The organism is Microbacterium sp. GbtcB4 (assembly GCF_019091465.1).
Classification (GTDB): domain Bacteria; phylum Actinomycetota; class Actinomycetes; order Actinomycetales; family Microbacteriaceae; genus Microbacterium; species Microbacterium paraoxydans.
In genome coordinates, this window is record NZ_JAGXJJ010000001.1 from 281,054 (window position 1) to 338,247 (window position 57,194).

The following is a 57,194-nucleotide window of genomic DNA, read 5'->3' on the forward strand; positions in this document are numbered from 1 at the left end:
CATCCTGTCCCTCGTGATCGCGATGGTGCTCTACGTCGCCGCGACGCTCGTGCTCACGGGCATGCAGAACTACCAGGACATCGATCCGAAGGCGGGCTTCGCCTCGGCGTTCACGGGTGCGGGGCTCCCGGTCGTCGCCACCGTCATCTCGGTGTTCGCCGTCGTGTCGATCCTCACCGTCATGCTCACGTTCCTGCTCGGCGCCACTCGCGTGTGGTTCAGCATGAGCCGCGACGGACTGCTCCCCGGCTGGTTCGCGCGGGTCGACCGCCGCGGCGTCCCGCAGCGGGTCACCTGGATCGCGGGGCTGGGCGCGGCGTTCTTCGCCGGCGTGTTCCCCATCCGCGCCGTCGCCGACCTCACGAACATCGGCATCCTCGCCGCCTTCGTCGTCGTCTGCATCGCCGTGATCGTGTTCCGCTACACGAAGCCGGATGCGCCGCGGACGTTCCGGCTGCCGTTCATGCCCGTGGTCCCGATCGTCGGCGTGGGCTTCTCGCTCTTCCTCATCTCGCAGCTCCACCCCGAGACGTGGCTCCGGTTCGGGGTCTGGCTCGTGATCGGACTCGTCGTGTACTTCGTCTACAGCCGTCGGCACTCGCTCCTGAACCCGGACAGCCCCCGGCACCGCCCGGGCACGACTTCGGAGACCCCCGGCGACACGCCGTAGGCGGGGCCGGGGAGGCGGCGGGTCGCGCCGCAGCTCCGAAGTCGTGCCCGGGAGGATCAGCCGACGACGAGGTTGGCGGTGTCGACGACGCGGTCGCCCTCGGCGGGGAACGCCGTACGGGTGACGCCGGCCTCCACGTTGCCGGTGTGCAGCAGCGTCGAGCCTGTGCCGAAGGCGTCGTCGCGGAGCTCCAGGGCGCCGCCCTCGAAGCGGTTGCCGACCGCGCGGTAGTGGGTCGCGCCGCTCGTCACGGCGACGTGCGTGGTCGCCCCCTCGGCCCGGAAGGTGCTGTCGCCGAGCGTCAGGTGCAGCTCGCCCGCGCCCGACCGCGACACCGTCGTCCCACCCTTCGCCGACACCTCGGAGCCCGCGATCTCGACGACCTGACGGTCCTTCGAGGCCGCCGCGATGCGGGCGTTGCGGAGCGTCGAGCCTTCGATGCGCAGCTTGCCCGTCGCGGAGGCGATGGGGGCGGCGTCGTCCGCCGCGGTGAGGGTCGAGCCACGGAAGGTGACCGCACCCGGCCCGTTGATCTTCATGCCGCCCACGCGGTCGAGCACCGTGTCGACGAAGGTCACCGGCGTCTTCACCGTCGCGTTGGTGAGCTCGCCCGGAGCGACGAACGTGAAGTGCGAGTCGGCGATCACGGTCGGGCGGGTGGAGTTGTCGGACGCCTGGGTGATGATGAGCGTGTCCGACGCGGTGCAGCCCCGCAGCTGCGCGCCGTCCGCGTTGATCCACAGCATTCCTGAACCGGACAGCGAGGGCTTGCCGATCACCTGCACGTCCTCCAGCGTCAGGTCGGTGATGCGCACCCGCGCGACGAACCATGAGCACACGTGCTTGCGGACGGTGATGCGCTTGGCGGCCGAGCCCCACGCGGCGCCCGAGTTGGCGAACGTCATGAGGCCGGAGTTGCCCGTGTAGGTGAGGTCGTGCTCGTACTGGCCGTGCGTGACGAAGGGACCCTGGTCGTCGCCGTCGCCGTGGCAGTTCTCCACGAGGCAGTAGGCGCTCGCGGTGAAGTCGTTGAGGTGCCGGGCGTTCGCGGTGTGGCAGTTGGCGACGTAGCCGTACAGGCAGTAGATCTGCTGCGTCAGGTAGCCGGCGCCGCCCCAGGTGACGGAGGTCGGGTTCTTCAGCGTGCAGCTCTCCGTGGTGAAGTACGTGTTCCACCGGCGCTGGATCAGCGGCCAGAAGGTCGCCGTGCCGTCGATGTGGTCGACGTCGCAGCGCACCGCGTACTCGAAGGCCAGCGGGTGCGACCCCGTGTACTCGTCCGTCCCCTTGCCGAGGAACTTCAGGTTCGACACCGTCACGTCCTGCACCGGCTTCACGTGCCGCCAGGTCATCGTGCGGTCCTTGCCGAGCGGCCAGCCGTTCTTGTAGTTCACGCGGATGTGCCGACCGTCGACGATCTGGGTCACCTGCACCAGCCGCTGCAGCTCGCGCTCCCAGCGGCCCGACAGCGCGTTGACCTCGGCGGCGTACCACTCTCCGACCGCGAAGAACGACGAGTCGGCGACGGGGAAGATGTCGGCGAGGTCGGGCACGTCCTCGCCGAGCTTCGCCTCCTGCACCGCGTCGGTCACCTCGCCGCGGAAGAACATGACGGCCGCGAAGGGGTCGTCCTTCCCGGCGTTCTCGATACCCTCGGTCGTCATCAGGTGGTTCCCGAAGTCGAAGGCGATGTTCGACCGGGAGAACTTGTGGCGGCGGACGAAGTTGAGGTCCGTGTGCGCCTCCACGCGTCGCACCCGGGCGTCGCCCACCATCGCATCGAGCGCGTCGTCCGCGGGCGCGGAGGCGTCCATGATGCCGAACTTCCGGAAGTCGACCGTGCCGTCGTGCACGAGCACCCAGGCTCCGCCCTTCGGCCCCGCGAGCACCGTGCCGCCGTTCGCCGTGGGGGCGTCCTTCTTCACGAAGCGGTAGAGCCCGTCGCCGCCGTCGCCGGGGGTCGCGTAGCCGCTCGTGCGCACGAGGTCGCCCTCCTTGCCTTTGCGCGTCGCGAGGGCGGTGGCGACGCCTCCGTGCGCGACGTTCTTCGAGCCCGACGACTCCTGCGGCACGGCGGGTCCCGCGGCCTGGGCCGCGGCGGGCGCGCCGATCGCGGCGACCCCGCCCAGGGCGGCGGCGCCGAAACCGGCGAGCAGCATCCGTCGACTGCGCATCGCCGCGGTCTCGGTGGTGGTGTCCAGCTGGGTCATGCTCATCCTCCTTGCGGCGTCCTCGCCGCGGTCAGGCGTCCGGCCCTCGGCCGGATCGCGGTCACCGATCAGTCCCCGATCCCCTGCGCTCTCCGAGCGGATGCTCAGAAGTAGTCGCCCGCCGTGAAGTGGCGGATGCCGTCCACCCGGGCCTCCCGGCGAAGCGGGCGGATCATCCCGGTGCGGTCGTCCTGCCGCACGGCCGCGGGAGCGATCGCCCGGACGGCGGCCTCCTCCGCGGCGAGCGCGGGGACGGCCAGCTCGCAGGTGCGGACGCCCGCCGCGGCCCAGTCCGCGGCCACGGCCTCCAGCAGGGTGTGTCGCACCGCGGCCGGATCGGCCACGGTGGGATCGGTCGCGCTCTCGTGCAGCAGCCCGATGCCATCGCGCACCTCCGCCACCGCGTAGCCGACCGTCGCCTCCGCCTCGGCGAGCCGATACAGCGTCGCGCCCCGCAGCCGCACCTCCGCCATCGTCCAGTCGCGGTCGCCGCGCACCGGAGCGAGCACGACCACACCGGTGCGGGAGCGCTCGTAGACCTCGCGCAGCGGGCCGAGGACACCGAGTCCCACGCACTCGCGCGCGATCGAGGCGGGCTCCGGGGCCGTCGCCGACGCCGCCCACGGCCCGGCGAAAGCACGAGGCATCGAGAAGGTCGTGAAGCCGCTCGACCGGTACACGTCGGGGGTTCCGGTGAACAGCAGGGCCCAGTCGGCGTCACCCGCCGCGTCCAGGGTGGCGGCCACGAGCCGGCGGGCCAGGCCCCGACCGCGAGCCCGCTCGGCGACCGCCACACTGCCGATCGCGTGCACCCGCGCCACACCGCCGTCCGATTCCCGCAGGCGCTTCGGCAGTCCGAAGATCGACCCGCACACGCCCTCGTCGTCTTCCGCGACGAGCGTGTGGCTCAGCCGCTCGTCGTCCACGAGCCACTGGTCCGGCGCGAGGGGCGGTGTGAAGGCGGCCGCCCACAGTGCCGCGAGGGCGGGCTGGTCCTCCGCCCGCGCCGACCGCACGACCACGGCGCTCATGCCATCGAGGAGAGCTGGGCGCGGTCGACGGCGTGTGCGAGCGGCCGCCCCGCAGCGAAGGCGTCGAGCTCGTCGGCGACGATCCGCCCCTGCCGCAGTCGGCCCTCCCTGGTCCCGGCCGCGCGGTGCGGAGTGAGCAGCACGCGCGGTGCCGAGCGGAAGGGGCTCTCCGCGGGGAGGGGCTCCTCGTCGAACACGTCGATCGCGGCGCTCAACCGGCCGCGCCGGAGCTCGGCGAGCAGGGCGGCCTCGTCGACGAGCCAGGAGCGCGCCGTGTTCACCAGGCCCGCGCCGTCCGGCATCAGGGCGAGTTCGCGCGCGCCGATCAGGTGATGCGTCTCGGGCAGGGTCGGGGCATGCACCGCGACGATCTGCGCGCGACGGAGCGCCTCGTCGAGCGTCACGAGCTCCGCCCCGAGGGACGCCGCCTCCGCGGCCTCCAGGGTCGGGTCGACGAGCAGCGGCTGTGCGCCGAGCGCCCGGAGGAGCTCGAGGTACGCCCGCCCGGTCCGGGAGGCGCCGATGACCGCGATGGGCGCGCCGAGGATCTCGTGCTGCAGCCCGACGGCCTCCGCGTCCCACCAGCCGCTCCCGGCGCGCAGCGCGTCGTGCATCTCGGGCACCCGGTGCAGCAGCGCGAGCGTGAAGGTCAGCGACACCTCCGCCACCGACCGGGCCATCCCCGCCCCGGCCTGCGTCACCCGCACGCCGCGGTCGAACAGCTCGTCGGTCGCGAAGGGCTTGATCGTGGCCCCGGTGTGCGCGACGAGCTCCAGCTTCGGAAGGGTGGCGAGCACCGCGTGGTCGAAAGGACCCACGCCCCAGCTCGTCACCACGACGCGCGCCTCGTCGAGCACCGCGTCCGCGAGCCGGTCCACCCGCACGAACGTCCCGCCGAGCCGCGCCGCGACGGCCTCCAAGCGCGCCGCGTCCTCGGGCGAGAAGAACTCCGCGAACAGCTCGGCGGAGACGACCGCGACCACGCTCGGAGCGCCCGTGCCGGCGGTCATCGCAGCCAGGCCTCGAGGTTCTCGGCGATGAACGCGTCGTCGTTGAGCTCCGGATACGCCTGCCGGACGCGGGCGATCTCCTCCGCCTGTCCCGGCGAGAGGCCCTCGGCCGGGTCGAGGCACCAGATGCCTTCGAGAAGCCCCTGCTGGCGGAGCATCTCGTGCACCCCGGCGATGACGCCGTGGAAGTCGTTGCCCGGGTCGAACACGGCCTGGTTCACGTCCACCATGTCCGAGGCACGGCGTCCCACCTCACGGTAGGCCTCCGCGTCTCCCGCCAGGGCGCGATGCACCCGCTCCAGCAGCGCGACCGCCGCGTGCGTGCCGACCGCCCACTGGCCGAGCAGCCCGCCGACGAACCGGAGGGTGCGCCGCCCGGACGGGGAGTCCACGTGGAACTCGGAGAGCAGGTCGGCGACGATCGCGTCGTCGTTGCCCGTGTACAGCGCGATCTCGTCGGCGCGGCCCGAGGCGGCCACGCCCCGTACGAGCTCCAGCGTGCGATAGCGGTCGAAGGGAGCGGCCTTCACCGCGACGACGGAGGGGATCGCGGCGAACTCCCGCCAGAACTCGCGGTCGAGCACGGGTCCGCCGATCGCGGTCTGCAGGTAGAAGCCGACCAGCGGCAGCACCTCGCCGACGGCGCGGGCGCGGTCGAGCAGGGCACGCTCGTCCGCACCCGCGACGCGGGGACTCACCAGCACGGCGTCGTAGCCGAGGGAGCGGGCGAGCTCCGCTTCGGCGACCGCCTGGGCCGTGTCGCCGGCCACGCCGGCGATGCGCACGAGGGTCGCGTCGCCGCGGGCGTCCATCTCCTCCGCGGCCAGCGCGAGCACCGGCTCGAAGAGCGCGTGCTCCGGGTCGCGGATCTCGAACTGCGTCGTGTGCACGCCGACGGCGAGGCCGCCGGCCCCGGCGTCGAGGTAGTAGCGGGAGAGCGCCCGCTGCCGCCGCTCGTCGAGCGTGCGCGCGGCGGTGAGGGCGAGCGGATGGGCCGGGATTACAGCCCCGCGGGCGAGGGTCGCGGCGGCCTCAGGGCGCAGCGATGGCACGGTCGCCGTCCGCGCAGCGGCGTCGGTCATCAGAACTTCCCGTCCCGTACGGCCCACTTGGTGGGCTTGGCGATCATCGGCAGCCCGTCGCGGATCCAGCCGGCCTGCATGCGGATGAGCTCCTCAGCGGAGACGGACGGGTAGCCGAACAGGGCCATGCAGCGGCGGGCGTCGCTGAGCAGCGCGGTCGGCTGCGGCTCGTCGACGATCTCGACCTCCCGCTCGAACAGCTCGCCGAAGCGGTGGGCGATCGAGGAGACGCTGAGCAGCTCCGGACCGGTGAGGTTGATCACGAAGGGGGCGGTCGAGGCATGCACGAGGCTGCGCAGCACGACCTCGTTCGCGTAGCCCTGCCAGATCACGTTGACGTTGGCGGTGGCGACCGAGACCGGCTCCCCCGCGTGCACGGCGCTGCCGATGTCGGCGAGCACCCCGTAGCGGAGGTCGACGGCGTAGTTCAGGCGGATGATCGCGACCTTGGTGCCGCGCTCCTGCGCCCCGAACTCGAACACGCGCTCCCGACCGAGGCAGGACTGCGCGTACTCGCCGATCGGCGCGGGCGTGGTCTCCTCGGCGGCACCGCCCGAGGTGGCAGGGACGAACGGGTACACGTTCCCGGTGGAGAGCACCGAGATCGCACTGTCGCGGTATCGGCGGGCGATGCGGTCGGGAAGAGCCGCGTTGACCTCCCACGCCCAGGAGGCGTTGGTCGCGGCACCGAACTTCGCGCCCACCATGAACACCACGTTCGGGGCGTCGGGGAGACCGGCGAGGTCGTCGTTCTCGATGAGGTCGAACGGCACGACGCGGACCCCCGCGGCCTCCAGGCGCTCGCGGATGGCGGCGTCGCCGAAGCGGGAGACCGCGTAGACGGCGTCGTCCGTGCGGCCGGCGGCGTCCAGGCCGCGCCGGGCGAGCATCGCCAGGGTCGGTCCCATCTTGCCGCCGGCGCCGAGGATCACGAGGTCTCCGGAACCCTGGGCGAGGTCGGCCACGAGCCCGTCGCTCGGGGTGGCCAGCGCCTCCTCGAGCTCGGCCTCGGAGGCGAATGCGTACTGCGTCATTGTCGTGCGGTTCCCTTCTTCTCAGCCCTTGATCCCGGTGCCGGTGACGCCCTCCTGCACGTACCGCTGAGCGATGAGGTACGCGAGGAAGATCGGCAGCAGCGCCACGACGGAGCCGGCGAGCATGGTGCTGAGCGGCACATCCTGCTGCTGCAGCGACGAGATGCCCACGGTGAGGGTGAACATCGAGTTGGACTTGGCGATGATGAGCGGCCAGAGGAAGTCGTTCCAGTGCCAGAGGAAGACGAAGATCCCGAGCGTCGCGAGGATCGGCTTGCACAGCGGCAGCACGATCCGCAGGAAAATGCGGAACTCGCCGGCCCCGTCGATGCGGGCGGCCTCGAAGAGCTCGTCGGGAAGGCCCTGGATGAACTGGCGCATGAGGAAGACGGCCTGCGCGTTCGCGAGCGTCGGCAGGATGAGACCCCAGTAGGTGTCGATGCCGCCGAGGTTCGCCATGAGGATGAACGTCGGGATCAGCGTCACGTGGAACGGCACCATGACCATCGCCAGGAACGACCAGAACATGACCTCCTTGCCGCGGAAGCGCTTCTTGGCAAAGGCGTACCCGGCGAGCGCGGAGAGGAACAGCACCGCCACGACCGACACGAGCGAGTAGACGAGCGTGTTGAACAGCCAGACGAGGATGTTCTGCCCGGCGAGCACCTGCTCGTACGCCTCGAACGAGATGTCGTTCCAGGGGAGCAGCGAGCCGGGGAGCTCGACGAGCATGCCCGGCTTCAGGCTCAGCACGACCATGGCGTAGAAGGGGAAGAAGCTGAGGATGCCGGCGAGGCTCAGCCAGATCCAGCGGACGGCGATGCCCCAGCCGGTCGGCTCGAGCGCGCGGAACGAACGGCGCTTCCGCGCGGCGGGACGCGTCGCGGGCGGCGTCGTCTGCGTCGGCGGCTGCAGGAGGGCGGTCATTTCTGCTTTCCGATCACGAGGCGCTGGATGAGGGCGACCACGAGGGTCATGACGAACAGGGCCACGCCCACCGCGGCCGCGTAGCCGTAGTCGAAGTAGCGGAAGCCCTGGTCGTAGAGCATGTAGACGAGCGAGTAGCTCGCGTTCGCCGGCCCGCCCTGGGTCATCACGTAGATGACGTCGAAGACCTGGAAGGCGGCCGTCGTCTCGATCACCGCGAGGAAGAAGAACGTCGGGCGCAGGTGCGGGAGGATGATCCAGCGGAAACGCTGCCAGGCGTTCGCGCCGTCGACCAGCGCCGCCTCCTCCAGCTCGCGCGGCACGTCCTGCAGGGCGGCGATGAGGATCATCATCCCGTAGCCGAACCGGGACCAGACGCCCACGACGACGATCGCGGGGATCACGAGCACGGTGCTGCCGAGCCAGGAGCCGCCGAGACCGAGCGGGGCCATCAGCGCGGACCACGGGCCGTTGGCGGAGAAGATCCAGACGAAGATCGAGCCGGCCAGCACGAGCGAGGTGATGACGGGGAGGAAGAAGATCGAGCGGAAGAACCGGGCGCCGCGGAAGGCGCGGCGCACGCCGAGGGCCATGATCGTCGACAGCACGAGCGCGATCGGCACCGCGAAGACCGTGTAGATGAGGGTGGTCCCCAGCGCCCGCCAGAACAGCGGGTCGGCGACGAGGCGCTGGAAGTGGTCGAGGCCGCGCCAGGCGATCTCGCCGGAGATGTCGTAGTCGAAGAAGCTCAGCGCCACACCCGCGATGCTCGGGCCGAAGCGGAAGGCGATGAACAGCAGGAAGGCGGGGAGCACGAACAGGAACGCGACGCGCGCTTCCCGTCGGGCGAGCACCCGGGCGACCCGTCCTGCGGGCTTCGGCGCCGTGGTGGCCGTCGTCATTGTCGATTCCTCACGTGGGGGGCGGGGGAGGGGGCGTGCGGCGGGTACCCGCACGCCCCCGGGTGTCACTTCTGCAGCAGCGGGGCTGCGGCGGCCGCGGCGTCCTTCAGGGCGTCGGCCGGGGACTTCTGGCCCAGCAGGGCGGCCTGAATCTCCGGCGAGAGCACGCCCATGAGCGCACGGGAGCTGGCGTCGAGCTCGCCCACCGTGGTGTCCGGGACGTACTTCTCGACCTCGCCGAGGAGCGGGTCGTCGGCGTACAGCGGCTCGGTGGTGCTGAGCGCGGAGAAGTAGCCGGCGGCCTTGAGATACGGCTCGACGACGTCGGCGCCGGTCGCGAACTCGGCGAACGCGGCTGCGGCCTCGGGGGCCTTCGAGCCCTTGAGCACGGACAGCGAGCCGACGGTGCCGTAGGCCACGGACTCCTTGTCGGTCAGCGGCGCGAGGACCTTGACGTTCTCCTCGCCCCAGAACGGCGCGACCTCGGTCACGGCGTTGTTCCAGGTGCAGGCGACCTTGCCCTGGGCGATGGCGGTCTGCTCCAGCGGGACGTTGGTGGTGAGAGCCTCCGGGTCGAGCGCGCCCTCCTCGGCCAGGTCGGTCAGGAAGGTGAGGGCCTCTTCACCGGCCTTGCTGTCGAAGCCGACCTCGCCGTCCTCGGTGTAGACCTCGCCGCCGGCCTGCCACAGCAGCGGGTAGTAGGTGAGGTTGAGGGTGTTCTCGGCCGACGCCGGGTAGTTGAGGGCGTACATGCCCTTGTCGACGAAGGCCGGGGCCATCTCGGCGATGTCGTCCCACGTCTCCGGGTACTCGGTCACCCCGGCGGCCTCGAACGCGGCCGCGTTGCAGATCAGCGGCTGCGCGCTGGTGAGGATCGGGGCACCGAGGATGTCGCCGCCGAGCGTGACCGACTCCTTGACGTTGGGGAGCAGGTCGCCCTGGCGCTCCTCGCTGAGCAGGTCGTTCAGCGGGGCGATCGACTTCTGGTACGCCGCGAGCTGGTCGGGGATGAGGTAGACGACGTCCGGTCCCTTGCCGGCGGCGATCGCCGTCTGCAGGGCCTCGTCACGGTTCGCCCACGGGAAGATCTCGTACTTCACGTTGACGTTCTCGTTCTCCTTCTCGAACGCCTCGATGGTCGAGTCCCAGAAGTCCTTGTGCACCGCCTCGTCGGCGATGACGGGGTAGAGCCAGACCGTGATGTCCTGCTCGCCCTCTGCGGTGTTGCCTCCGCCGGCCGAACATCCGGCCAACAGGGTGGCGGCCGCGACTCCCGCGACGACGCCGGTGATCTTGCTGACGCGCATGGTGCTCCTTTGCGTAAACCGTGCTGAGTACGGTTCATTATGACATTGGCTTTGGATAATTCGTCAAGCACAAGTTCTCAGAGCCTTGTTTCAGCCGTGTTTCTCGGCCGTGAACAACAATCCCCGATCTGAGAATCGGGTGTGCTAATTTGATCGCACCAATGGCGGAGACGAAGGAGGGACCCGATGGGCGCGACCAGTCCGCTCTCGATCGTGGCGCGGTCCGCACTCCGGCTGCGCGACGCCGGACCGGCGACGGTCAGCGACCTCTCGCGGTCGCTCGAGGTCTCCCGCACCTCCGTCGAGAACGCCGTGGCAGTGCTCTCCGACTCCGGCCTCCTCATCGACGCCCCGGCGCAGGTCGGCGGAGGCGCCGGTCGGCCCGCCCGCCGCTACTCCTTCCACGCCGCCGCCGGCGTGGTGGTGGGCGTGGACATCGGCGTCGCGAGCGTGCGCGTCGTCGTCGCGGACCTCGCGGGCGTGGTCATCGCCCAGCGGGCGTTCCCCGGCGTCGCGGAGCAACCAGACGGCCCGGCCAAGCTCGCCGCCGTGATCGACGACGTCCGGGACACGCTCGCCCCGCTCTCGCTGCCGCGGACCGGCTTGCGGGCGATCGGCGTCTCCCTGCCCGGCATCGTCGACGACGACGGACGGGTCACCACCTCGGTCGTCATCCCGGAGTGGTCCGGCATCGACATCGGGTCGCAGCTGCGCCAGGCGTTCGGCTGCCCCGTGGCGGTCGACAACGGTGTGCGGCTCGCGGCCGTTGCGGAACATCACCTCGGCGTCGCGCAGCTCGTCGACGATGTCATCTACCTGTCGGTCGGCAACCGCATCGCCATGGGCCTCATCCTCGGCGGCCGTCCGCGGCGCGGCATCCACAACGCGGCGGGAGACATCGGCCGCCTCGCGTTCCGGGGCCTGAACACCGAGACCGGGCAGATCTCGTGGCGCACCGCCCCGACCGCCGCCGAAGTGTTCGCCCTGGCGCGCAGCGGGGAGCAGGCCGCCCGGCAGGAGCTCGACGGGTTCATCGACGAACTCGCCCACGGGATCGCGACGCTGATCATGACGGTCGACCCCGCCATGGTGGTGATCGGCGGCGGACTCTCGGCCGCGCACGAGCAGCTGCTCGACCCCCTGCGCGCCGCCCTGCCCGGCCACCTCGGACTGCCGTTCCAGGTGCCCGTCGCGGAGGCACGGCTGGGTGCGGAAGCAGCCGCCCACGGCGCCGTCGTGCACGCGTTCCAGCGGCATCCGGGCGACATCTACGGCATCGACGACATGCCCGCCCCACCGATCACCCCCCTGCCGCACGACCCCGCGGCCGGCGACGACCCCGAGGAGAAGCAGTGAGCACGTTGAAGGTCGGACTCATCGGCGCGGGCGGGATCTCCCGCGTGCACGCCGACGCCTGGCGGGCGCTCGGCGTGCAGGGCTTCGTCACCTCGAAGGAGGGCGCGGAGGAGATCGCCGCCGAGTACGGCTTCGAGGTCGTGGCCGACGTCGACGCGCTCCTGGAGCAGGTCGACGTCGTCGACATCGTCACGCCGAGCAGCACCCACGCCGACTTCGCCCTTCGGGCCATCGCCCGGGGGATCGACGTGATCTGCGAGAAGCCGCTCGCCGCGACCGCGGAGGCCGCCGCCGAGGTGACCGCCGCCGCAGCCGCCGCGGGAGTACGGCTGTTCCCCGCCCACGTCGTGCGCTACATGGGGGAGTACGCCCGGATCAAGGCCGGCATCGACGCCGGGCAGATCGGCACCCCTGCCGTGCAGCGCTTCCGTCGCCTCGGCGCCGCACCCCAGGCCCCCTGGTTCTTCTCGGAGCGGGCGGGCGGCGGCGTCATCCGCGACCTCATGATCCACGACATCGATCAGGCGCTGTGGTTCGCCGGGCCGGTCGACAGCGTCTACGCGGTGCAGAACCCGCCGACGGTCGACGACCGCGTTCCGGCCCCGGTCACGGCGCATGTCGTGCTCACCCACCGCAACGGGGTCATCAGCCACGTGCACGCGAGCTGGGTGCAGCCCGGCATGCCGTTCCGCACCAGCGTCGAGGTCGCCGGATCCGAGGGGCGCCTGCGCTACGACAGCGCCGAGGACCACACGCTGCGCACCGACGCCGTGCTCGTCGAGGGCGCGACCGACTACCTCCCGCCGATGTCACCCGAGGAGAGTCCGTACTACGCGGAGATCGCCGACTTCGTGGCCGCCATCGCGGAGGGACGCGATGCCGCCGTCACCCCGGAGGACGGCATCCAGGCGGTCGCGGTCGCCGAGGCCGCCTACGCCTCGATCGCCTCCGGAGCCCCGGTCGCCCTCCCCGCTTCGTCCCCCGCCGTCGCCGTCGCCGAGGAGGCCACCCGATGACCGCTCCCCGCCCGCTGCGGATCGCCGTGCTGTCCTTCGCGCACACGCACGCCCTCAGCTACGTGCACGCGCTGCAGCAGATGCCCGGTGTCGAGCTGATCGCCGCCGACCCCGACGGCGCCTCCGCCCCGGACGACGCTCCGCGCGGTGCCGCCCTGGCCGCGGAGCTCGGGGTCGCGTACGTCGAGACCTACGACGAGGCCTTCGCGTGGGGCCCGGACGCGGTCGTGGTGGCCGCCGAGAACTCCCGTCACCGCGCCCTCGTCGAGCAGGCCGCCGCGGCCGGCGTGCACGTGCTGTGCGAGAAGCCGCTGGCGACGACCGTCGAGGACGCGATCGCGATGCGCGACGCCTGCGACCGGGCGGGCGTGCTACTCATGGTGGCGTACCCGGTGCGCTTCTCCCCCGCGGTGCGCGACGCCGTCGCCGAGCTGCGCAGCGGACGCCTCGGGAAGATCCTCGGCGTCACCGGCATCAACAACGGCAAGCTCCCGCAGGACCGGGCCTGGTTCACCGATCCCGCGCTCGCCGGCGGCGGTGCCCTGGTCGACCACGTCGTGCATTGCGCCGACCTCCTCGACGAGCTCCTGGGTGAGCGGGCGCAGACCGTCCGCGCGGTGTCGAACAGCATCCTGCACGGGGAGCGCGACCTCGCGGTCGAGACCGGGGGCCTCGTGACGATCCAGTACCCGAGCGGGGTGATCGCCACGATCGACTGCTCGTGGAGCTGGCCGCTGAGCTCGCCGACCTGGGGCGGCCTCACCCTCGAGGTCGTGGCCGAGCGCGGGACCGTGACCGTGAGCCCCTTCGCGAAGGGCGTGGCCGGACACGATGCCCACGGCGAGACCTGGACCCCGGTCGGGGCCGACCTCGACGCCCTGCTGCTCGAGGAGTTCGTGCGGGCCGTGCGCGCGGGCCGTCAGCCCCAGCCCGACGCCGGTGTCGGCATCCGCACCGTCGAGATCGTGAAGGCCGCGCAGGAGTCCGCGTCCCGCGCCGGCACCCCCATCCCCCTCTAGCCCCCGCACCTCGCCCACCTCGCGGGATCACATCTGCACCTCCCCGGCCCAACCCCGGCACGTTTCCCGTCCCGCATCCTCCTCCGCGCCGCGAGTTCCCACCTCGCGGGATCGAAAACGCTCCCGGGTCCGCCTCCTCGGGAACCTTTCCCGTCCCGCACGGGCGTCCCCGATCTGGGCTGCGCTCCGTCCGTTCCCTCCCCCGTCTCCGTCCGCCCCGCCCACCGCGCGGGATCACACCTGCACCTCCCCAGCCGTTACCCGGCACCTTTCCCGTCCCGCATCCTCCTCCGCGCCGCGAGTTCCCACCTCGCGGGATCGAAAACGCTCCCCGCTCCGGCTCCTCGGGAACCTTTCCCGTCCCGCACGGGCGTCCCCGGCGGGCGGGGAGCGGGCGGGCATGAATCCGGCGCGGCGGGCGTTGCACCGGAGGCCGCAGCGACACGGAGGAGACATCATGCGCATCGACCTCGCCGGGAAGACGGCCCTCGTCACGGGTTCGACCCAGGGCATCGGACTCGCCATCGCCACGACTCTGGCCGATGCGGGAGCGCGGGTCGCCGTCAACGGTCGGAACCCCGAGACCGTGTCGTCGGTCATCGCCGCGCTGCAGGAGGAGAACCCGGACCGGAACCTCCTCGCCGCGCCGGGCGACGTCACCACGGAAGACGGCGCCGCCCGCGTGCTCGCCGCCACCGGAGACGTCGACATCCTCGTCAACAACCTCGGCATCTTCGGGGCCACCCCCGCGCTCGACATCTCCGACGACAAGTGGCGCCGGTACTTCGACGTGAACGTGCTCGCCGCCGTCCGGCTCATCCGCGCGACCCTGCCCGGCATGAAGGAGCGCGGCTGGGGTCGGGTGCTCGACATCGCCAGCGACTCCGCGGTCGTGATCCCGGCGGAGATGATCCACTACGGGATGTCGAAGACCGCGCTGCTCGCCGTCTCCCGGGGGTTCGCGAAGGAGGCAGCCGGCACGGGTGTGACGGTGAACTCGGTGCTCGCGGGCCCGACCCACACCGGCGGCGTGGAGGACTTCGTGTACTCGCTCGTGGATCCGCAGCTGCCGTGGGAGGAGGCCCAGCGCGAGTTCATGCGCGTGCACCGCCCCCAGTCCCTGCTGCAGCGGCTCATCGAACCGGAGGAGATCGCGAACATGGTCGCGTACCTCGCGTCCCCGCTCGCCTCGGCGACGACGGGCGCCGCCGTCCGCGTCGATGGCGGCTACATCGACGCGATCGTCCCCTGACCCCTTCGAATCGCGCACTTGGCGGCATCTGCGGCCGGAATGGGGCCATTCGGGCGATTCGAAACGGAGGAGTAAGCTGGCCCCGGAGAAGCACGGAAAGGCGGTGATGGCGATGTCCGACGATAGTAACGACGCCGCCCTCGCTGCGTCGCGCTTCCCGGCACCCACGCGTTGAGCTCCTGCTCCGCGTCCGTGCCACTCGCCTCGCAGTCATCGGCGGCGTCTCCCGCCCCCTGACGAATCCGCACGCGAGACAAGCGTCTGCGTGCGCCCGCGAGAACGGAGCCGCATCATGGCGCTCATCGACAACGGCGTGTACGTCCACGGACGTCGCGTGGAGACCCCGAAGAACCTGGACGAGACCTACCGGATGCTGGACGCCGCCGGCGGGATCGCGTGGATCGGCCTGTACCGACCGAGTCCGGAAGAGGTCGCGTCCGTCGCCCGCGAGTTCGATCTGCATCCGCTCGCCGTCGAGGATGCGCTCTCGGGGCATCAGCGCTCCAAGGTGGAGCGCTACGGCGACACGCTCTTCGCCGTGCTGCGCCCCGCCCGTTACCGCGACAAGGAGGAGTCGATCGAGTTCGGTGAGCTGCACCTGTTCATCGGCCCCGACTTCGTGGTGACGATCCGCCACGCGGAGTCGCCGAACCTCGCCGCGGTCCGCCGCCGGATGGAGGCCAACCCGGAGCTGCTCGCGATGGGACCGGAGGCGGTCTTCTACGCGATCCTCGACGAGGTCGTGGACGAGTACGAGCCCGTCGTGGCGGGCCTGGAGAACGACATCGACGAGATCGAGGACCAGCTCTTCGGCGACAGCGACGACGACGCCCTCTCCCGCCGCATCTACGAACTCTCCCGCGAGGTCATCAACTTCCAGCGCGCGGTGCACCCGCTGAGCGGCATGCTGGAGTGGCTGCGCCGCGGATCGGAGAAGTACCGGATCGACGAGGAGCTGCAGCGCTCCCTCCGCGACGTGCTCGACCACACGATCCGCGTGAACGAGCGCGTCGACTCGTTCCGCGCGATCCTGGAGAACGCCCTGACGGTGCAGTCGGCGCTGGTCGCCCGGCGGCACTCGGAGGCGGGTCTGGCTCAGAACGACGAGATCAAGAAGATCTCCTCGTGGGCGGCCATCATCTTCGCGCCCACGCTCGTCGGCACGGTCTACGGCATGAACTTCGACGTGATGCCCGAGCTGCACTGGGCGTTCGGGTATCCGATGGCGATCGGGGCGATGGCCGCGTTCGCGGTCGGGCTCTATGGGGTGTTCAAGTACAAGAGGTGGCTCTGACACGCAGGCCGTCACGCCGGTTCAGGCCACCGCTTCCGGAAAGCGCCTGAACCGGCGTGCCCGCCTGTCTCATCGAACAGCGATCACGGGGAAGGCCGGCTCGTCGCCGGAGGTCGCGGGGATCCGCAGCTGGGCCTTCTCCGCGGATTCCAGCGTGAGGGTCCATCGCAGCCCGCGGGCGGTCCGCTCGACCTCGCCCACCGTCGGCACCGGGACCTCGACGTCCTCGAAAGCCGTCAGATCGATGTCGACGACCGCCCGTCCGCCCGCCGCCCCGGCGTTGGCGAGGTCGAGGAGGATGAGCGTGTCGTGCGTGGCCCCGGGCTGCGGGGAGAGCTCGACCGAGTAGCCGATCGCCGACTTCGTGTGCACCGAGAACCGCACGGGCGCCGTGAGGGCCGAGGTGTCGCCGCCGACGATCGTCCTGGCCACGACCTCATACGTCCCCTGCGTCAGCGGTGCGTCCACGGTCCAGGTGCCGTCGTCGCGCACGGTCACGAACCGCAGGAACGGCGTGAGCTCCCCGTCGCGGACGTCCACGCGGACGCGCGATCCCGGGACGCCGGTACCCGAGATGGTCGTCGTGGTCGCGGTGATCGTGGCCCCGGCCTTCGGGGTGAGGATGGTCGGCGTGGCCGGGGAGGTGCGAATGACGATGGGAGCCCTGGCCTCGCCGGCGATCAGGGTGCTCGGCCCGGCCGGAGCATCCGCGGGGACGGGGAACACGGTCGCGAACCGTCCCTGCGCATCGGTCTGCACCGGCATGGTGGCGGTGCCCACGCGGAGCTCCACGGTGCTCCGCGGCGGATGCCCGCTCCCGGTCACCCGGAAGGGCTGCCCGGTGAGCGCCACGCGGGAGTAGACCCCGACAGCGGGGACGGAGGTGCCGATGTCGGCATCCATGAGTCCGGCGCCCACCCGATCCGGTCCCTCGTCGGCGACGCCGTCGGCCGTGGCCCTGATGCGACGCGTGACCTCGTCGGGAGTGAGCGTCGGGTCGGCGGCGAGCATGCGAGCGGCGAGCCCCGCGACGTGCGGCGAGGCCATGGACGTACCGGGGAACAGGGCGTAGATCGAGCCGTCGTCCTGGCGGGTCACCGCGGACCAGACGACTCCCGGGGCGGTGACGGTCACCTTGCCTGCGCCGTAGTTGGAGAATCCGGCCATGACGACGGCGCCGCTGGTCTCGTCCTGATCCGCGGCGACGACGGAGATCACGTCCGGCAGTCCGGCCGGGGCCTTCAGGCAGGAGGAGTCGACGGCGCGCGGCTCCGGGGCCCCGTCGTCCGGGCTGAGGACGTCGGTGGTCATGGTGGCGAGGTCCTGGCTCTCGTTCCCCACGGCGGCGACGTTGACGACGCCCTGCTCGTGCGCATAGGCGTACGTGCGGCGGAGGGCTTCCAGCGCGGCGGACTGCGTGTCCTCGCCGGCGCACCAGACGTACCAGGGGTCGACGTAGTAGCTGTGGTTCACGACGGGGATGTCGTGTCGGACCGCCCACATCGTCGCGCAGATGCTGGCTTCGGGGTAGATGTGCCCGGTCTGGTTGTCGACCTTGATGGCGGCAACGCGCGCATCCGGGGCGATGCCGCGGACGCCTGAGCCGTTCGCGGCGCCGGCGATGCTCCCTGCCACATGGGTCCCGTGGGCACCGACGAGCCCCGCGCCCGGCTGCCACGCGGCAGGCCGGGTGTCCGGAACGCCGTTGACCCCGCACCCGACGGAGAGCGCGGGGTCGATGCGGTCGGCGAGGTCGGGATGCCCGGCGTCGATGCCGTTGTCCGCGACCCCCACGACGACGCCTGCGCCGCCCGGGGTCGTCGCGCCGACGGCGACGGTGTCCCACGCGGTGCCCTCGGCGGGCATGGCCTCCGGCTCCTCGGTGACCCCGGCTGCCGATACCGCCGGCTCGGGAAGGCGATCCGGCGTGGTCGACGTGCGGGTGGGGCCGACGGACTGCACCCACGGCTGAGCGCGGAGCTGCGCCGCGAACTCCCCCTCGGGCGCCCGGACGACGGTGACCCCGATCTCCGGGTATGAGATCAGCAGCGTCCCTCCCGCGTCGGCGATGGCCGCGCGCAGCGTCTCGTCGCTCGCCGCACCGGGGGCGGTGTTCACGACCCAGTTCAGGGCGGGGGCGTCGGGGGCGACCTCCGCCGCCGCCGCCGGAAGCGCGGATGACGGGATCGCCAAGGCGAGAACGGCGCCGACGGCGAGCGCGACGCCGATGCAACGGGAGAGGGGACGGGTCACAGCAGCCTGCCTTTCGAATGCGGCCGGGGGCCGTCGAGTCGGGATGGTCCGGTGAACAAGAGGCGGAGGGGGCGGATCGATTACGCGCGTCCGAGATTCCGGTCGCGGAAGAACCAGGGCCCACGGCGGGCGAGATGCGCGAGACTGGAAGCATGGCGCTCGATCTCCTCCTGTCCCGCATCGTCGAGAGCGGTCTGCTCGAAGACCCCGTGTCCGAGAACGGTCTCGTCTACGGCCGGGCGAGCCTGGATGCCGCCGGCACCGTCGTGAACGTGAACGTCGACCCCGAGCTGGAGGGCGACGAGACCGCGGAGGACCTGGATCCGGACGAGCTCGTCGCGGCCATCGCGCGCGTGCTCTCGATGAGCGAGAAGCGCTGGCGGGCGATCGTCGAGGAGGTCGCGCTCGACATCGAGGACGCGGTGCAGGACGAGCCCGTCGTCGAACAGATCGACCTGCGGGACGACCTCGAGGCCACGTCGGTGGTCGTGTTCGCGGACGCCGTGCTGCTGGCGTTCGTCGCCCCCAAGCAGTTCCCGGAGTCGCGCATCCTGGTGCAGCTCGATGAGGAGCTCGAGGTCGACGGCATCGAGGTGCGCGAGCCCGACGGCACCGAGGTCATCGACGTCGACACGCTCGACGAGCTGATGGACCTCATCAGTCGCGCCGACCGCGACTGACTCACTCACACGCGGAAACAGGCGAACGCGCGAGCACAGGCCACCCCCAGAAGAGGGGCCTGCACCCGCGCGTCCGCCTGAGTGCCGGCTAGCGCGCGCTGCCGTAGTAGGTGACGTTCGGGAAGGCGAAGCCGTCGCCGTTCCCGTTCCAGACACCGGTGAAGGTGATCACGACCGTCTCACCGGAGGCGAGGGGTCCCTTCCAGTCGATGCTGTCGCCGCTCACGGTGACGGTGCCGCGGTTGGCCGTCACGCTCGACGGGTTCCAGCTGGAATCGTCGAGGATGCCGGCCAGCGTGTACGCGATCTCCGCGTTCGCCGAGTCGACATTGCCGTTGTTGCCGAACTCCATCCGATACGTCACGGCCTGACCCGGCGTCGGGTCGGTCGGGTTCGAGTTGAACGTGTACTGGAAGAACTCGCGCTTGACGGTGTCGGTGTCGGTCGCGCAGACGTTCGCCGCGTTCCCGGCGACCGCGCAGGCCTGGTTGGTCAGCGCCCCGGGAGGAGCCGACTGGTTGACCTTCGCGTTCACCTTCAGCGTGACCGACTGCCCGGGCGCCAGCGTGCCGAGGTTGGCGGTCACGTTGCGCCCGGAGGCGCTCACCGTCACTCCCGACGGGCCGCTGCCCGAGACGAAGTCGAGACCGGCCGGGAGCGGGTCGCTGACCACGACGTTCGTGGCTGCGCCGTCTCCGGTGTTCCGCACGACGATGTCGTACGTGAGGTCCTGGCCGAGCTTCACATCACCCTGGCCGTCGTCCTTGCTGATGGTCAGCACCGGCGTCGTCTTCTTGGTGATGGTGGTGTCGTCCCAGTCGCACGCCTGGTTCGTGGAGGTCGCCACGGCGCACGCGTTGTTGCGCAGGTTCCCGATCGGCGTCGCATCGCCGACGGTGGCCTTCACGGTGATCGTCGAGGACGCTCCGGGAGCGAGCGACGGGATGGTCCCCTGGACGCGCTGCCCGCTGACCGAGACCGTCCCGGTCGTGCCGGCGGTGTACGCGGCGGTGATCCCGGTGAGCCCGGCCGGCAGGTCATCGCTGACGACGACGTTGCTCGCCGCACCGGTGCCGGTGTTGCGCACCACGATGTCGTACGAGAGCTGGTCGCCGATCACGGCCGTGTCGCGGTGGTCGTTCTTGTCCACCGTCAGCGCGGGCGCCGTGGGCTTGTCCACGTCGATGTCGATGCTGTGCAGGTCGCTCGGCACCTTCGTCCACGTCGGCACGAGCCCGAGGAACGCGCCCTTCGAGCGCATGCTGAGCTGGAACTCGACCTTCGAGACCGTGCCGTTGACCTGGACCGTGCCGGTCTTGGCGGCGAAGGAGGTCGAGGTGATCGTGTTCGACGTCACATCGAGGTTCCCGCTCACGGTGCTCAGGCTCACGCCGGAGGTCTTCAGCGTGTACTTCGCCGACGACTGCACCACGCCGCCGATGGAGTAGACGTCGCCGCCGAGGTTCGCGAGGGTGATCTTCGGGTTCGTGACCTGCTGGCCGAAGTCGATCACGACGTTCCCGCGGACGCACTCGATGCCGTTCTTGCAGGGGAACCCCTCGTTGAGACCGATGACGTTGAGGCCGAGCTCTCCGCCGTCGCGGACCGTGGCGAGGTTGACGACGTCGCCGGAGCCCTTGATCTGCACCTTGTCGGTGGTCGTGATGCGGGCCGTCGCGCCGGCGGCCGACGCGGTACGGGTGTCTCCCGATCCGCTCCAGCCGTTGACGTCGGCCGCCGAGGCGGCGGGGGCACCCGCGAGGGCGCCCGCCGCCAGAGCGGTGAGCACCCCCACGGTCAGCGCACCCCGAAGAAAGGATGTCTTCTTCACAGGTCTCTCGTCCTCCGTCTCTGTCCGGCGCCCGTCACCGGTTCGCCGAGGGACGACGGCGCAGCGCGAACGCGCCCGCGGCTCCGACGGCGATCACACCGGCTCCGGCCAGCCCGACGGCCGGATCGGCCACCGGTACCGGGGGACGCTCGGCGAAGGTGTGGCCGTAGTTGTAGGTGAAGCGGTGGTCGTCGGTGAAGACGCCGCCGGTGTAGAGCACCTTGGCGCTGTTGGTGATCTGCGGACCCCAGTAGTCGGCGTCGACGGTGAACGTCGCCATCGGGGTCACGATGCTGGTGCCTCCGTCGTGCGTGACGTTGAAGGTCCAGACGACGTTGCCGCCGACGAGCTGACCGCCGCTGGTCGCCGATGCGAAGGTCGTGTGCGCCGGCACGGGCAGGATCACCTTGTAGACGCCGTCGATCTGCTCGTCGTTGACGAGCTGCACGATGGCGCCCTCCTTGATCTCCGATCCCGGCGTCACGCCCGTCGCAGCCGTCTGGGTGGCTCGACCCAGGTAGCCGCGGGTCGAGGCCTGGCCGTCGACGTCTTCCGTGCTGCGGACCAAGGAGACCCCGCCGCTCGACGTGGTGCTCGGGGAGTCCGGCTCGTCGGCGGCCATGGCCCCCTGCGCGCCGAGGAGCGAGCCCCCGACGATCAGAAGGCCGGCACCGGCGCTGCACGCGGTCTTGAGGATGCTCTTCATGATGAAGCCTCTTTCTTGATGTGGACACGACGAGCAGAGTGCTTCGCCGCGAATGAGACGGAGGGGGCGACGGTCGATTACGTCCGGGGACGACGAGTATTCCGGCGCTGAGGGGCACGGACTCCGATGATCAGGAGCATGACGACGAGTCCGACGACGTAGCCGAGCACGCCGACGAGCGACCCCACGAAGACATGGCTCACCTTGTACCCGGGATCGAGACCCCAGGTCTGGGTGGCCCAACCGATCAGCACGAGCCGCAGCATGTTGACCGCGAAGACGATGCCCCACATCGCCGCGAGCCCGCTGAAGAGCCGGCTCCACCGCACGCGGGTGAAGGCGAGGATGACCGCGGCGACCACGGTGAGGGGGAGGCCAATCAGGAGCGCCGTGCACTCGACCGTGATCTGCAGGGCGATCAGGTCTCCGGTCGGGGTCCAGACGAGGTAGTGCTCGCCGATCGCTGCACGCTGTCCCTCGACGAACGGCGAGAGCAACCACGTCGCGACGACCGCCTCGATGGCGCGGAAGGAGGTGTTGACCGCCAGGAGCGCTCCCCCCGCGGCGAGCATCAGCAGCGCCACGACCACGCGCGCGGCACGGTTCGGCGGCGACACCCGATCCAGTCGGCGAGCGCGGAGGGCGGGCAGGGTTTCGGTGACGGCGGTCATCAGGCCTCCACGGCGACGGATCCGTTGACGACGACGTGGGCCTCCGCATTGCGGCGTGTCTTGGCCCATCCGTTCTTGCCCCGGACGATGCGCAGGAACGCCCGCGCGATGCAGATGTACATGTAGTAGACGTAGAGCCACACTCCGAGCCCCCACCCCAGCGCCGTCAGCCAGCTCGCCTGGGGTTCGCAGCGGATCTTGTAGACGAACCCCCAGACGGCGAACGGGGCGACGGAGAAGGCGAACAGCAGTCCGAGGACGCCGAGGGTGTCGCCGAGCGCGACCTGGAAGAGCTCCGGCTGCTGCACCCAGTACCCGACCTGGGCCCCGAAGAGGATGAGGAACGAGAGTCCGCCGAGCATCTGGAGGAACGGCAGCACGAGGTAGTACACCGTCTCGATGACCCCGGCGTTGTCGACGTACGGCGACTTCACCACCTCGCGGATGTACTTGACGCACTGGATGTTCCCCTGCGCCCACCGGGTGCGCTGCGTGAGCAGGCGACGGATCGACGGAAGCGCCTCCTGGTTCACGTGCGTGTCGTAGACGTGGCGGACCTGGTAGCCCGCCAGCACGACGTGCACGCCCAGCTCGTAGTCCTCGAGCAGGGCGCCGTGCCACGGTTCGCCGAACGTGTCGCCGATCGCGTCGAGCACGGAGAGCCGGGTGAACTGCCCGTTGCCTCCCAGCCCGACCGTCCCCGTCTTGGCCCGCAGCGACTGCATCGCGGCGATCGTGGTGCGGAACTCGAGATCCTGCATCCGCAGCAGGAACCGCGCGAACATGTTGGCGAACCGACCACTGTGCGGGTACGGCTTCGGGTCGTCGCGATTCTTCATCCACACCGCGATCTGCGCCGCCCCCACGCTCTCGTCGCCGAAGATGTCGTCGGCCGCGCAGATCTCGAGGGCGTTGGGCTCCATCTCGCCGTCCGCGTCGATGACGACGACGACGATCCGATCATGGTCGGCGTCGGCGGGGAGCCAGCCGAGGAGCTGATGGTAGGCGGCGTTGAGGGCGTCGCCCTTGCCGGTCCGCGCCTGGGGTCGCCGCCGCTGGACGAGATGCACGTGCTCGTCGGCGTCGGCCCAGCGGGTGACGATCGCCGCCGTGGCATCCTCGCTGTCGTCGTCGATCACCCAGACGTGGGCCCCGGGGAAGTCCCGCCGCGCCCGCGACACGGTGGTGTCGATGACCGCCTCCTCGTCCCGACACGGGATGAAGAAGTGCCATTCGAAGTGCGCGGGATCCCCGGGAACGGTCTTCGGATAGCGCAGATAGGGGATGAGGATGAACAGGACATACGTGACGAACGCGACGCCGAGCAGGACCGTGAACGCGTTGAGCACCGGGAACATCAGGGAGTCCTCCCCCGCACGGGATCCTCTTCCGGCGCGACGGATCGGCGGATCGGGCCAGGAGCCGGCGACGATCGCCGCAGCAGGCGGGTGCGCAGGAGCAGTCCCGCCCCCACGGTCACCGCGATCCCCGCCGCCATGACCACGGTGGTCGTGGATTCCGGCCCGGTGGCGGCAAGGGCGCCGACCGTGGCGAGCGGGGTGGTCAGGGCGTTGCTGTACATCAGGACTCCTCGGTGCGGGGCGGGGCGACGGTGGAGCGGATATGCGCCGCGATGCGCGCAGTGGCCTGGCCGTCACCGAAGGGCGACGGCACGGTGGCGAGTCGGGCGAGGGTCGGCTCCACCGCATCCAGCAGGGTGGCGGCCGCAGCGGCGAGCTCCTGCGGTGAGACCAGCCGCGTGAAGGAGCCCAGCGCCTCGGGGCGCTCGGTCGAGTCCCGGACGACGAGGACGGGGCGCCCGATCACCGTCGCCTCCTCCTGGATACCTCCGGAGTCGGAGACCAGCAGGGCGGCATGCGCGGCGAGCGCGAGGAACCGCTCGTAGGGAAGCGGCTCCTCGGCGATCAGCGCGTCCAGGAGATGCGTGGCGTCCAGCGTGGTGAGCATCGCCCTGGTGCGTGGGTGCACCGGGAACACGACGGGCCACCCCGATGCCGCGATGGCATTGAACGCACGGAGCGTGGCCAGGAGGTTCTCCGGCGTGTCCACGTTCTCCTGGCGGTGCAGGGTCGCGAGGACGTAGCCGGCGCGAGTCAGTCCGAGCTCGGCGAGCACCTCGGCATCGCCGTCCGCCCCGGCGCGCTGCGCACGCACCGCCTCCACCACCGGGTTGCCGGTGACCAGGATGCGGGCATCGTCGATGCCCTCGGCGAGGAGGTTGGCGCGGTTCGCCTCGGTCGCCGCGAACAGGTCGTCGGCGATGTGGTCGACCATCACCCTGTTGTGCTCCTCGGGCATCCGGCGATCGTTCGCCCGGAGTCCTGCCTCCACGTGCCCGAGGCGGACTCCGGCGGCGTTCGCGGCCAGAGCGGCGGCGAACGTCGCGTTCGTGTCCCCCTGGACCACGACGTACCGCGGCTCGAAGCGCGTGACGGCATCGGCGATCTGCTCGGCGGCGCGCCCGATCTGAGCGGCCCGCGGGAGACCTCCGACGTGCAGCTGGAGGTCGACCCGCTCGATCCCGCAGGCCCGGAGGAACACCCGGGACATCCCCGGGTCATAGTGCTGACCGGTATGGACGACGAAGGCGGCGTCTCCCAGTTCCCGGACGAGGGGGGCGAGTTTGATGATCTCGGGACGGGTCCCGAAGACGATCATGACGGAGCCTTTCGGCAGCGGAACGGACGAAGTGGACTGTGAGAAGTGCATTTCTGGGTACCTCGATCAGCCCCCGGAGGGAGGTCCCCCGTGGCTGACGCGATCAGTGGTTATCGGTGGGTCGCGCGACGCGCGGAGACGATGAGGAGCAGAGCCCCACCTGCCAGCAGCGCGATCGCGGGGAGGACGGAGAGCGGCGTGCCGCCGGTCTGGGCGAGCCCTGCGGCCGCAGGGGCACGGACGACGGTCGCTGCGCACGACCACTGCGCGTCGTCCGCGCAGGCGTGCGCCGCCGACAGCGGCGGTAGCGCCGGAAGGCCGGACAGGTCATCCGGGACGGCGATCCCGGCCTGGACCGCTGCCGCCCGCAGACCGGCGATCATCGACTCGTCGTAGGCCACGGTGGCGCGGTTGACGATGGTGCCCTCCGCGTCGCGCGGCAGCTGGGCACGCAGGGTCATCGTGGCGGACTCCCCCGGTCCGAGCTCGGGCACCACCCAGCCCACGCGGTCCTGCACGGCGACACCCCCGGTCGAGGCGGCGATGAACCGTGCGCCGTCCGGGAGATCGTCGACGACGGGGATCTGGGTCGCGGTACCGGGGCCGACGTTCGACACGGTGATCGTGTAGTCGAGGATAGATCCGGCGACCGCCGCGGATTGCGCGACCGTCTTGTCGATCTCGAGCGAGGCGAGCGCGGCCACCGCGGTCAGGGCGCACGCCTGCTGCGGGTCGTCAGGGCACGGGGTGGTCACCGTCGGCGCCGGGGTTCCGGCGGGCGCATCCGCAGGGTTCTGCACGGTGGCGCGGTTGAGGAGCTGCGCCTCGTCCAGGCCCCCCGGGGTGGTTCCGGTCACGTGCAGCGCGACCTCGCCCCCGGCGGGGACCTCGGGCAGCGTCCAGCGGACGGTGCCGTCGGCGACCACGCTGCCCTGATCGGCCGAGACCGCCGTCAGGGCCGGCGGCAGAAGGTCGGTCACCGGGACGTCGTTCGCCGGACCCGTGCCGGCGTTGGCGACGACGAGGGTGTATGTCAGCACCTCATCGTGCCCGGCGACCTGCTTGTCGACAGTCTTCGCGAGCGACAACGCCGGCAGGGCGGCGACCGTCGTGGCGGCGCAGGCGGCACCCGCGTCGTCCGCACACGGCGTCGCCGACGTGGGTGCGGGCGTCTCGGCCGGAGCATCGGCGGGATTCTTCACCACGGCGCGATTGACGAGCGTGCTGCCCGCACCCGCGCGATCGACCGTCCCGAGGACATGCAGGGTGCTCGTGCCGCCGGCGGGAAGGGCGTCGATCGTCCACGTGACCGCGCCGTCCGCGACGACGCCGCCCTGATCGGCCGTCACATCACGCAGCCCGGCGGGAAGGGTGTCGGTCACGGGCACCTGCCGGGCGTCCGCCTCGCCGGAGTTCCGGACGGTGATGGTGTAGTCGAGGGTCTCGCCGGGCGCGGCGGCCGCCTTGTCCACGACCTTCGCGATCGAGAGACCGGCGAGCTTCGGGTCCGGTGTGGCGGTGGCCGTGATCCCGAGCGCGTAGCCGTCGGTCGCCGTCGTCTGCATGCCGCCGAGGGCGAAGCGGGCGACGTCGAAGACGATGCGCGTGATCTTGGTGCCGGGGACGGTGAAGCTTCCGCAGCCTCCGGGGCGGGAGGCCGCGGTGCAGGAGATGCGGAGGTCGCCACGGACGTACCCGTCGCCTCCGTCCACGAAGGTCGCGCCGTCGGAGACGACCGCGCGGGTGGCGCCGCCGTCCGCGGAGGCGAAGCGCATGCCATCCGCGATGGCGATCCCGCCGAGCCCGGTACCTCCGGTCCCGGCGCCGAACTCGGCGATGTGGATGGCGGGATCGTCGACGGGGCGGTCGAACGTGATCGTGAGCTGTCCCTCACCGCACCGCGACGCCGTGCCGCAGTTCGCCTTCGAGTGCACGTCGAGCGTCGCGAGGTCCTTCGCCGAGACACCGGCGGCGTACATCGCGTCCGTGCCACTCCAGGAGCTCAGCGTCTTGCCCTCGCCCCCGAAGATGCGCGAGCCGCCCGACAGTGTCGCCGTGGCGACTGTGCCGTCCGGCAGCGTGAACCTGCCGGTGTTCGCGTCGACGATGGTCGCCGCTCCCGACGCGGCGGTCGCGGGGGCCGCGGCGACGACGGCACCGAGGGCGAGCAGCAGTCCGAGCACGAAGGCGCCCGATCGTTTCCTCATGGCGATGTGATTCCAATCTCGATCTCTTCATCCGCTGGTATCCGGAGATGACGGACTCCTACAGGACAGCGAGGCGCAGGGGTGATTACGCGCGGTTCCGAAATCAATCCACGATGACCACCTCGGCCGTCGCGGCCCCGGAGACTCCGGCGATGTTGGACTGCGCGAAGCTCAAGGTCACCGCGGTCCCGGCCGGGACCGGGTAGGCGTCGACCTCGAAGCTCGCCTGCCACCGTTCGTTCGCCGCGCAGGTACCCGCCGCGAGCGTGGCGCCGTACGCGGACACCGTCAGGTCGGCGCCGGCCTCGCAGGCCACGGTGACAGACAGGAGCTTGGTGCGTGAGACCTGGCCCGGGACGGAGATGAGGACCGGCGGGCTCGGCACGGTCGCCTCGGGAACCGGGTCCGGCGCCGGCTCCGGATCCGCCGGAGGCTCCGCCGGGGCCGGCGGCTCGGATTCCCCCGGAGGCTCCGTCGTCTCGGCAGGCGTTGCCACCGGGGCGGGGGCCGCCGAGGGCGATGCCGTCGGGGTGGGCACGCTCCACGTCACGATCTGACTGGCGGCGGGGGTCGCGACCACCGCGGTGCCGCCCACGACCGTGGCGACGACGGTCGCCGCCAGAGTCGTCGCGGCGACCGCGGTCACGATGGCGACGGTGGCCTTCGCCGCGGCGATGCCCGCGACCGGAGCAGCGATCGCCGGCGGCAGCGGTGCGGCGCTGGCGGAGAGTCCCGCCGAGGTCAACGACTGCCAGATCTGCGCGCCCGCCCCCACGGCGATGCCGGCGGGGAACAGGACCGACAACATGCGCGAACTGGCGTGACGGGCTTCGTCGGCCTTCGCGCGGCAGTCGGCGCACTCGTCGAGGTGGGCGTGCACGCGGGCGGTGTCTCGAGGGGTGAGTCGCTGGCGGGCGTGCGCGCCCAGCTTCCCCATCGTCCACTGGCACTCTCGCGATGCCGGCGGACGAGCGGCGACGTGCGCGGTGATCCAGGCCTGCCGGAGCCCCTCTCTGGCGCGGAAGGCGAGGACCGCGGCGGCGCGCTCGCTGATGTCGAGGCGCTTGCCGATCTCGTGCATCGACAGGTGCTCGACCTCGCCGAACCACAGCACGTCCTGCCACCGCTCCGGCAGGGCCAGGATGGCCTGGGAGACGAGGGAGGCGTCGAAGTCGGCGTCCGCGGCGGCGTCGGTGCTGTTCGGATCCTCCACCGCCTCGATGTACTCGATCGGCACTTCGCGGCGGGCACGGCCCCAGCTGATGGCGAGGTTGCGCATGGTGGCGAACAGATAGGGCTTGAACGCGGCCGTCGGCCCCTTCCCTGCCTGGATCGCCTGGTAGATGCGGGTGAACGACTCCGCGACGAGGTCGTCGGCATCGGCCGACCACCAGTAGCTGCGCGCCACAGCCGCGGCCGCGGGCGCGTACCGCTCCCACAGTTCCGCATAGGCCTGCTCGTCCCCCCCGCGGACGCGGCCCAGCAGGTCGGCATCGCGTTCTCTGTCTTCGTCTCTGCGTTCGTCGCTCATGGTGTTCCCTTCCCCCAGGGCATCAGTCGGCGAGGTGACGGACCTCGCCCGTGCGTTCTCGCGCCGACGCGGGGTGCGGCCGACAGACGTCGGCCGCACCCCGCACGGCATGTGCGATCAGCGGTTCCCGCGGCGTGCGCGTCGCGCGGCCGCCAGTGCACCCCCCATCCCCAGCAGCAGCACCCCGGCGACCAGACCCGTGACCGCGATCTCCCCACCGGTCGAGGCCAGCGATTTGCCCGGAGTTCCCGGCGTGGTCGGCGTGGTCGGCGTGCCGGGCGTGGTCGGAGTGCCCGGCGTCGGCGGCGTGGTCGGAGTGCCCGGCGTCGGCGGCGTGGTCGGCGTCGGCGGCGGCGGCACGACGGACACCGGGTTCTGCACACTCACGGCGACCGTCTCGTCCCCTACGGTGAACCGCTCCGGACTGATCGTCGGAGTGCCCCAGGCGATGCCGGCCACCGACTCGGGCGTGCGCTCGCGGACCGTGACCTCCGCACCGACCGGCAGCGCCGGGCTCGTCACCGGCGACCCCGCCTCGAGCGTGAGCACCCCGGACCCCGCCGGGAAGCCCCGGCCCGCCGGATACGCGTACTCCAGCACATACCGGGTCTCGGCAGGGATCCGCTCGGTCGCGGCCGCCTCACCGGCGAGGGTCTTCAGCGCCGTGAACCGCCCGACCCGCGTGCCGTTCCCCGTCCCCGAGCCCCCGTGGCGGGTGACCTCCGACGTGACCGTCGACGAGGTCTCGGTGCCGACCCGGATCTCGGCCGCGTTGCGGTAGCTGCCGGCCGCGCCGTCGTCGGTCACGCGCGAGAGATAGTGCACGTTGTAGAAGGCCCCCTCGCGGGCGGTGAAGGTCACGGTGGTGCCGTCCGCGGAGACGGTGTAATCGGAGGCCGGGGCCTCGGTGATCGGCCCCGGCACGACAAGACCGCTGGGGAGCGTCTCCAGGCCGGTGGCCACCCAGAGCGACGGGTAGCGCTCGCCGGCGGCGGATTCGCGCAGGAGTTCCTGATCCGGACCGATGATGTCGGTGACGACGACCTCTTGACCCGCGACCATGCCCTTCGCTCCCGCACCGACGGCGACGTCCCAGGCGATGGTGTCGGAGGAGTTCTGATACTCCCCGCTCTTGAAGTCGGTCCGCCCGCGGAAGTCGCAGTCCGTCGAGCAGGCGAAGGGGTCCGGCTTCACGTCCACGGCGGCCGTGACGTCGCCGAAGTCGTAGGTGACCGTGGTGGTCTCCGTCACCTCGGTGGTCACGGTCGCCCAGAAGGAGAAGCCGCCGGAGAGACCGACGGGGTGCTCCTGCAGGTAGGTGCCGTCGATGTCGCAGACGAGCTGGGTGGCGGTCGTGACGCAGCTCCCGGCCTCCTGGCCATCGTCGTCGAGCAGCGGGAACGCGTCCGGCAGCCCGCGGAGACCCTCGGGGAGATCGACGACGAACCCGGCTGGTGCCACGGGGTCGTCCGGCAGAGACCAGCTCCCGGTGAGCTCGGCCTTCGTACCGCTCGCGACGGCCTTCTCCGTGAAGGCGAGCGACGACACCGTCGCGCTGGTCGTGTACGGCGGCGCCGCCGTCGCGACGACGGGGGCGAGCAGGGCTCCGACGATTCCTCCGACGATCACGGCGAGGGCGGCGACGCGGCGGGCGACGCGGCTCCTCCGCCCCGAGCCGGGTCGGACGGGTGGCGAATGGGTCAGCATGTGTTCCTCCGGTGACAGCCGCGCGCACGCGACGTGGGCACGGTCGAAGATGAGACACGGCGAAGCCCGGCGTACTACGCGGGCTCCGCAGGATTGCGGAACCCGACGACGCGCGCCGCGCGCGTCTCCACGCCGCACGGAGCGGCGCACCCTTGCTCGCGGCGATGCCGCGAGCTCTCCCCCGGCCCGCAAGGTTCCCCTCCCTCGAACAGGCCGCGAACGACGGTACCCCTCATGCCGCGGATCACAGGTGTTCGCAGCCGCGCGTATATCGGCGTTCCGGAATGGGTCGACGGAACGCCCCCGAGACCGGGGATGTGCGGCGGGCCGGGGGAGCAGCCCGCCGCACGAGGGACTCGATTTCTCCACATCGTCGGGTTGGGGATTCGACGATGTCCTGGGCCGCGGATCCCGTCCGCGCTCACATGCCCAGCCTCGCCCCTCGGGAAACAGGACGGGAACGATGCCGGGGCATTACGCCACCCCGTCAGGAAGCAGGTCGCGGGCGACGGATAAGCTCTGAGGCGTGCCGATCGCCCCCTCCGCCTCCCCCGCCACCGCCTCCGACGACCTGGGCCGCCTCGCCGCCGCCCTCCGCGACCCCGCACCGTTGAACTGGATCATCACCGGCGACTCGATCACCCACGGCCTGGTTCACACCCAGGGTGGGCGCAGCTACCCGGAGCACCTCCACGAGCTGGTCAGGGGCGAGCTCGAGCGCGTCCGCGACATCGTCCTCAACACCGCGATCAGCGGCAACCGGATCGTCGACATCCTCGACGACTGGGAGCGTCGGGTCGCGGGCTGGCAGCCGGATGTCGTGACCCTCATGGTCGGCACCAACGACGCCTCCGACGGCGGACCACGACCGGTCATCTCGCCGGAGGACTACGCCGCGTCTCTGCACGACTTCGTGCGCCGGGTACGCGGGCTCGGCGCCATCCCGGTGCTCCAGACGCCGCCCGCCATCGACGTCCGCAATGCTCCGGAGCGGGCGCGGATCGCCGACTTCGCCGAGGCCGTCCGCCGGGTCGCTTCCGCGGAGGACGTGATCCTCGTCGACCAGCACGCGCACTTCGCGGAGCTGGGGAACGGCGGCGTGCCGTGGGGCCTCATGAACGATCCGTTCCACCCCAGCGCGGTCGGCCACGCCGCCCTCGCCCTCGAGCTCGCCCGCGTGCTCGGCATCGCGCCGGAGGGCCCCCGCGCCCGCACGACCGCCCTCCTCGAAGGCATGGTGGGCACGGCCCGCGTCTTCGGCTGAGTGGCCCGGATTCACCCGGCCAGGGTGACCGCTCTGGACGGCGGTGACGGCGCGACGCTAGGTTGAGCGCATTCACATCCGACAGTGAGGTGGGGGCATGTCGCACGTCGTCGCAACCGGGGCCGGCAAGGCCATGATGGAACGTCGGAACGATCCGACGCACGAGTACATCCTGAAGCTCACCGGCAAGGAGCGTCCCCGGGTCCTCTTCGTCGGGACCGCGACCGGCGACGACACCGCCTACATCGTGAGCTTCTACTCCACGTACGACTCCGACAGATGCGCGCCCCATCACCTGCCGCTGTTCCACCGCGCGGTCGACGACCTCGCCGGCTTCGTGAAGGGCTTCGACGTCATCCACGTCGGCGGGGGGAACACCGCCAACATGCTCGACGTCTGGAAGCGTCAGGGGCTCGACGTGGTCATGCGCGAGATGTGGGAGGACCCCTCTTCGAACGTCGTGTTCACCGGAGGCAGCGCAGGCGGCATCTGCTGGTTCGAGGGCGGCACGACCGACAGCTACGGCCCCACGCTGCAGGTGCTCCCCGAGGGCCTCGGGTTCCTGCACGGCAGCTTCTGCCCGCATTACGACGCCGAGGACCAGCGCCGGCCCCTCTTCCACGCCTCGCTCCTCAGCGGCGAGCTGTCGACCGGGTACGCGGTGGGCAATCTGCAGTCGCTCCACTTCGAGAACGGCGAGTTCGTCACCGCGGTCAGCCCGGTCGAGAACCCACTGGCGCTGAAGGTCCAGGCGGTCGACGGGAAGATCGTCGAGACCGAGCTGCCGGTGCAGGTCCTCGCCGGATCCGCGCCGATCGTGAAGGGGCCGTCGTCGTGAACGACAGCGTCTGGATCCTCGTCGCGGAGCTCATCGTCGTCGTCCTGGCGATCTTCATGGGCACCCGCACGAGCGGGATCGGCCTGGGCGTGTGGGGCCTCGTCGGCGTCGCGGTGCTCGTGTTCGTGTTCGGGGAGGCCCCCGGCAACGCCCCGGTCGATGCCGTGTTCATCGTCATCACGGTCATCACCGCGGCCTCGACCATGCAGGCCGCTGGCGGCATCGACTGGATGGTGTCGGTGGCCGCCAAGGTCATCCGCAAACGGCCGAAGTCCGTCGTCTTCCTCGCACCGGCGATGTCGTTCCTCTTCACGGTCGGCGCGGGCACCGGCAACATCTTCTACCCGCTGCTGCCGGTGATCTACGACGTCTCCTACCAGCAGAAGATCCGACCGGAGCGGGCGCTGTCGGTCTCGGCCGTCGCCTCGCAGGTCGGCATCCTCTGCTCTCCGGTCTCCGCCGCCACCGCATCGATGGTCGTGCTGCTCGCGCCGCAGGGCGTCGACCTCGGCGGCCTGCTCCTCATCATGTGGCCGGCCTCCATCGCGGGCCTGCTCGTGGCCGCGCTGGTCATGATGCGCCACGGCAAGGACCTCGAGGACGACCCGGAGTACCAGAGGCGCCTGGCGGAGGGACAGATCAAGCCGCCCGTGGTCGACGCGCACGAGAACAAGCTCCCGGCGACCGCCGTGCTGTCGGCCTCGCTGTTCCTCGCCGGTGTCGCGGTGATCGTGTTCTTCGGCCTGTTCGAGAACCTCCGTCCGGTCATCGGCACCGACGACGACGGCGATCCGCTGCGCCTGAGCGTCACCGTGATCATCGAGGTCGTCATGGGCATCATCGCCGCACTGATCTTCGTGTTCTGCAAGGTGAAGGCCGCCGACGTGCCGAAGCAGTCCACCTTCCCCGCGGGCATCGTCGGCGCCATCGCCCTGTTCGGCATCGCCTGGCTCGCGAACACGTTCGTCGCCGCGAACCAGACCCTCATCGTCGACGGGCTGGGCTCGGTCGTCTCCGGCTCGTCCGCCTTCCTCGGTGCCCTGCTGTTCGCGCTGGCGCTGTTCGCGGTCGCCATGCTCACGACCAGCCAATCGAGCGCCACGAACGCGATCGTCCCGATCGGCATCACGATCGGGCTGCCCGCCTCTCTGCTGGTGGGGCTGTGGCCGGCGGCGATGGGCATCTACACGCTGCCCGCCAACGGCAGCCAGGTGGCCACGGTCGCGTTCGACCAGACCGGGACGACGAAGATGGGCAAGTTCGTCCTCGATCACTCGTTCCAGCTGCCGAACCTCGTCTATGTCGGCACGGCCATCATCGTCGGGGTGGCGCTGTCGTTCCTGTTCTGGTGACATGACCGACGTCGTCGACCGTTCGGCGCTGCGGCAGTTCCTGCTGGGGTTGGCGCAGGGGATGAACGCGTCGGCGGAGTCCGTCGACCGCATCCGGGACACGATCGCCGAGGTCGCCACGGCGTCTGGCGGAGACGGCGCCGACTTCGTCGTCCTGCCCACCATCATCATCGTGGAGACGGGGGACGCGGAGGAGCAGCGGGTCGCGTTCCGCTCGGCCACGAACGCCTCGTTCCGCTTCGATCAGATCGCCGCGCTGTACGACCTCATCGCGCAGGCGAAGACCGGCGACGTGGACCCGCTGGACGGCATCCGGCGGCTCAACGAGATCGGGGCGATGCGTCCGCGCCTCGGCTGGTTCACCCGGACGCTCGGCCACGCCATCCTCACGACCGGCCTGGCGCTCCTGCTCGCACCGACCTGGCAGGGCGCCCTCGTCGCCTTCGTGCTCGGATTCGGGATCGGCCTGCTCAAACTCGTGCGCTCCCCCACTCTGCAGCTCGTCATGCCCATCGCCGCGGCCTTCGTGTGCGCGGCTGCGGTGTTCCTCCTCGCGGAGGTCATCGAGATCGGCGACCCGATCCGGCTGTTGATCGCCCCGCTGGTCACCTTCCTCCCCGGTGGTGTGCTGACCACGGCGACGGTCGAGCTCGCGGCCGGGCAGATGATCTCCGGTGCATCCCGCCTCATCTACGGCTTCGTGCAGCTCGCGCTCCTCGCCTTCGGCATCCTCGCCGCCGGTGCCGTGGTGGGCGTCTCGAGCGATTCGTACGAGGCCCTCGACGCCTCCTCGTCGTATCTGCCCTGGTGGGTGCCGCTGCTCGGCATCCTCGTGTTCGCACTCGGCAACTACCTGCACTTCTCCTCCCCGCCGTCCACGTTCGGGTGGGTGCTGCTCGCCCTGGTCGTCGCGTACCTCGGCCAGTGGGCGGGAACGGAGTTCATCGACCCGGCAGTGGGCGGGTTCGTCGGTGCGGTCGCCGTCACCCCGGTGGTGTTCTGGATCGCCGGGCTGCGTCACGGAGCCCCCTCGCAGCTCACGTTCCTCCCGGCGTTCTGGCTGCTGGTGCCCGGCGCCGCCGGGCTCGTGGGGCTCACCGAGGCGGTGGCGACCGACAACGGCCTCGCCGACTTCACCGCGGCCCTGGTGTCGGTCATGTCGATCGCGCTCGGCGTGCTCATCGGCACGGCGCTCTATCGCGTCGTGCACCATGGCGCGGAGGAGTTCGTCCAGTTCGCCGTCGCCCCGCCTCCCACCGAGGACGAGGAGCCCGCGCCGACCCTCTGGCACCGCCTCTCTGCTCCGCTGCGCCGCCTGCGCCGCCGCGACGGCTAGCGGTACACCTCGCGACGGTGGCCGGCATGCACGACGACGATCGTCAGGATCCCGTCCTCGATCCGGTAGAGCACCCGGTAGTCGCCCGTCCGCACCCGCCACTCCGGTCGGCCGGTGAGCTTGCGGGCCGCGGGGGGCCGCGGGTCTTCGGAGAGGAGCTCGATGACGGCCTCGATACGTCGCCTCCCCTCGGGAGGGAGCTTGCGGATCGCCCGCACGGCGACCGGCAGGACCTGGACGTCGTAGGTCACGGCACGAGCCCGAGGTCCCGCTTCACCTCTTCCCAGGGGATCGGCGTCTCATCGAGTCGCGCGGTCTCGTCCCAGGCGGCATCGACCGCGCGGATGTCGGCCAGTTCCTCCGCATCTTCGAGGAGTCGCTCCAGCAGGCTGGCATCGACGACAGCGGCCACCGGGACGTTTCGTCGGGTGAGGTAGACGGGCTCTTCACGCGCCTCGTCGATGATGGACGCCAGCCGCGCCCTGGCCTCCGTGATCGCGATCTCGCTCATGGGTACATGATAGTGCGAAATGTACAGAACAGCGCGGAAAGGACAGATCGCGCACGGGCGACGGGCCCCGCGTCGCCTGCGCGACGCGGGGCCGGTGCCGGTGCCGGTGCCGATCAGAGCGTGGCGAGGATCTCCTTCATCTCCGCGATCTCGGCGGTCTGCGCGTCGACGATGTCCTGCGCGAGGGCGACCGCGTCGGCGTTCTCGCCGTCCGCGACCTCCGCCTCGGCCATCTCGACCGCGCCCTCGTGATGCGCGATCATCTGCTCCAGGAACAGTCGGGACGCCTCCGGGCCCGCGGCGGCCTCGAGCGCGGCGAGGTCGTCGTCGCTCATCATGCCGTCGCCGTGATCCATGTCGGCGGGGTCACCCGCCTCGGCACCCCAGTCGTCGAGCCAGCCCTGCAACTGCTCGATCTCGGGCCCCTGAGCGGCCTTGATCCGCTCGGCGAGGTCGGCGACCCGCGGATCGACGTCCTCCTTCGCGAGCACGATGTCGGACATCTCGACGGCCTGCTCGTGGTGGACGACCATCATCGACGCGAACATCGCGTCGGCCTCGTTCGCTCCGGTCAGCGGGGCGTCCGAGGTGGTGTGATCCATACCGGAGTGGTCGGCCGGCCCGGCAGGTGCGTTCGAGGCGCACCCGGCGAGGGCGAGGGTCCCGGCCAGCACGAGGACGGCGGCGGCAGTGGTTCGATTGGTCATTTCTCTCTCATCTCTGTCTGTCGGAAGGGCGTCCGCGGTCGCGGCGCCCGGGCGCATCGGCGCCGATCAGGTCCGACTGATGCAGAGGATGTGGAGTGAGGGAGGACGAAGCGGGGCGGCGGCGGGCTCCACGGGCGAGCGGAGAGCGCGGAGCAGGGGTCCGGTCAGGAGAGCGCGAGAGGGGCGCAGCAGCAGGAGGAGCCCGCCGAGCAGGGCGAGGACGCAGGCCGCCCCGCCATCGTGCACAGGATCACCCGGGACGACGGCCTCGTCCGCTCCGCCCGCCTCGTGCGCTGCCGACGCGCCGGGGTGTGCGGGGCCCGCGTGCCCCGCGACGGCGTGCGCCCCCGGGGTGCCGTGGGTGTCGAGGGCGTGCATGCCGAGGAGGCCGAGGAGGACGCCGCCAACGAGGAGGACGGCGAGCATCGCTCCCTGGAACGCGCGACGACCGACCATGTGTCCATGGTACCCCGTGGGGGTATCTCGACCGGCATGCCGGCTCAGCGGGCGACGCCGGCGCGCCGCAGCAGCCGGCGGACGGCGAGGACGACACCGGCCACCGCGAGCTCGCCGACCACCCGCCCCAGCAGCGTGCCGATGAGCACCGGCGGAACGAGGTGCTCCGGGGAGAATACGGGGAGGGCGACGACGAAGAGCACCGCACCGGTCACGGCGCCGGCGAGCAGGACACGGGCCGGGCGGACGGGGGCGTCGCGCCGGAACGGCAGCGCCAGGTCGAGGACCACGCCGCCGAGGACGAGCGGAACGACGCCGAGCAGCCCGATGGGCGACACCGCGACCGTCAGCACACCGGTCACGAAGGCGGCCAGCGTCGCCATCCCCGGCACGCGGGTGATGACGCGCGCGAGGAAGGGCAGTGCGGTGTGCACGGCCGCGACCAGGGCATACGCGGGAGGGGAGGCGGCGGCGAGCACGCTCGTGATCGGCACGACGGCCAGGAAGACGAGGGCCTGGACCGCGCCGAGCGCGGCGCTCACGAGGAGGGCGCTGGTCGGCACGCGGCGGGAGGACACGGGGGCTGTCGGACCACTCACCCCTCCGAGCCTAGAACCGTGGGCGGGTTGGATATCGTAGGGGTGGGGATGCGTACCTGGGGAGGGACGATGCCGGCTTTCGGCGCGCAAGGGGACAAGAGGTTGCCGCGGGTTTCCGCGCACGTCATCGGACGTCCGCGGGTGAACGCCGCGCTGGACGACGGAGCTCCGCTCACACTGCTGCGCGGAGCCGCGGGCTCCGGGAAGACCACCGCCCTGGTGGGCTGGGCCTTCACCTCCCCCGACCGCGTCGTATGGCTCACGGCCACGCCCGCGCTGGCGACGAGCGCGGCCCTCGCCGCCGCCCTGCTGCGGGTGCTGGGCGGCGCGGGGGAGGCCGTCGGCGGCGGCCATCGTGCCTCGGACACCGGGGAGGGGTGGCCGGCCGTCGCCCAGTACCTGTGCGATCACCAGGAGCCTCTCATCCTCGTGCTCGACGACGCCGCCGCGCTCGACCGGGATGCGGTCTTCGACCTGTGCCGCACGGTCGCCGTCCCGCCGCACGTCCGCCTGATCGTCGCCACGAACCGCCCCAGCCCGTTCGACAGCGAAGGCATCGGCCTGGTGATCGACACCGCGCTGATCTCTCCGGAGGACCTCGCGTTCGACACGGACGAGATCCGCCGCGCTCTCGGCGTCGACGGGGACACCGCCGTCGCCGTGCGGGAGGCGACCGAGGGGTTCGCGGCGGTCATCCGCGCCGTCGCCCTCCGCGGCCGTGTCCCCGACGGCGCGACGATCGTGGAGGTCGCGACCGCGGCGGTCGACGACTACCTCCGCAGCCGCATGGAGGAGGGCACGTTCGGCGCCGGCGTCCTCGAAGGCCTGATCCGGATCAGCATCACGGACACCGTCGATCTCCCGTTGGCCCAGGCCCTCAGCAGTGATCCCGACATCGGCGCCGCCCTCGACGAGGCCGAGGCGTTCGGCTTCGGGCGGTGGTCGACGGAATCCGGGCGCCGGACCTTCACGATCGCCGCGCCGGCTCGCGCACTTCTGCGCCGCGACCTCCTGGAGCGCTTCCCGGCCGAGATCCGCCTGCTCCGGCGCCTCGCGATCGAGGGTGCGCTGCGGCGCGACGCCCCCTTCGAGGGGCTCCGCCTGGCGATGGAGGAGGACGACCTCCACCTCGCCGCCCACGTCATCATGTCGGGCTGGAGCCACCTTCTGGATCACGACGGCCGCCGGGTCGTGGCGCTGCTGGGCGACCTGCCCCTCGCGCGGCTCAAGCAGGAGCCGCTGGTGGCGATGCTGCTGGGCATCTGCCTCAACGCCAACCGACTCCGCCGGGTGCGCGGCCTGCAGCTGCTGCGGATGGCGATCTCCGCCGCGAACGCCCGGCGGAGCGCCCTCTCGCCGACGGAGCGCCTGTTCATCTGGACCGCGGAGAGCGCGGCGCTGCGGGTGGTCGGGATGCCCGAGCGGGCCGGGCAGGTCGCGGCCCGCGCGCTCGCGCTGTACACGGAGACCTCGGAGTCGCAGTGGCAGCAGTACGCGATCGAGATGCCGCTGCTGTGTACGCACCTCGGGATCTCGCTGTACTACGGCGGTCGCCGCGATCAGGCCCTCCGCCTCTTCGACGAGGCCGCCGCCCTCGCCGCATCCCAGGGCACAGGCAACGCCTTCCACGCCGTGAGCCTGCTCAGCGGGATCCACGCCCTCAACGGCGACCTCCCGGAGGCGCGGCACTACGTCGAGATCATCCGGGACGGCTCGTGGGACCCCGCCCTGCTGGACGGGTACCGCGGCACGTTCTACCGCGTCGCGGAAGCGATGCTCGCCGTGGAAGAGGGCGACCTCGCCACGGCCAAGCAGCACGTGCGCGCCTTCGAGCCGCACCGGGCGACGAGCGAGCACTGGACGACGATGGCGACCGTGGAAGCCTGGATCGCACTGCACGACGGCGACGCCGCCGCCGCCGGACTGGAGCGTCTGGAGTCGTTCGGGAGGATGCGCGGGCGCGAGGCCGGAGCGGCGTCGGCACGCCAGGCATTGAGTCGCCCCCGGATCCTGCTGCACCTCGCCCTCGGCGACGTCCGCGCCGCGCGCAGCGTCAAGCAGCGCGACGCCGGGACGGACCGGTTCGGCACCCTCCTGGAACGGGCCAGGATCGCCCTGATCGACGGTCGCGCTCCGGACGCGGTGCGACTGCTCGCCACGACGCGCCTCGAACCGACGACCTCCCGCGAGCGCGCCGAGGCCGCCGCGGTGCACAGTGCGGCGCTCCACCGCGTCAGCCCCGCCGCCGCGCAGGCCGTGACAGAGGCGCTGCACGCCCAGCTCGCCGATCGGGAGCTGCGCACTCCGCTGGCCCTGCTCGGCGCCGAGGACTTCGCCGCCGTCCGGGCCGACCTCGCTCCGGTCGGCGACCCGCCGCTGCCCACCCGCTCGGCGTTGCCGTCGTTCGCGGCGCGCCCGAAGCTCTCCTCGCGGGAGCAGGTGGTGCTGCACGCGCTCACGACCGGGGCACCGCTGCCCGAGATCGCCGCGGAGCTGCGGGTCTCGCCGAACACCCTGAAGACGCAGCTCCGCAGCATCTACCGCAAGCTCGACGCGGCCAACCGCACGGAGGCGCTCGAACAGGCCGCCCGGCACGGACTCCTCCCGGGATGACGAAAGCCCCGCCCGTCGGACACGACGGGCGGGGCCTCCTTCTTCGGAACCGTCAGCTCTGCATGCGGCGACGTCGCACCACCAGCAGCACCGCGCCGCCGATCAGCAGGGCGATCGCGAGGCCGAGGATCCACGGCGCCAGCTGTCCGCCGGTGAGGGCGAGCGGCGTCAGCACCCGGTTCTCGGTCGTGCTCGTCGGCGGGGTGATCGTCTCCCCGCCGGGAGGCGTGGCCGAGGCGGTGGCCACGTTCCGCAGCGTCGCCCCCGCCGCGTCGGCGTGCACGGTCACCGCGTAGGTGATCACGACGCGCTCTCCCTCGGCGAGGCTGCCGGTCCAGCGCAGCGTCGTGCCGTCGATCGTCGGCGCGGCCACCACACGGTCACCCACCGTGGCGGTCGTCGTGCCGCGGAGGTCGGCATGCCGCAGCACTCCGGTCAGGTCGTCCGTGACGACGACCTCGTCCAGACCCGTCTCGCCGGTGTTGGTGCCGGTGAGCGTGTACGTCACGACGCTGCCCGTCGCGACGGCGGAGCCGGATGCGGGGTCGGACGACTTGACGAACGTGAAGCCCGGGGTGCCGACGGGGTTCTCCGTCGTCACCGGCGGCGGGGTCAGCTCGGCGCCGCCGGGAGGCGTGGCCGCACCCTCGACGGTGTTCGCGATGATCGCACCGCCGGCGTCGCCGTGCACGGTCACCGAGTAGGTGATCGTGACGCGCTGGCCGACCGCGAGGTCACCGGCCCAGGTGAGCTCGTCGCCCGCGACGACGGGAGCAGACGTGGTGCCGTCGCTCAGGGTCGCCGTCGCGTCGCCGTTGTAGGCGGCGTGGGCGAGCACGGCCGACAGGTCGTCGACGATGCGGACCGGAGCCAGCGCCGTCTCTCCCGTGTTCACGCCGGTCACCGTGTAGGTGACGACGCTGCCCGGGTCGACCCGGGTGCCGGACGCGGGATCGGCGAACTTGCGCAGCTCGAAGCCGGGCTTGTTCACGGGATTCTCGGTCGTCGCCGGCGGCGTCTCGATCGGCGGCACCCCACCCGGCGGGGTCGCCGAGCCGGAGGCCGAGTTCTCGATGACAGCGCCGCCGGCCTCGGCGCGCACGGTCACCGAGTACGTGATCGTGACGCTCTCGCCGACCTGCAGCGCACCCGTCCAGGACAGCCGGTCCTCGGCCACCGTCGGCGCGGTCGTCGCCGTGCCGCCGATCGTCGCGGTCGCGTCGTCGTTGTACTCCGCGTGCGCCAGGACACCGGAGAGGTCGTCGGCGATGGTGACGGGGTCGAGAGCCGTCTCGCCCGTGTTCACACCGGTCACCGTGTAGGTGAGGACGCTGCCCGGGTCGACCGCCGTGCCCGCAGCCGGGTCGACGCTCTTCGAGACGGAGAATCCGGGCTCGTTGACCGGGTTGGTCGTGACACCGGGCGGCGGGGTGATCGTCGATCCTCCTGGCGGGGTCGCCGTCGCGGACGCCGCGTTCTCGATCACAGTGCCGACGCCCTCGGCGCTCACGGTCACGGAGTAGGTGACGGTCACGGTCTGGCCGACCGCGAGCGCCCCCGTCCACGACAGCTCGGTGCCGTCCAGGGTCGCGGGAGCCGCAGCGGCACCCGCGATGCTCGCCACGGCATCCGCGTTGAACGTCGCGTACGGCAGCACACCGGACAGGTCGTCGGTGATCGTCACCGGGTCGAGCACCGTCTGGCCCGTGTTGACCGCGGTCAGCGTGTAGGTGAGCACGTCACCCGGGTCGACAGCGGTACCGGCGGCGGGGTCGACGGTCTTGGCGAACGTGAAGCCGGGCTCGTTCACCGGGTGCTCCGTGCTCGACGGCGGCGGCGTGATCGGCGTGCCGGGAGTCGTGGGACTCTCGGGGTCGCTCGGGTCGGCGGGGATCAGCGGGGTCGCCTCTCCGGTGGCCGTGTTCGCGATGGTCTCGCCGCCGGCGGTGGCGTCGACGGTCACCGAGTAGGTGATCACGACGTCCTGGCCGGGACGCAGCACGCCGTTCCACGAGAGGGCGCCGTCGGCCACGCGGACGTCGCCGCGGGTGGCGGACACGTCGTCGTTGTACGACGCGTGGGCCAGCGCCGCGCGCAGGTCGTCGCCGATCTCGACCGGGTCGAGGACGGTGTCGCCCGTGTTGCGGCCGGTCACGGTGTACGTGATCACGCTGCCGGGGTCGACGCGCGTGCCCGTCGCCGGGTCGGCCGTCTTGGTGACGGTGAACCCGGGCGTCGCGACGGGGTGCTCCGTCGTCGCCGGCGGGGTCTCGACCGGGGTGCCCGGCGTGGTCGGGCTCTCCGGGTCGGTCGGGTCGGTCGGGATCAGCGGGGTGCCCTCACCGGACACCGTGTTACGGAGCAGCACGCCGGTCGCATCCTCGTCCACCGTCACCGTGTAGGTGATGTCGACGCGGTCGCCGGGAGCGAGCGTTCCGGTCCAGGTGAGCGTGGTGCCGGAGAGCGCGACGGATCCGGACGAGGCCTTCGCGTCGCCGCCGTACTCCGCGTTCGCGAGGACGGCCGAGAGGTCGTCGACGATGGTCGCGGGGTCGAGGACCGTGTTGCCGGTGTTGACGCCCGAGACCGTGTAGGTGAGGGTGTCGCCCGCGCGGACGGCGGTGCCGGAGGCCGGGTCGGCCGACTTCGAGACCTCGAAGCCGGTGTCGACGACGGGGTGCTCCGTCTCCGCCGCGGGCGGGACGATCGGGGTCCCCGGGGTCTTCGCTCCGGAGGGGTCGGCGGGGTCGGTCGGGATCTGCGGCGTGGCCGATCCGGTGACGACGTTGTGCAGCAGGGCCTTCTCGACACCCGCATCCACCGTCACCGTGTAGCGGATCGTGACCGATTCCCCGCGCGGGATGGCCCCGGTCCAGGTGAGGGTGGCGTCGGCGACCCGCACGGAGCCGCGGTCGGCCGTGACGTCGTCGTTGTAGCCGGCGGAGCCGAGCACGCCCGACAGGTCGTCGACGATCTCCGCGGGATCGAGGTCGGTGTCGCCCGTGTTGGTGCCGGTGATCGTGTAGGTGATCGTGTCGCCCGCCGACACGGCCGTGCCGGAGGCGGGGTCGGCCGACTTCGAGATGGTGAAGCCGGAGCCGATCACGGGGTGCTCGGTGGTGACCGTCGGCGGGACGATCGGCTCACCGGGAACCTGCGGCCCGGTCGGGTCGCCGGGATTCGGGGTGGTCGGGGTGCCCGATCCGGTCACGCTGTTGCGCAGGATCTCGCCGGAGGTGTCGTCGCCCACGGTCACCGAGTACGTGATAGTCACGGTCTGTCCGGGCTGGAGCGTTCCGGTCCAGGCGAGGTCGTTCCCGGTCAGGGTCGCACCGCCCGTGGTCACGGTCGTGCCGCCGACCGTGGTCGTGATGTCGTCGTTGAACGCGGCGTTCGCGAGCACGCCGGAGAGGTCGTCGGTGACGGTCACCGGGTCGAGGACGGTCGCGCCGGTGTTCGTGCCGGTGACGGTGTACTCGATGGTCTGGCCGGGCTCCACCACGGTGCCCGCGGCGGGGTCGGAGGTCTTCGCGACCTCGAAGCCGGCGACCGGGTGCTCGGTGGTGACGGCCGGAGGCGTGGTCGGGGGCAGCCCCCCGGGCGGGGTGCCCGATGCGGTGACGCGGTTGGCGATGCGCTCGCCTTCCACGCCCTCGTCGACGACGACGGAGTACGTGATCGTGAGCACCTGCCCGGGCTCGAGAGCACCGGTCCATGCGAGGTCGTCGCCCGTGACGGTGGCGGCGCCGGACGACACCGGGTCACCGTCGATCGTCGTCGCCACGTCACCCTGGTACGCGGCGTTGGCGAGCACACCCGACAGGTCGTCGCTCACGGTGACCGGGTCGAGGCGGGTGTTGCCGGTGTTCTCGGCCTGCACCGTGTAGGTCAGTCGCTGGCCGGCCTGCACCGCAGTGCCGTCGGCGGGGTCGGAGGTTTTGCGGAGAGCGAGGTCCGGCGCGAGGCGGACGTTCGTGTACGTGCAGGTGACGTCGGTGCCCAGCGGACCGGCCGGCTGGGTGACCTGTCCGTCGGCAGTGACGGCCACCGGGGTGGTCGAGCCGTCGGCGTTCACCTGCCGGCAGACGAGGGAGGCGTCGTACTTCGTGAGGTCGGTCGAGCCCGCCGCCGATTCGGAGAGCCGGAAGGTGTCGCCCTGGTTCGTGAAGACGGGACCGGCGTAGTCCGGCTGCAGACCGGAGCGGTCGCCGCGGGTGACGGCGTCGGTCTGCGCGACCTGGTAGCCGGCCGGCGACTGCACCCGGAGGCCGAACTGATCGGTCGCGGCGTGGCGGCCCTCGGGGAGGTCCTTCTTCAGCGTCAGCGTGTTCGGGAACGTGCAGCTCGCCATGTCGGTCGGCGAGAAGGTGCCGAGCTGGGTCGTGTTGACCGTCTGCCCGCGCGGCAGGTCGACCTCGATGATGCGGTTGCCGCCGCCGGAGACCGAGACGAAGATGTGGCCGAGGTTGCCGAACGCGATGCCGTTGCCCTGCACGCCGGCGCCCATGTCGTGCACCTGCTTGGCGTCGATCGTCGCGGTGCTGGGTTCGAGCGTGGCCGGGAGGTCGGAGGAGTAGATGAAGTTGTCGGCGACGAGCACGAGCTGACCGGAGGCGCTGAAGGCCATGTCGCCGTTGGCGCCGAACGCGCTGCTGCCCGTGGTCGGACGGAGGGTTCCGACCTGCACGTAGTCCTGCGGCGTGACCTTCTCGTTCCACGCGTAGAGGTTGATGGCGCCGTTCACCGTGCCGCTGGCGAAGTAGTAGACGCCGGTCACGGGGTGCACGGCACCGCGCAGCACCGAGGAGTTCAGCGTGAACGTCGTCTGCGCGGTCGTGTCGGTGACGCGGTCGTGCTTGGCCAGCGTCTTGGTTCCCGCGGCATTGGTGACCGTGTAGGCGTACCGCCCGGTCGAGGAGAGCCCGAGGGCGTTGTTGGAGTGGTTCGCGCCGAGGTTGATGGAGCCGAGCGTGCCGCCGTCGCCGGGGGCACCGCCCTGCTCGTTCACGGCGAACTCGCGCACCTCGGTGGCGCTCTGCACGTACACCGCTCCGGGCGTGCACAGGAACGGCTCCGCCGCGGCGGCCGGTGCGGCGGTCAGCGCCCCGCCGACGACGATCATCGACGACGCGACGAGCGCCGTGCTCACGGCACCGCCGATCAGCCTCTTCGTCCGGCCCCGCCAGCGGCTGTGCCGCTCCGGCGGAAGGCCATCGGACGTGCGGTCCTTGCGGGCAACACGGAATCCCATGACTGCTCTCCCCATTCATCGCGTTCCGGCACGCATCCGCGCACACGGAAGCCCCCGCCCCCTCAGGCGACCGCCGAGCACCCTTTCGGGCAGGGTGGACTCGGTCCGGGCCTCCGCCAGCCTGCCGGTCCGCCGCGGAGCCCTCCGGCCGAAGCGGAGGAATTCACCCCTCGTTTTCACCCCCGGCGCACGCCGGAGGGCGCACCGGGATCCCGATGCGCCCTCCGGTGGTCGCGGAGCTACTCGCGGGAGCCGATCTCCTCGATCGGACGACGATGCAGCGCGGCCTCCGTCGCGACGCGCAGCGCGACGAGGGCCAGCGCCCCCATGCCGCCGATGATCGCGAGGGAGCCGAGCACCGGCATCGCCGGGAGCGGCTGCCCGGAGATGCCGTAGCTCATGCCCATCAGCGGCGGGATCGCCACCAGCACGCCGAAGACCATCGAGAGACCCGCGGTCAGGATCGCCTCGGTGCGCATCGTGGCGCGCACCTGGCCCCGGGAGGCGCCGATGAGCTGCAGGAGGGCGAACTCCCGGGACCGCTCCCCCGTCGCCATCACGAGGGTGTTCACGACGGCGATCGCGATATACCCGAGGATGACCAGCAGGCCGATGAGGCTCACCCACCCCTGCTGCGAGACGGCACCGGTCGTGCTCGCCTTCTGCCCCGACCCCGGGGCCACCTGCAGACCGTCGGCGGCGAGGGCGTCGGCCGCGCCCGAACCGTCCACCGACACGAGCGCGAACGAGTCGAGTCCTGCGGAGGTGTGCGCGCGGATGTGGTCGGCGGCCATGGTGAGATCCCCGAAGCCGAGACCTCGTTGGTAGATGCCGACCACGGTCGCCTCCAGGGGTGAGCCGTCGCCGAGCGCGCCCGTCACCGGGTCGCCGATGTCGAGGCCGAGCGTGTGGGCCATATCGGCGCTGACGGCGACGGTCGCACCGCCGTCGAGGGCGGCGAGAGACCCTTCCCGCACCCGCAGGTCGAGCAGGCCGTCCGCCGTCGCCGGGTCGACACCCTGCAGCACGTACTCCGTGCGTTCGACCGTGCCTTCGATGTCGAGCGAGTCGATCACCGCGGTGCTGACGACCACGCCGGTCGCGGCAGTCACCCCCGGCTTGCCGCGCAGCCCGCCGACGACGTCGGGGGAGAGCCCGGCCGGGGCCGCCACCCGCAGGTCGGCGATGACCCCGGCCCTCGCCTGGGTCGCCGCCTCGTCCGCGACGATCGCCGGCCCGCCGATCTGCACGAGACCCAACCCGATACCGAGGGCGATCGGGAGGACGGCGGCCGCCATGCGCCGGCTGCCCGCGGTGGTGTGGGCGGCGGCGAGGAATCCAGCCGCCGAGGAGCGGCGCAGCACGGGGCCGACGAGGCGCACGCACAGGGCGACGAGCCACGGCCCCAGCAGCGCGAGAGCGACGATGAGCAGGATCGCCGCACCGGCCGACGCACCGACGGCGGCGTCTCCGCGGACGGTCAGAGGGACGGTGGAGATCGAGACCCCGGCGGCGGCGAAGACGATCCCGGTGATGACGCGGGGCAGGCCGATCGGACCAGGACCCGTCGACGACTCGCGCAGCGCCTCGATGGGATCGAGGCGGGCAGGACGCCGCGCGGCGATGCGCGCCGCACCCCAGGCCGAACCGAGCACCAGCACCAGGGCGGCCAGTGCCGGGAACGGGCTCAGCGCGAGGGCGAAGTCGCCGGGGATCACGCCGCCCGCGACGAACGCCGACTGCAGCGCGGAGGACAGCAGGTACCCCGGAGCGATCCCGAGCAGCGCGGCGACGACCGCGATCGTGAGCACCTCCCTGGCGATGAGGGAATGCACCTGCGACGAGGTGGCCCCGACGGCACGGAGCAGCGCGTACTCGCGCCGACGCGCCTGCACCGACAGCGACAGCGTCCCCGCGACGATGAAGAGGGCGACGAGGATGCAGGTGCCCACGAAGGCGCTGCCGATCGCGACGAGCAGGGTGCGTGCCGCCGCCGAGTCGAGGAACTCCACGTCGCCGCGGGCGTCTCCGGTCCGGGCGACCAGCTGCGGGAACGCCTCGCGGATCGCGGTCGCCACCGGTTCGGGGTCCCCGTCGACGAACACGCCCAGCGCCTGCGCGGCGCCGCCGTGCGGGTCGAGGTCGCGGATGCGCTCGTCCGTCAGGAACACCGGCACCGCACGCTCCGGCAGCGCCTCTGCCGTCACCAGGCCGACGACCATGAAGGTCGCCGGGGTGCCGCCGTGGGCCAGCGGAAGGGTGTCGCCCACGGCATGGCCGGCACCGGCGAGCACCACGGCCTCGTCACCGGCAGCGGGTTCTCGGCCTTCCGCGAGCGTGAAGCCGGTGAGCGCCGTCGCGGACCAGGGGTGCGCCTCGACCACGGCATCCGTCGTCCCGTTCCGGAGCGCCAGGGGCACGGTCACGTCGGCGACCACGGCCTCGACTCCGGGCAGCGCGGCGATCTCCCGCGCGGCGTCGTCGGGAACGGGGGCACGCTCACGCAGCGGCACCGGCAGGTCCTCCGGCACGTCGACCTGCTGCGCTGCCCCGACGACCACCTCGGCGGCGGTGTAGCGCTGCGGGGCGAGGCCACCGCGGATGCCCGACTCGACGAGCACGCCGAGCCCCGTGACGAGCGCGCTCGCGACGAAGATGGCGACGAACACCCCGGCCAGACTGCGCCGATGGTGACGGAGGTCGGCGCGGACGATGCGCCCGAGCCCGAGGGTCGAGGCGGACATCACCACTCCCCCAGCGTGCTCATGCGATCCGTGATCTGCTGCGGGCTGCCGCCGTCGAGATGTCCGGCGAACGCCCCGTCGGCGAGGAAGATCACCCGGTCGGCGTGCGAAGCCACCACCGGGTCGTGCGTGACGACCACAACGGTCTGGTGCAGTTCCTTCGCGGTATGGGCGAGGAGATCGAGGACCTGCTTCCCGGTGCGGGAATCCAGGGCGCCGGTGGGCTCGTCGCCGAACACCACGTGCGGTCGCGTGATGAGCGCCCTGGCGATCGCGACGCGCTGCTGCTGTCCGCCGGAGAGCTCGGCGGGGCGGCGGTGGCGACGGTCGGTGAGACCCACCGCGTCGAGCAGGGTCTCCAGCCAGCGATGATCCAAGCCCTGCCGTCCGAGGCGCAGCGGGAGGGTGATGTTGTCCTCCACGCTGAGCGCCGGAAGCAGGTTGTAGGCCTGGAAGACGAACCCCACGTGGTCGCGGCGGAAGGCCGTGAGCTGCCGGGGCGTGAGCGCGGAGATCTCGGTGCCGCCGAGGTGCACCGTGCCGCTGGTCGGGCGGTCGAGCCCTGCGGCGCTGTGCAGCAGCGTGCTCTTACCCGAGCCGGATGGCCCCATGATCGCGGTGAACGAGCCTCGGGCGATGGCGAGATCGATGCCGCGGAGGGCGGTCACCGTGGCGCTGCCGTTGCCATAGGTCTTGACGAGGCCGCTGAGGCGCAGGGCCTCGGCCGGGGCCGCTTCGACGAGCGGCGGAGAGGAGAGGAAGGTCATGCTTCGACGGTAGGAACGCCGGGCGACCGCCCCCATCCCGCCCGGTCCCGCATCGATGGTGGAGCTGGCTCTACCGCGGGCGGCGGGGCGCTCGGGCAGACTTGCAGGGTGAAGGACGGATGGATGCGCCGGTGGCTGCGCGGATGGCTGCCCGATGCGCGGTTCCTCGCCGTCGAACTCGGCGCCTCCGTCGTGTCCCTCGCGCTGTTCTGCGTCATCCTCGTGCTGCTGCCGCTCATGCTCATCACCGGCGGGGTGCTGTTGCTTCCGCAGGTCGTGCAGGTGCTGCACGCCTGGAGCGACCGCGCGCGGCGACGGATCGGACGACGACGCGGGGAGGATCTGCCGCCACTCGGGCGCACGCTGCCGCGCGGCGCGACGATCGACGAACGGCTCCGCTTCGCCTTCTCCCGCACCACCGCCCGCGACGCCCTGTGGCTCACCGTGCACGCCTTCCCGGTGATGTGGCTGTCGCTGCTGACGCTCGCGCTGCCGTTGTCCGCCGTCAACACACTCGCGGTCACCTGGTACTGGCAGTTCGCGCCCGCCGACGACCCGGTCGGCTCGCCGTACCCCGTCACGTCGTGGGAGCTCGCGTGGACCATGCCGCTCGTCGCCCTCGCCTACGCGGTGGCTGCGCTGTTCCTCGTGCCGGTGGTCGCCCGACTTGTGGCCTTCGTCTCGGCGAGGCTCCTCGCGACGCCGCAGAAGTCGCGCCTCGCCGCCCGCGTCGACGCGCTGACGCTCAGCCGCGCGGCCGCGCTCGATGCCCACGCCGCCGAGCTCCGGCGCATCGAGCGCGATCTGCACGACGGCGCCCAGAACCGCCTGGTGAACGTCGTGATGATGCTGGGGATCGCGGAGCGCGCCCAGGAGACCGGCGGCGATGTGATCGAGCCGTTGCACCGTGCGCAGGATGCCGCGGCCGATGCCCTCGCCGGCCTCCGGCGCACGGTGCACGACATCTATCCGCCGATCCTCGATGAACTGGGTCTCGAGGGGGCGCTCGCGTCGCTCGCCGGGCGCAGCGTCGTGCCGTGCACGCTCGACGCCGCGCACATCGGCCGGGTGCCGGCGGCGGTCGAGTCGGCGTCGTATTTCGTGGTCGCGGAGGCGCTGACCAACGTGAACAAGTACAGCGCCGCCACGCGAGCCGCCGTGCGCGTGGAGCGGGAGGGCGAGCTGCTCCTCATCACGGTGGAGGACGACGGGGCCGGCGGCGCGATCGAGCGTCCGGGCGGAGGTCTCGCCGGGATCCGACGCCGGGTGGAGGCGTTCGAGGGCACGATGGACCTGTCGAGTCCCGCCGGGGGACCCACCATCCTGCGGACGGAGCTGCCATGCGGATCGTGATCGCGGAGGACGACACCCTGCTGCGGGAGGGCCTCGCGCTCCTGTTGCGCAGCGAGGGCTTCGACGTGATCGGCGCCGTGCCGGACGCGGACGGGTTCCTCGCCCTCCTCGACGAGGCCGATGCGGCGGTGGTCGATGTGCGGATGCCGCCGACCTTCACCAGCGAGGGGCTCAAGGCCGCGGCCGAGGCGAGAGCCCGCCGCCCCGGCTTCCCGGTGCTCGTGCTCTCGGCGTATGTGGAGGACCGTTACGCGGGGGAGCTCCTCGCGGCGGGGGCGGACGGCCTCGGCTACCTGTTGAAGGAGCGCGTGGGCAAGGTCGCCGCGTTCGTCGACGCGCTTCGCCGCGTGGCAGCCGGCGGCACGGTCATGGACCCCGAGGTCATCTCGCAGCTCATGAGCCGACGTCGCGCCGACGACCCCGTGCAGACCCTCACTCCGCGGGAGCGTGAGGTGCTCGGGCTCATGGCCGAGGGCCTGGACAACACCACCATCGCCGCACGCCTGTTCGTGACGGAGACCGCGGTGAGCAAGCACATCGGCAACATCTTCGCCAAGCTCGGGCTCGCCGCCAGCGACAGCGGCCACCGCCGCGTCCTCGCCGTCCTCGCCTATCTCCGCGGCTGACGCTTCCGCTCCCTCCCCTCTTTCGCTGAGACCCCGGGTTGTCGTCGACGCCCCGGGGTTTTCGCGTCTGCAGCCCGGGGTCTCGCCGCGTACCCGGGGTCCCGGCGAAAAGATTCAGTATTCGGTGTTGCTAAGTACCGGTACTCAGTGTTACTTTGTACCGGTACCCAGCAATACTGAGTACCGAACGGAAGACACAGGAACGAGAGGAGGGGACGATGGGCAAGCAGATGACCGAGATGCTCAAGGGCACCCTGGAGGGCATCGTGCTGGCCCTCCTCGCCGAGCAGCCGGCCTACGGGTACGAGATCACCGCGCGCCTGCGGGAGCACGGATTCACCGACACCGCGGAAGGCACCGTCTACGCCCTGCTGGTCAGGATCGAGCAGAAGAAGCTCGTGGACGTCGAGAAGGTGCCGAGCGAGAAGGGCCCGCCCCGCAAGGTGTACACCCTCAACGCGCAGGGCCGCCAGGAGCTGGAGGAGTTCTGGACGACCTGGGACTTCCTCCGCACGCACATCGAACGACTCAACACGAACACCACGAACAAGGAGAACTGACATGGCCGCCAAATGGATCGAAGCGCTCACCGGATCGCTCGAGCAGAAGAAGCAGTACAAGCAGGCGAAGGCGCAGATCGAGGCTCTGCCGGAGCCGTACCGCACGGTCGCCAACGCCCAGCACCGCTACACGATGTACTACGGGGGGATCACCGACGGGGACACCCTCGTGCAGATCTTCCTCGACCTCGCTGACCTGTGGGAGCGCGCCGCGATCGACGGCACCCCGATCGACGACATCATCGGCGACGACCCCGTGGAGTTCGCCGAGAACTACGCCGAGGCCTACGGCGGCACGCAGTGGGTCGACAAGGAGCGCGCGCGGCTGAACAAGGCGGTCGCGGAGGCGAGGAAGAAGGAGGACGAGTCATGACGACGCCGGCCCTCTCGGTGCACGGCATCGAGAAGTCGTACAAGGAGCTGCACGTGCTGCGCGGCGTCGACTTCGAGGTGGAGCGGGGATCGATCTTCGCCCTCCTCGGGTCGAACGGCGCGGGAAAGACCACCATGGTGCGCATCCTCTCCACGCTGCTCACGGCCGACGCGGGCACGGCGACGGTGCAGGGCATCGACGTCGCGGCGAACCCGGTCGGAGTGCGCGAGAGCATCAGCCTCACCGGACAGTTCGCTGCGGTCGACGAGATCCTCACCGGACGCGAGAACCTGGTGCTGGTCGCGAAGCTGCGGCATCTCCCCGACGCCGGCGCCGTGGCCGATCGGCTTCTCGCGCGCTTCCGGCTCGCCGAGGCCGGGGGCCGCAAGGTCGGCACGTACTCCGGAGGGATGCGGCGCCGGCTCGACATCGCGATGAGCCTGGTCGGCGACCCCGAGGTCATCTACCTCGACGAGCCGACCACGGGCCTCGACCCCGAGTCGCGCATCGAGGTGTGGGACGTCGTGAAGGAGCTCGCGGGCGGCGGCACGACCGTGCTGCTCACCACGCAGTATCTCGATGAGGCGGAGCAGCTGGCCGACCGCATCGCGATCCTGCACGAGGGCCGCATCATCGCGAACGACACGCTCGCCGGACTGAAGCGGCTCCTTCCGCCCGCGAAGGTCGAGTACGTCGAGAAGCAGCCCACCCTCGAGGAGATCTTCCTCACCCTCATCGGCCCTTCGACAGGCTCAGGGACCCAGGCCGGGACCCGGGCGGGGACCCCGGTCCAGAGAGGAGATGCAGCATGACCACGCACTTCGCCGCCGACACGGCGACGCTCACCGGCCGCTCCATGCGGCACATCTTCCGCAGCCCCGACACGATCATCACCACCGCGGTCACCCCGATCGCCCTGATGCTCCTGTTCGTGTACGTCTTCGGCGGCGCGCTCCAGCAGAGCACCGGCGCCGAGAACTACGTGAACTACCTGCTGCCGGGCATCCTGCTCATCGCGATCGCGTCGGGCATCGCCTACACGGCGTTCCGGCTGTTCACCGATATGCAGAGCGGCATCTTCGAGCGGTTCCACTCCATGCCGATCGCCCGGTCGAGCGTGCTGTGGGCCCACGTGCTCACGTCCCTCACGGCGAACGCCATCACCCTCGCGATCATCTTCGGGGTCGGGTTCCTCATGGGCTTCCGCACCGGCGCGAGCGTCTGGGCCTGGCTCGGCGTGATCGGCATCCTGATGCTGTTCACGCTGGCGCTCACCTGGTTGGCGATCATCGCGGGCCTGAACGCGAAGACGGTCGACGGTGCGAGCGCCTTCTCGTATCCCCTGATCTTCCTGCCGTTCATCAGCTCGGCGTTCGTGCCGACCGACACCATGCCGGCACCGGTGCAGTGGTTCGCGGAGAACCAGCCGGTGACCTCGATCGTCGACACCATCCAGGCGTTGTTCGCGGGGGAGCCGGTCGGGTCCGACATCTGGGTCGCTCTCGCCTGGTGCGTCGGGATCCTCGTGGTCGCCTACGTGTTCGCGATCATCTCGTACCGGAAGAAGGTCAGCTGATCGACGTCAAGCGAGACGGAACGCTCCGACCGGGGACTCTCCCCGGCCGGGGCGTTTCGCCGCGCTCGGCGGCCGTCCGAATCGCCCGAATGGCTCCATCCGGCCCGGACTTGCCGCACAGTGTGCGACTCGAAGTCAGCGGAGACCGACCGGACCGAGCACCACGCGGCGACCGGTCCGGACCCAGACGGCGCCGTCGACACGGTGCTCGGCGCGGGTCGTGAAGCGGTAGCGGTACGAGACGGCGCGCACCCACCGCGGCCGCTCGCCGTCGAAGGGGTCCACGCGCAGCATCCGCAGCGTCGGGGCATCCGCCTCCAGGAGCCGCACGAGGAACACGGAGAACCAGTCGTCCAGCGAGTGCCCGAGCGGCAGGAACCACATCAGCCAGTCCAGCCGCAGGTGATACGGGGCGAACTGCCGCGGGATCCGCCGCACGTCCCCCGGCTTCCCGCGGAACTCGTACTCGCGCCAGTGCCGGCCCTCCTCGTCGTCCGACCCCTCCACGACGATCTCGATCCGCTCCCGCGTGACCGTGCCGAAGGCTCCGTAGGCGTTGGCGAGCTGCCAGCGGTGAAAACTCGCGTTCATGAGCTGCCGTCGAGCGAAGAGGTTGCGCACGGCGGGCACGCTCAGCACGACGAACAGCACCCCGACCGCCGAGGTCACCACGACCCACCACAGCGGCATGCCAGACACCGTCCACGGCAGCGAGGTCTCCGGCGTCCGCTCCGGAGTCCCGATGCCGGGGAGGCCGATCGCGGAGAATCCGAGCACGATCGTCGCCCCGTTCAGCCACGCGAAGTTCCCGGTGAGCACGAGCCACAGCTGCGTCGCGATCACGATGCCGCCGGCGACGGCGCCGACGATCTGCGGCACCGGACCGGGGAGCCACAGCGACAGCAGCGGGGCGAAGAGGAAGAACGGCACGACCAGCTGCGCGACGTGGTTACCGACGACCTCGAGCTTGTGGAACCACCGCGGCAGCAGATGCGCCTGGCGGCTCAGCGGCCCGGGCATCGGCTGGGTCTCGTGGTGGAAGGTCATCGCGGTGAGGTCGCGCCACTCGCGTCCGCCGCGGATCTTGATCATCCCCGCACCGAACTCCAGCCGGAACAGCAGCCACCAGAACAGCACGATCACCACGGTCGGCGGCGGCTGGTCGTTCGAGCCGAGGAAGGCCGCGAGGAACCCCGCCTCCAGCAGCAGCATCTCCCACCCGAAGGAGTAGAACGTCTGCCCGATGCTCACGACCGACATATAGCCGAACCACAGGGCGAGGAAGGCGAGCATCGGCACCCACGGCGGTCCGAGCTGCGGCACCCCGGCGATGAGCAGGGCGGCGATGACGATCCCCGCCCCGCACAGCGCGACCAGGCGCCGGTCGGTGTAGCGGACGCGGGTGAAGAGCGTGGGGTGCAGCAGCTTCCGGCGCTCGCGCTTCTGCGCCACCCAGTCCAGCAGCACGGGCGCGGGCAGGAGCCCGTGCTCACCGAGGAGCGGACGGAACTGGTTGAGCGTCGAGACGAATGCCACGAGGTACAGCGCCGCGATGCCCCGCTGCAGGACCTCGCGGGCGAACCCGAAGTCGACCGCCGCGAACCCGTCCACGGCCACAGGCTACGCCGCGGCCGCCCGCCCGATGAGGGGGTTGCGCGGAGCGGAGATCAGTTCTGCATCGCGATCTGCTGCCCCTTCACGAGCGGATACGCCGCGAGCTCGGACCCGTCGAGATCCTCCTTGTGCATGTCCACGCCGGTGATCTGACTGTTCTCGTAGGTCGTGTAGTAGTACACGCCCGTGGCGGTGTTGGCGCACGACGAGTAGATGGTGATCTCGTACTTCTCCTCATCGCCGACCTGCACGCACCCGCGCTGCTGGGCGACAGAGCCGAGGATCTGGAAGAACTGGCTGATCGACTCCGACTCCGTCGTCCCGCACACCGAGTTCATGCGCGTGAACACCGCCTTCACGAACCGCGACGATGACGACAAGTCGCCCGGCAGCCCGATCCCTCCCATGCCGCGACTGTAGAGGTCCATCGGCACGTCCGAGGCGAACGTGTTCTCCGGCTGCCGCTTCGAGAGGTGCTGATAGTCGTTGAGCCGGAAGCTCTGGATGTCGAACGTGGGGTTGTTCGTGAGCACGCCCCAAGGGTTGTCGTAGACCTTGAGGCCGCCGCGCACGCTCTCGACCGTGATCGATGCGCTCTTGTCGGCGATGATCCAGTGCAGCGGCGACAGCGGGAACTCCGGGCTGAAGTCGATGTCGACGAGACTCACCGACCGCAGCGCCTCTTTCACCTCGGCCACCGTCTCGAACTGTCCGAGGACCCAGGGGATGAACTCGAACGGCGTGACCTCGGTGTCCCCCGACCCCGGCGCCGGATAGTGGGCGTTGTCCGGGAAGTTGAGCCCCGCCATGCCGAGCCCCTTCTCGTTGACCGCGTCGTAGTAGAGCGGGTAGCCGTCGGCGATCGTGGCGATCCCGATGATCGCGTGGTGCGTCGGCAACGACGGCAGCCGGTGGAACGGGAACGGGAAGTTCCGCGGTGTGACGGTCACGGTCTCGTTGTACGAGAACTCCAGATCGAGATTCCTCCCGAAGTAGTGGTCGGCGGTCGTGAAACTCAGTCCTGTGCACATGGTCGTGTCCCCCCATCCGCGGGCCGGTCGACCCGCCGGTTTCGCGCCATGCTTCCACCTCCCGTACCGGAATGTAAGTGGGGTCACCCACGACGAAGGAGGGCCTCCCGGCGCGGGAGACCCTCCTTCGAGACGTGCGACGGGTGTCAGCTGGTGACGGTCCAGTCGAACTGGTCGCCGTACTCCTCGAGCCACGCGTCGACCGCGTCGGCTTCCTTGCCCTCGCCGTACTCGTTGACCACGAGGTCTTCGAGCGCGCCGTACTGCTCGTCGTCGAGCTTGATCTTCTCGATCAGCTCGGCAGCCTCGGGGAACTCGTCCGCGAAGCCCGCGGTACCCAGGAAGTGCAGGGCCTCGGCCTCGCCCATGGCGCCCTTCGGGTCTTCGAGGTCCTTCACGGGGAAGGCGTCGTTGGCCCAGAACGGACGCCACAGCGTGACGACGATGTCCTCCTTCTTGTCGGTCGCGGTCTTCAGCTCGGTGAGCATCGCCGCGGTCGACGAGGTGACGAGCTCGTACTCGCCGTCGAGGCCGTACTCGGGCATCATCTTCTGGGTCTGGGCGGTCAGGCCCGCACCCGGCTCGATGCCGTAGATCTTGCCGTCGAAGTCGGCGCCCTTGCCCGCGAGGTCCTCGATCGAGGTGAGCTCGGAGTACTCCGGCACCGCGAGGGTCAGCTTGGCGTTCTCGTAGTACTTGCCGAGGTCTTCGATGTCGTCGCCGTACTTGTCCATGTACGAGGCGTGGGTGAGTTCCGGCCACGCCGACGGGTAGATGTCGACATCGCCCTGCGCGAGCCCGGTGTAGAGCGGGCCGGCCTCGGTGAGCGTCTTCATCTCGACCGTGTAGCCGATCTTCTCGAGCTGGTCCTGCAGGAGGTAGGCGGTGCTGAGGCCGTCGGTCCAGGAGGGCAGGAACCCGAGGGTGATGGTGCCCTTGTCGTCGGCGCCGTCGCCGCCACCGCTCGTGCCGCCGGCGCCGTCGCCGCTGCATCCGGCGAGGGTGAGCGCTGCGGCAGCCCCGAGGGCGGTGATGGTCAGGATCTTCTTCTTCATGTGACTCTCTCTCTTGCGTTCCGTATGTGATTCAGGAGGTGCGGACGAGGCCGCGGGACAGCTGTGCCGGGATCGAAACCGTGCCGGGATCCGCGCCCCCGCGCCCCTTTTCCGTCCCGCACCGGACGAAAGGGGGTGGGGGACGCGGGGGCTCAGGCGCGGGCGAGCTCGGATTCGGTCGAAGCCTCCTCGG

The 57,194-nt window shown here is 71.1% G+C and carries 48 protein-coding genes (2 of these 48 running past the window's edge); 18 read left to right on the plus strand and 30 right to left on the minus strand.

Annotated features, from left to right (window positions below):
- On the plus strand, window positions 1-670 hold the 3' end of the coding sequence (locus KVS71_RS01290) for an amino acid permease (RefSeq protein ID WP_217583063.1). Its footprint begins 806 nt before the window's first position; only the last 670 of its 1,476 coding nucleotides appear in the window; its start codon lies beyond the left edge, outside the window; it ends in the stop codon at window positions 668-670.
- A gap of 56 nt (window positions 671-726) precedes the next feature.
- Here the strand turns inward: KVS71_RS01290 and KVS71_RS01295 are convergent, their stop codons facing one another.
- The 8 genes from KVS71_RS01295 to KVS71_RS01330 form a co-directional block, all read right to left on the minus strand.
- A complete protein-coding gene (locus tag KVS71_RS01295; protein ID WP_217583065.1) occupies window positions 727-2,880 on the minus strand; it encodes a peptidase C14 in 2,154 nt (717 codons plus the stop codon).
- A gap of 104 nt (window positions 2,881-2,984) precedes the next feature.
- Window positions 2,985-3,911: a GNAT family N-acetyltransferase gene (locus KVS71_RS01300; protein ID WP_217583066.1), complete on the minus strand. Its 927-nt coding sequence runs from the start codon at window positions 3,909-3,911 to the stop codon at window positions 2,985-2,987.
- Entirely contained in the window at window positions 3,908-4,921 is a 1,014-nt protein-coding gene (locus KVS71_RS01305; protein ID WP_217583068.1) for a hydroxyacid dehydrogenase, read from the minus strand. Before KVS71_RS01305 ends, KVS71_RS01300 begins: the two co-directional genes overlap by 4 nt.
- A complete protein-coding gene (locus KVS71_RS01310) occupies window positions 4,918-6,003 on the minus strand; it encodes a dihydrodipicolinate synthase family protein (RefSeq protein ID WP_217583076.1) in 1,086 nt (361 codons plus the stop codon). The genes KVS71_RS01305 and KVS71_RS01310 overlap by 4 nt, the downstream gene beginning before the upstream one ends.
- Window positions 6,003-7,037 (minus strand): epimerase, encoded by a 1,035-nt coding sequence (locus KVS71_RS01315; protein ID WP_217583078.1) that lies wholly within the window; start codon window positions 7,035-7,037, stop codon window positions 6,003-6,005. The genes KVS71_RS01310 and KVS71_RS01315 overlap by 1 nt, the downstream gene beginning before the upstream one ends.
- A gap of 21 nt (window positions 7,038-7,058) precedes the next feature.
- Window positions 7,059-7,964, minus strand: coding sequence for a carbohydrate ABC transporter permease (locus KVS71_RS01320; protein ID WP_060923532.1), 906 nt, complete (start codon window positions 7,962-7,964; stop codon window positions 7,059-7,061).
- Window positions 7,961-8,866 carry a carbohydrate ABC transporter permease gene (locus KVS71_RS01325; protein WP_060923533.1) on the minus strand — a complete coding sequence of 302 codons (906 nt, stop codon included), beginning with the start codon at window positions 8,864-8,866 and terminating at the stop codon, window positions 7,961-7,963. The genes KVS71_RS01320 and KVS71_RS01325 overlap by 4 nt, the downstream gene beginning before the upstream one ends.
- Before the next feature lie 65 nt (window positions 8,867-8,931).
- On the minus strand, window positions 8,932-10,173 hold the full coding sequence (locus tag KVS71_RS01330; RefSeq protein WP_144881556.1) for an ABC transporter substrate-binding protein: 1,242 nt from the start codon (window positions 10,171-10,173) through the stop codon (window positions 8,932-8,934).
- Window positions 10,174-10,359: 186 nt separating this feature from the next.
- Between KVS71_RS01330 and KVS71_RS01335 the strand changes: the two genes are divergently transcribed.
- The 5 genes from KVS71_RS01335 (at window position 10,360) to corA (ending at window position 16,110) form a co-directional block, all read left to right on the plus strand.
- On the plus strand, window positions 10,360-11,529 hold the full coding sequence (locus KVS71_RS01335) for an ROK family transcriptional regulator (protein ID WP_217583086.1): 1,170 nt from the start codon (window positions 10,360-10,362) through the stop codon (window positions 11,527-11,529).
- Window positions 11,526-12,545 carry a Gfo/Idh/MocA family protein gene (locus tag KVS71_RS01340; RefSeq protein ID WP_060922749.1) on the plus strand — a complete coding sequence of 340 codons (1,020 nt, stop codon included), beginning with the start codon at window positions 11,526-11,528 and terminating at the stop codon, window positions 12,543-12,545. The genes KVS71_RS01335 and KVS71_RS01340 overlap by 4 nt, the downstream gene beginning before the upstream one ends.
- Window positions 12,542-13,564, plus strand: a complete 1,023-nt coding sequence (locus KVS71_RS01345; protein WP_217583088.1) for a Gfo/Idh/MocA family protein — start codon at window positions 12,542-12,544, stop codon at window positions 13,562-13,564. The genes KVS71_RS01340 and KVS71_RS01345 overlap by 4 nt, the downstream gene beginning before the upstream one ends.
- 457 nt (window positions 13,565-14,021) lie before the next feature.
- Window positions 14,022-14,816 (plus strand): SDR family oxidoreductase, encoded by a 795-nt coding sequence (locus KVS71_RS01350; protein WP_217583090.1) that lies wholly within the window; start codon window positions 14,022-14,024, stop codon window positions 14,814-14,816.
- 292 nt (window positions 14,817-15,108) lie between these two features.
- Window positions 15,109-16,110, plus strand: coding sequence for a magnesium/cobalt transporter CorA (corA, locus tag KVS71_RS01355; RefSeq protein WP_025104158.1), 1,002 nt, complete (start codon window positions 15,109-15,111; stop codon window positions 16,108-16,110).
- A 69-nt stretch (window positions 16,111-16,179) separates the two neighbouring features.
- On the opposite strand, the gene KVS71_RS01360 is transcribed toward corA, so the two are convergent.
- On the minus strand, window positions 16,180-18,363 hold the full coding sequence (locus tag KVS71_RS01360) for a S8 family serine peptidase (RefSeq protein WP_217583092.1): 2,184 nt from the start codon (window positions 18,361-18,363) through the stop codon (window positions 16,180-16,182).
- A gap of 152 nt (window positions 18,364-18,515) precedes the next feature.
- On the opposite strand from KVS71_RS01360, the gene KVS71_RS01365 reads away from it, so the two are divergent.
- Window positions 18,516-19,043 (plus strand): hypothetical protein, encoded by a 528-nt coding sequence (locus KVS71_RS01365; protein ID WP_060922753.1) that lies wholly within the window; start codon window positions 18,516-18,518, stop codon window positions 19,041-19,043.
- Window positions 19,044-19,131: 88 nt separating this feature from the next.
- Here KVS71_RS01365 and KVS71_RS01370 read toward each other — a convergent pair whose 3' ends face one another.
- The 9 genes from KVS71_RS01370 to KVS71_RS01410 form a co-directional block, all read right to left on the minus strand.
- Window positions 19,132-20,874: a DUF11 domain-containing protein gene (locus tag KVS71_RS01370; protein WP_060922754.1), complete on the minus strand. Its 1,743-nt coding sequence runs from the start codon at window positions 20,872-20,874 to the stop codon at window positions 19,132-19,134.
- 34 nt (window positions 20,875-20,908) lie between these two features.
- The gene (locus KVS71_RS01375; protein ID WP_217583094.1) at window positions 20,909-21,580 is read right to left on the minus strand and encodes a hypothetical protein; all 672 of its coding nucleotides are present in this window, start codon (window positions 21,578-21,580) and stop codon (window positions 20,909-20,911) included.
- A gap of 77 nt (window positions 21,581-21,657) precedes the next feature.
- Window positions 21,658-22,251: an exosortase/archaeosortase family protein gene (locus KVS71_RS01380; protein ID WP_217583096.1), complete on the minus strand. Its 594-nt coding sequence runs from the start codon at window positions 22,249-22,251 to the stop codon at window positions 21,658-21,660.
- The gene (locus tag KVS71_RS01385) at window positions 22,251-23,609 is read right to left on the minus strand and encodes a glycosyltransferase family 2 protein (RefSeq protein WP_060922757.1); all 1,359 of its coding nucleotides are present in this window, start codon (window positions 23,607-23,609) and stop codon (window positions 22,251-22,253) included. The genes KVS71_RS01380 and KVS71_RS01385 overlap by 1 nt, the downstream gene beginning before the upstream one ends.
- Window positions 23,609-23,833: an LPXTG cell wall anchor domain-containing protein gene (locus KVS71_RS01390; RefSeq protein ID WP_217583098.1), complete on the minus strand. Its 225-nt coding sequence runs from the start codon at window positions 23,831-23,833 to the stop codon at window positions 23,609-23,611. Before KVS71_RS01390 ends, KVS71_RS01385 begins: the two co-directional genes overlap by 1 nt.
- A complete protein-coding gene (wecB, locus tag KVS71_RS01395) occupies window positions 23,833-24,930 on the minus strand; it encodes a non-hydrolyzing UDP-N-acetylglucosamine 2-epimerase (RefSeq protein WP_254635341.1) in 1,098 nt (365 codons plus the stop codon). Before wecB ends, KVS71_RS01390 begins: the two co-directional genes overlap by 1 nt.
- Before the next feature lie 110 nt (window positions 24,931-25,040).
- A complete protein-coding gene (locus KVS71_RS01400) occupies window positions 25,041-27,137 on the minus strand; it encodes a DUF11 domain-containing protein (protein WP_217583112.1) in 2,097 nt (698 codons plus the stop codon).
- A 103-nt stretch (window positions 27,138-27,240) separates the two neighbouring features.
- Window positions 27,241-28,668: a sigma-70 family RNA polymerase sigma factor gene (locus KVS71_RS01405; protein ID WP_217583114.1), complete on the minus strand. Its 1,428-nt coding sequence runs from the start codon at window positions 28,666-28,668 to the stop codon at window positions 27,241-27,243.
- A 117-nt stretch (window positions 28,669-28,785) separates the two neighbouring features.
- The gene (locus KVS71_RS01410; protein ID WP_217583116.1) at window positions 28,786-30,375 is read right to left on the minus strand and encodes a DUF5979 domain-containing protein; all 1,590 of its coding nucleotides are present in this window, start codon (window positions 30,373-30,375) and stop codon (window positions 28,786-28,788) included.
- 526 nt (window positions 30,376-30,901) lie between these two features.
- On the opposite strand from KVS71_RS01410, the gene KVS71_RS01415 reads away from it, so the two are divergent.
- From KVS71_RS01415 to KVS71_RS01430, 4 genes are all read left to right on the plus strand, one after another.
- Complete coding sequence (locus tag KVS71_RS01415; RefSeq protein WP_144881567.1) at window positions 30,902-31,639, plus strand: SGNH/GDSL hydrolase family protein; 738 nt, start codon at window positions 30,902-30,904, stop codon at window positions 31,637-31,639.
- A 97-nt stretch (window positions 31,640-31,736) separates the two neighbouring features.
- Window positions 31,737-32,477 carry a peptidase E gene (locus tag KVS71_RS01420; RefSeq protein WP_060923249.1) on the plus strand — a complete coding sequence of 247 codons (741 nt, stop codon included), beginning with the start codon at window positions 31,737-31,739 and terminating at the stop codon, window positions 32,475-32,477.
- Window positions 32,474-33,829 (plus strand): anaerobic C4-dicarboxylate transporter family protein, encoded by a 1,356-nt coding sequence (locus KVS71_RS01425; RefSeq protein ID WP_105949023.1) that lies wholly within the window; start codon window positions 32,474-32,476, stop codon window positions 33,827-33,829. The genes KVS71_RS01420 and KVS71_RS01425 overlap by 4 nt, the downstream gene beginning before the upstream one ends.
- Window position 33,830: 1 nt before the next feature.
- Complete coding sequence (locus tag KVS71_RS01430) at window positions 33,831-35,165, plus strand: threonine/serine exporter ThrE family protein (protein WP_217583118.1); 1,335 nt, start codon at window positions 33,831-33,833, stop codon at window positions 35,163-35,165.
- On the opposite strand, the gene KVS71_RS01435 is transcribed toward KVS71_RS01430, so the two are convergent.
- From KVS71_RS01435 to KVS71_RS01455, 5 genes are all read right to left on the minus strand, one after another.
- Window positions 35,162-35,416 (minus strand): type II toxin-antitoxin system RelE/ParE family toxin, encoded by a 255-nt coding sequence (locus KVS71_RS01435; protein WP_060923246.1) that lies wholly within the window; start codon window positions 35,414-35,416, stop codon window positions 35,162-35,164. The two genes, KVS71_RS01430 and KVS71_RS01435, sit on opposite strands and share 4 nt — an antisense overlap.
- Window positions 35,413-35,676: a type II toxin-antitoxin system Phd/YefM family antitoxin gene (locus KVS71_RS01440; RefSeq protein WP_217583120.1), complete on the minus strand. Its 264-nt coding sequence runs from the start codon at window positions 35,674-35,676 to the stop codon at window positions 35,413-35,415. The genes KVS71_RS01435 and KVS71_RS01440 overlap by 4 nt, the downstream gene beginning before the upstream one ends.
- A gap of 113 nt (window positions 35,677-35,789) precedes the next feature.
- Entirely contained in the window at window positions 35,790-36,383 is a 594-nt protein-coding gene (locus tag KVS71_RS01445; RefSeq protein WP_217583128.1) for a DUF305 domain-containing protein, read from the minus strand.
- A gap of 66 nt (window positions 36,384-36,449) precedes the next feature.
- Window positions 36,450-36,839: a DUF6153 family protein gene (locus tag KVS71_RS01450; RefSeq protein ID WP_217583130.1), complete on the minus strand. Its 390-nt coding sequence runs from the start codon at window positions 36,837-36,839 to the stop codon at window positions 36,450-36,452.
- Window positions 36,840-36,883: 44 nt separating this feature from the next.
- Window positions 36,884-37,438, minus strand: a complete 555-nt coding sequence (locus tag KVS71_RS01455; protein WP_186326346.1) for an ECF transporter S component — start codon at window positions 37,436-37,438, stop codon at window positions 36,884-36,886.
- Between the two features lie 48 nt (window positions 37,439-37,486).
- On the opposite strand from KVS71_RS01455, the gene KVS71_RS01460 reads away from it, so the two are divergent.
- Window positions 37,487-40,051 carry a LuxR C-terminal-related transcriptional regulator gene (locus tag KVS71_RS01460; protein WP_254635343.1) on the plus strand — a complete coding sequence of 855 codons (2,565 nt, stop codon included), beginning with the start codon at window positions 37,487-37,489 and terminating at the stop codon, window positions 40,049-40,051.
- A gap of 52 nt (window positions 40,052-40,103) precedes the next feature.
- On the opposite strand, the gene KVS71_RS01465 is transcribed toward KVS71_RS01460, so the two are convergent.
- The 3 genes from KVS71_RS01465 to KVS71_RS01475 all read right to left on the minus strand — a co-directional run bounded on the left by KVS71_RS01465 (window position 40,104) and on the right by KVS71_RS01475 (window position 48,813).
- Window positions 40,104-45,302, minus strand: coding sequence for an isopeptide-forming domain-containing fimbrial protein (locus tag KVS71_RS01465; protein ID WP_217583138.1), 5,199 nt, complete (start codon window positions 45,300-45,302; stop codon window positions 40,104-40,106).
- 239 nt (window positions 45,303-45,541) lie between these two features.
- Window positions 45,542-48,046 carry an FtsX-like permease family protein gene (locus KVS71_RS01470; protein ID WP_217583146.1) on the minus strand — a complete coding sequence of 835 codons (2,505 nt, stop codon included), beginning with the start codon at window positions 48,044-48,046 and terminating at the stop codon, window positions 45,542-45,544.
- Window positions 48,046-48,813, minus strand: coding sequence for an ABC transporter ATP-binding protein (locus tag KVS71_RS01475; RefSeq protein ID WP_217583148.1), 768 nt, complete (start codon window positions 48,811-48,813; stop codon window positions 48,046-48,048). Before KVS71_RS01475 ends, KVS71_RS01470 begins: the two co-directional genes overlap by 1 nt.
- Window positions 48,814-48,921: 108 nt before the next feature.
- Here KVS71_RS01475 and KVS71_RS01480 point away from each other — a divergent pair, with 108 nt between their 5' ends.
- The 6 genes from KVS71_RS01480 (at window position 48,922) to KVS71_RS01505 (ending at window position 53,301) form a co-directional block, all read left to right on the plus strand.
- On the plus strand, window positions 48,922-50,166 hold the full coding sequence (locus KVS71_RS01480; protein WP_368874528.1) for a sensor domain-containing protein: 1,245 nt from the start codon (window positions 48,922-48,924) through the stop codon (window positions 50,164-50,166).
- The gene (locus tag KVS71_RS01485; RefSeq protein ID WP_105949014.1) at window positions 50,154-50,792 is read left to right on the plus strand and encodes a response regulator transcription factor; all 639 of its coding nucleotides are present in this window, start codon (window positions 50,154-50,156) and stop codon (window positions 50,790-50,792) included. The genes KVS71_RS01480 and KVS71_RS01485 overlap by 13 nt, the downstream gene beginning before the upstream one ends.
- Window positions 50,793-51,010: 218 nt before the next feature.
- Complete coding sequence (locus KVS71_RS01490; protein ID WP_144881578.1) at window positions 51,011-51,352, plus strand: PadR family transcriptional regulator; 342 nt, start codon at window positions 51,011-51,013, stop codon at window positions 51,350-51,352.
- Window position 51,353: 1 nt separating this feature from the next.
- Window positions 51,354-51,725 (plus strand): DUF1048 domain-containing protein, encoded by a 372-nt coding sequence (locus tag KVS71_RS01495; protein ID WP_217583150.1) that lies wholly within the window; start codon window positions 51,354-51,356, stop codon window positions 51,723-51,725.
- Entirely contained in the window at window positions 51,722-52,537 is an 816-nt protein-coding gene (locus KVS71_RS01500; RefSeq protein ID WP_217583152.1) for an ATP-binding cassette domain-containing protein, read from the plus strand. Before KVS71_RS01495 ends, KVS71_RS01500 begins: the two co-directional genes overlap by 4 nt.
- A complete protein-coding gene (locus tag KVS71_RS01505) occupies window positions 52,534-53,301 on the plus strand; it encodes an ABC transporter permease (RefSeq protein ID WP_126894264.1) in 768 nt (255 codons plus the stop codon). The genes KVS71_RS01500 and KVS71_RS01505 overlap by 4 nt, the downstream gene beginning before the upstream one ends.
- Window positions 53,302-53,436: 135 nt before the next feature.
- Here KVS71_RS01505 and KVS71_RS01510 read toward each other — a convergent pair whose 3' ends face one another.
- From KVS71_RS01510 to KVS71_RS01525, 4 genes are all read right to left on the minus strand, one after another.
- On the minus strand, window positions 53,437-54,912 hold the full coding sequence (locus tag KVS71_RS01510; protein WP_217583154.1) for a lipase maturation factor family protein: 1,476 nt from the start codon (window positions 54,910-54,912) through the stop codon (window positions 53,437-53,439).
- 56 nt (window positions 54,913-54,968) lie between these two features.
- Window positions 54,969-55,946, minus strand: a complete 978-nt coding sequence (gene bsh / locus KVS71_RS01515) for a choloylglycine hydrolase (protein WP_060923284.1) — start codon at window positions 55,944-55,946, stop codon at window positions 54,969-54,971.
- Window positions 55,947-56,092: 146 nt separating this feature from the next.
- Complete coding sequence (locus KVS71_RS01520) at window positions 56,093-57,001, minus strand: glycine betaine ABC transporter substrate-binding protein (RefSeq protein WP_060923285.1); 909 nt, start codon at window positions 56,999-57,001, stop codon at window positions 56,093-56,095.
- A gap of 152 nt (window positions 57,002-57,153) precedes the next feature.
- Window positions 57,154-57,194, minus strand: the 3' portion of a protein-coding gene (locus KVS71_RS01525; RefSeq protein ID WP_060923286.1) for a proline/glycine betaine ABC transporter permease. The gene runs 919 nt beyond the window's last position; 41 of the gene's 960 nt are visible here — the last part of the coding sequence; its start codon lies off the right edge, out of view — the gene reads right to left on this strand; it ends in the stop codon at window positions 57,154-57,156.

What these genes read in the sequence shown, in the direction of transcription:
- KVS71_RS01505 (WP_126894264.1), top strand. Translation starts at nt 52,534, where the DNA reads ATGACCACGCACTTCGCCGCCGACACGGCGACGCTCACCGGCCGCTCC.
- KVS71_RS01325 (WP_060923533.1), bottom strand. Translation starts at nt 8,866, where the DNA reads ATGACGACGGCCACCACGGCGCCGAAGCCCGCAGGACGGGTCGCCCGG.
- KVS71_RS01315 (WP_217583078.1), bottom strand. Translation starts at nt 7,037, where the DNA reads ATGACGCAGTACGCATTCGCCTCCGAGGCCGAGCTCGAGGAGGCGCTG.
- KVS71_RS01335 (WP_217583086.1), top strand. Translation starts at nt 10,360, where the DNA reads ATGGGCGCGACCAGTCCGCTCTCGATCGTGGCGCGGTCCGCACTCCGG.
- KVS71_RS01470 (WP_217583146.1), bottom strand. Translation starts at nt 48,046, where the DNA reads ATGTCCGCCTCGACCCTCGGGCTCGGGCGCATCGTCCGCGCCGACCTC.
- KVS71_RS01345 (WP_217583088.1), top strand. Translation starts at nt 12,542, where the DNA reads ATGACCGCTCCCCGCCCGCTGCGGATCGCCGTGCTGTCCTTCGCGCAC.
- KVS71_RS01295 (WP_217583065.1), bottom strand. Translation starts at nt 2,880, where the DNA reads ATGACCCAGCTGGACACCACCACCGAGACCGCGGCGATGCGCAGTCGA.
- KVS71_RS01350 (WP_217583090.1), top strand. Translation starts at nt 14,022, where the DNA reads ATGCGCATCGACCTCGCCGGGAAGACGGCCCTCGTCACGGGTTCGACC.
- KVS71_RS01495 (WP_217583150.1), top strand. Translation starts at nt 51,354, where the DNA reads ATGGCCGCCAAATGGATCGAAGCGCTCACCGGATCGCTCGAGCAGAAG.
- KVS71_RS01405 (WP_217583114.1), bottom strand. Translation starts at nt 28,668, where the DNA reads ATGAGCGACGAACGCAGAGACGAAGACAGAGAACGCGATGCCGACCTG.
- corA (WP_025104158.1), top strand. Translation starts at nt 15,109, where the DNA reads ATGGCGCTCATCGACAACGGCGTGTACGTCCACGGACGTCGCGTGGAG.
- KVS71_RS01445 (WP_217583128.1), bottom strand. Translation starts at nt 36,383, where the DNA reads ATGACCAATCGAACCACTGCCGCCGCCGTCCTCGTGCTGGCCGGGACC.
- KVS71_RS01320 (WP_060923532.1), bottom strand. Translation starts at nt 7,964, where the DNA reads ATGACCGCCCTCCTGCAGCCGCCGACGCAGACGACGCCGCCCGCGACG.
- KVS71_RS01450 (WP_217583130.1), bottom strand. Translation starts at nt 36,839, where the DNA reads ATGGTCGGTCGTCGCGCGTTCCAGGGAGCGATGCTCGCCGTCCTCCTC.
- KVS71_RS01475 (WP_217583148.1), bottom strand. Translation starts at nt 48,813, where the DNA reads ATGACCTTCCTCTCCTCTCCGCCGCTCGTCGAAGCGGCCCCGGCCGAG.
- KVS71_RS01400 (WP_217583112.1), bottom strand. Translation starts at nt 27,137, where the DNA reads ATGAGGAAACGATCGGGCGCCTTCGTGCTCGGACTGCTGCTCGCCCTC.
- KVS71_RS01390 (WP_217583098.1), bottom strand. Translation starts at nt 23,833, where the DNA reads ATGTACAGCAACGCCCTGACCACCCCGCTCGCCACGGTCGGCGCCCTT.
- wecB (WP_254635341.1), bottom strand. Translation starts at nt 24,930, where the DNA reads ATGATCGTCTTCGGGACCCGTCCCGAGATCATCAAACTCGCCCCCCTC.
- KVS71_RS01375 (WP_217583094.1), bottom strand. Translation starts at nt 21,580, where the DNA reads ATGAAGAGCATCCTCAAGACCGCGTGCAGCGCCGGTGCCGGCCTTCTG.
- bsh (WP_060923284.1), bottom strand. Translation starts at nt 55,946, where the DNA reads ATGTGCACAGGACTGAGTTTCACGACCGCCGACCACTACTTCGGGAGG.
- KVS71_RS01430 (WP_217583118.1), top strand. Translation starts at nt 33,831, where the DNA reads ATGACCGACGTCGTCGACCGTTCGGCGCTGCGGCAGTTCCTGCTGGGG.
- KVS71_RS01305 (WP_217583068.1), bottom strand. Translation starts at nt 4,921, where the DNA reads ATGACCGCCGGCACGGGCGCTCCGAGCGTGGTCGCGGTCGTCTCCGCC.
- KVS71_RS01410 (WP_217583116.1), bottom strand. Translation starts at nt 30,375, where the DNA reads ATGCTGACCCATTCGCCACCCGTCCGACCCGGCTCGGGGCGGAGGAGC.
- KVS71_RS01365 (WP_060922753.1), top strand. Translation starts at nt 18,516, where the DNA reads ATGGCGCTCGATCTCCTCCTGTCCCGCATCGTCGAGAGCGGTCTGCTC.
- KVS71_RS01300 (WP_217583066.1), bottom strand. Translation starts at nt 3,911, where the DNA reads ATGAGCGCCGTGGTCGTGCGGTCGGCGCGGGCGGAGGACCAGCCCGCC.
- KVS71_RS01465 (WP_217583138.1), bottom strand. Translation starts at nt 45,302, where the DNA reads ATGGGATTCCGTGTTGCCCGCAAGGACCGCACGTCCGATGGCCTTCCG.
- KVS71_RS01310 (WP_217583076.1), bottom strand. Translation starts at nt 6,003, where the DNA reads ATGACCGACGCCGCTGCGCGGACGGCGACCGTGCCATCGCTGCGCCCT.
- KVS71_RS01460 (WP_254635343.1), top strand. Translation starts at nt 37,487, where the DNA reads ATGCGTACCTGGGGAGGGACGATGCCGGCTTTCGGCGCGCAAGGGGAC.
- KVS71_RS01380 (WP_217583096.1), bottom strand. Translation starts at nt 22,251, where the DNA reads ATGACCGCCGTCACCGAAACCCTGCCCGCCCTCCGCGCTCGCCGACTG.
- KVS71_RS01485 (WP_105949014.1), top strand. Translation starts at nt 50,154, where the DNA reads ATGCGGATCGTGATCGCGGAGGACGACACCCTGCTGCGGGAGGGCCTC.
- KVS71_RS01420 (WP_060923249.1), top strand. Translation starts at nt 31,737, where the DNA reads ATGTCGCACGTCGTCGCAACCGGGGCCGGCAAGGCCATGATGGAACGT.
- KVS71_RS01500 (WP_217583152.1), top strand. Translation starts at nt 51,722, where the DNA reads ATGACGACGCCGGCCCTCTCGGTGCACGGCATCGAGAAGTCGTACAAG.
- KVS71_RS01440 (WP_217583120.1), bottom strand. Translation starts at nt 35,676, where the DNA reads ATGAGCGAGATCGCGATCACGGAGGCCAGGGCGCGGCTGGCGTCCATC.
- KVS71_RS01330 (WP_144881556.1), bottom strand. Translation starts at nt 10,173, where the DNA reads ATGCGCGTCAGCAAGATCACCGGCGTCGTCGCGGGAGTCGCGGCCGCC.
- KVS71_RS01490 (WP_144881578.1), top strand. Translation starts at nt 51,011, where the DNA reads ATGGGCAAGCAGATGACCGAGATGCTCAAGGGCACCCTGGAGGGCATC.
- KVS71_RS01520 (WP_060923285.1), bottom strand. Translation starts at nt 57,001, where the DNA reads ATGAAGAAGAAGATCCTGACCATCACCGCCCTCGGGGCTGCCGCAGCG.
- KVS71_RS01385 (WP_060922757.1), bottom strand. Translation starts at nt 23,609, where the DNA reads ATGTTCCCGGTGCTCAACGCGTTCACGGTCCTGCTCGGCGTCGCGTTC.